The following is a 55,604-nucleotide window of genomic DNA, read 5'->3' on the forward strand; positions in this document are numbered from 1 at the left end:
GACGCCCTTGAAGACCTGGATACGCGAGCGGGTGCCCTCGGTGATGTTCACGTGTACGTTGACCGTGTCACCGGGGTTGAAGACGGGAACGTCTGAACGCAGCGATGCTGCGTCGACGGCGTCGAGGATCTGCATGATCGTCTCTCTCTGCACTCGCCTCAGGTCGGTTGCATGATGTAAGTAGGAACAAGAAGAAGTGTGTGCTGAACGGAGCCGAAGCGTCCGTGGATTCCCCTGAGGCAGAACCGGTCACGGCACAAACACCCATTCTGCCATGGATGCCGCACACGGCCAAAACGCGGTGCGCCGCGTCGTCAGTCCCGGGAGTCCGTCTCGCGGACGACGATGACCTCGTGCACGCGGGTCTCGGGTGTCGGCTCGTCGACGCCTGGCACGGAGGACCACGCGATGGTCTCGCGGATCCGCGCTCCGCTTCCCCTCACCTCGTTCCACAGCTGCCAGAGCTGCAGCCAGACCAGGCCGATGCCGACGACCACCGCTGCCGCGAGCAGCCAGCCGAATGCGCCGTCGATGAAGCATCCAACGGCGATGGTCAGCCCGTGCCAGAGCGTGAAGCCGCCGACGTCCCACCAGGAGACCGCCCGCTCGACGCGCACCGACGGACGGGATCGGGTCAGGAGCGTGAGGAGGAGCTGACCGACGAAGACCGAGGGCACGGCGATGAACAGCACCCACAGGATCGCCCACCCGCCCTGGAAGACGCCCCACCCCACGAGCAGCCAGAGCGGCAGCAGGAAAGCGGCCGGAATCAGCCACCGGAAGAACGCCTGACGCAACCACATGTCTCAAATCGTACGACGATGTGCTCGACATCGTCCCGGTGTTCGCTGTGAGCGCGAGGTCTCTACGCGAACGCCTGCGTCTGGGAGATCGGGGAGAATGGAGTGGACGAGAGGACACCCGATGATCGAACTGCGCACCCCTGCCGAGATCGACGAGATGCGCGCCGCCGGTCGCTTCGTGGCTGAGACCCTGGCAACTCTGCGCGACGAGACGAAGGTCGGCACGAATCTGCTGTCGATCGATCGTCGAGCGCACGACCTGATCCGCAAAGCCGGCGCGGAGTCGTGCTACATCGACTACCACCCGTCCTTCGGCGCCAGCCCGTTCGGCAAGGTGATCTGCACGTCGATCAACGACGCCGTGCTCCACGGGCTCCCCCATGACTACACGCTTCGCGACGGCGACCTGGTCTCACTGGACTTCGCGGTGTCTGTGGACGGTTGGGTGGCGGACTCGGCCCTCTCATTCGTGGTGGGCACCCCGCGCGAAGAAGACCTTCGCATCATCGACACGACGGAGCGCGCACTCGAGGCGGCGATCGCCGCAGCGGTCGTCGGCAATCGGATCGGCGACATCTCGGCGGCCATCGCTGCGGTGTCGCACGGCGAGGGGTACTCGATCAACACCGATTTCGGCGGACACGGCGTGGGGCGCATCATGCACGGTGACCCGCACGTTCCCAACGACGGTCGGGCCGGGCGCGGATTCCCGCTGCGCGAGGGCCTGGTGTTCGCCCTCGAGCCGTGGCTGCTCGAGACGACGGACGAGCTGGTCACCGACCCGGACGGCTGGACGCTTCGGAGCGTCGACGGTTCCAGGGGCGCACATTCGGAGCACACCGTCGCAGTGACGGCGGACGGGCCGATCGTGCTCACCGACAGGTCTTTCCTCGGCGTCCGCTGACTCTGGCCACGTCGCTCGGCGTTCTCACGCGCGGCGGTAGACGAACACGTCCGTGACGATCGGCAGGTCGAACTCGTCCTGGCCCCGCGTCTCGGGATCCGACTCCAACACCGCCTCGATGGCGGCGAACATCTCGGATCGCCCGAGCTCATCGGCGACGAGGAAGGTGCTCACTGTCGACCAGCGACCGAGGTAGGCGTCGCGTCGAATCCGCTCCGTCGAGTGGATCTGCTCGTAGCTCGCGAAGAGGAACCCCGGGAGCTGGTCTGCGGCACTGCGCGTCGTACCGTCCGACTCCGCCATCGCGGGGTGCGCGATCCGATGCGCCGCTCGATCCCACCCGCATGTCGGATCGGAGTGATTCCAGATCAGCCCGAGCGTTCCCCTAGGGACGAGCACCCGAGCGATCTCCGCGCAGGCCGATTCCCGGTCGAACCAGTGGAACGCCTGCGCGACGGCGACGACATCGACACTGCCGGACTCCAGCGGTATCTGCTCGGCGCTGCCGACATGCGCCTCGACGAGGGGAAGCTTCGCCCGCAGCACGGCGAGCATCGGCTCCGACGGCTCGACTGCCACCACGCGTTGCGCTCCGTCGACCAGCAGTTCGGTGAACTTCCCCGTACCGGCGCCGAGGTCGAGAGCCGTGCCCACCTGGGCGGGCATCAGAAGCTCGGCCGCACGACGCGGAAAGCCCGGCCGGTAGCGGTCATAGTCCGCACCGATTCGCTCGAACGATTTCGCCGGTGCTTCGTTGACCATGTTGCGACGCTACCAGTCGACCACAGCGACACCGGGTTGCCGAAGGATCAGGCTATGGCATCCTGAGTGCATGATTCCGCAGGATCGCCACGTGCCGGAGCACCTGTTCCTGGTTCGGCACGGGCAGACCGAGTGGAACCTCGAGCACCGGCTGCAGGGACAGCTGGACTCGCCGCTCACCGCCGACGGCATCCGGCAGGCGAAGAGCGTCGCCGAGCGCCTGGCCGGTCGCGGGATCACGACAGTATGCTCGAGCCCTCTCGGTCGCGCACTCCGGACCGCCGTCATCATCGCGGACCGCCTTGACGCCGAGCTCGTCGAAGTTCCTGAGCTCGCAGAGCTGCATCACGGCGAGGTGGCCGGGCTCACGTGGCAGGAGGTCGACGAGCGATTCCCCACCGCGCGCGAAGACCGTGCCTCGAATCGCTACGGATGGGCGTTCCCCGGTGGCGAGAGCTACGCACAGGCGAGAGCACGGGCGCGACGAGCGCTGTCATCGTGCGGATGGGCATCGGCAGGACCGCCGCTGCTGGTGAGTCATGAGATGCTCGGCCGGCTGCTGCGAGCAGACCTCCGCGGCCTGGACGCCGCCTCTGCGCTGTCGCTGAGGCACCCGCAAGACGTGGTGTTCGAGATCGACCGCGGAACGGAGCGGATGCTCTAGCTCTCGTCGTCCGGCAGCAGATCCGGGCGACGGCGATGTGTGCGCTCGATCTGCTGATCGCGGCGCCAGGCGGCGATGACGGCGTGATTGCCGCTCAACAGCACCTCGGGCACTGGCCGCTCTCGCCACATCGAGGGCTTCGTGTAGGACGGGTACTCCAGCAGCCCGTCTTCGTGGGACTCCTCGACCAGGCTCTCGGGGTTGCCGACGACGCCGGGGATCAGGCGACCGATCGCCTCGATCATCGCCATGGTCGCGACTTCTCCTCCGTTGAGGACGTAGTCGCCGAGACTGATGAGTCGCACCTCGCCGAGCGACGCCGCATATTCGAACACCCGCTCGTCGATGCCCTCGTAGCGACCGCATCCGAAGATGAGGTGGTCGCGGGTGCTGAGATCGCGAGCCGTGGCCTGGGTGAAGACCTCCCCCGCGGGAGAGGGGAAGATGATCGTCGGCGGCCGACCCTCGGCGGAAGGAGCCGACGACGCGAGCTCGTCGAGCGCGAGCCCCCAGGGCTCCGGCTTCATCACCATCCCGGCTCCACCCCCGTAGGGGGTGTCGTCCACGGTACGGTGACGGTCGGATGTCCAGTCCCGGAGGTCTCGGACACGCAGGTCGAGGATGCCGGCGCTCTGCGCCTTCCCGAGCAGCGAGAGCGTCAGGCCGTCGAAGTACGACGGGAAGATGGAGAGGACGTCGATGCGCACGGGCAGACCGTACCCGTGATCACTCGGGGGCGTCGGAGTCCGAGGACTCCCCCGCCTCCGTCGCCTCGGAAGCTTCGGGAAGCTCTTCGAAGAGTCCGGTGGGCGGCGTCACGATGACGCGCCCTGCACCGACGTCGACCGTCGGGACGATCGCTGCGACGAAGGGCACCATGATGTCCTGGTCGCCCGACCTGACGATGAGCAGATCCTGCGCCGGGAAGTGCTCTACTCGAGCGACCTTGCCCACCACGACTCCGTCGCGGACGACGTCGAGACCGACGAGCTGGTGGTCGAACCACGCGTTGTCCTCGACCTCGTCGTTGTCCTGATCGATCCAGAGGATCGCGCGGACGAGGGTCTCTGCACCCTCACGATCGTCGACGTCCTTGAAGAAGACGACGGGGTTGCCGTTCATCACCCGGTATTCGCGAACGACGACCGTCTTGCCGTGCCACGGAGATGCCTCAGGCACCTGCAACGTGAACTCGGCCCCCGGAGTGAAACGACGCTCGGGGTTGTCGGTGTAGAGCTCCAGCTTGAGAGCGCCCTTGAGACCATGGGCCTTGACGAGGCGCCCGACGCGCAGCTGATTCTTGCCCTGGTTGCGGTCTGTCGACACCACGTCAGTCATCCGCGACATCGACACGGACGCGACGCCCGTCTGCAAGAGCGGAGATGAGCGTACGCAGTGCTTTCGCGGTGCGGCCGCCGCGCCCGATCACGCGTCCACGGTCGTCGGGGTGCACGCGCACCTCGAGGAGATCGCCTCTCGGCGAGGTGGAAGCGTTGATGCGGACATCCTCGGGGTGATCGACGATCCCCTTGACGATGTGTTCGAGCGCGGCGGCGAGCACGACGAATTACTCGGCGTCGGCGGCGGGAGCCTCAGCGGCCTCCGCGTCGGCCTTGGCCGGAGCCTCGGTCTTCTTCTCGACCTTGGGCTTCACGACGGACTTCTTGGACGCGTCGATCTCGAAGGGAGCCTTGGGCTCCTTGACCCGGAGCGTGGACTTCGCGTCCTTGTCGCCCTTGAACTTGCCCCAGTCGCCCGTGATCTTGAGCAGCGCTGCGACCTGCTCGGTCGGCTGAGCGCCGACGGACAGCCAGTACTGCGCACGGTCGGAGTCGATCTCGATGAACGAGGGCTCTTCGGTGGGGTGGTACTTGCCGATCTCCTCGATCACGCGACCATCGCGCTTGGTCTTCGAGTCGGCGACGACGATGCGGTAATACGGCGCACGGATCTTGCCCAGGCGCTTGAGACGAATCTTGACAGCCACGATTCTCCTGAATTGTGTGGAAGGTAACGAACCGATCGCCTGGAGAGTGGGGTGCACACCCGGCGGAAGCTCAAATAGGGAGGACGAGTGCTGGATAGAGGGTCGAGCACGTCGTCCGACCTTCTATTCTGCCAGATCCGCGGCCCAGGAGCGAAACGGGGCGACACGGCGGTTGCCGTGTCGTCTGCACTGCATGTCAGACTGTGCTCGTGAAGCTCGATTTCGCGTCATCGGCCCGGTCCACAGTAGGCCTCGAATGGGAGATCATGCTCGCCGATCCGGTGAGCGGTGATCTCGTCGGCCGCGCCCCTGAGCTGCTGTCGGCACTCGAGCACGAGAGTGCCGAGGAACGGCACACGGTGACGGGTGAACTGCTCACCAACACCATCGAGGTCACCAGCGGCATCGGTGACTCGGTGGCACACGCGGTCGATGACATCGCCAACGCGATCTCGGCAGTGCGCTCGGCGACGGATCCGGCAGGCATCGAACTGCTCTCCGCAGGCAGTCACCCATTCGCGCAGTGGTATCAGCAGGAAGTGACCGACAAGACCCGCTACCACACCCTGATCGAGCGCACCCAATGGTGGGGCCGCAACATGATGATCTGGGGAATCCACGTCCACATCGGCGTCGAGGACCAGCGCAAGGTGATCCCCATCATCAATGCCCTCGCGGCCTATCTCCCGCATCTGCAGGCGCTTGCCGCGTCGAGTCCGTTCTGGGCGGGAGAGCGCACCGGGTACGCGTCCAACCGCGCCCTCGTCTTCCAGCAGCTGCCCACTGCCGGACTCCCCTGGCCCCTGAACGACTGGTCCGACTACGAGGCCTACCTCGACGACATGGTGCGCACCGGCGTGATGGCCGATGCCACCGAGGTGCGCTGGGACATTCGACCGGCTCCGCGGTGGGGAACGATCGAAGTGCGGGCTTGCGACGGTCTGTCGACCCTGCCGGAGCTCGCAGCGGTGGCCGCCCTCGTGCAGGTCCTGGTGGAACATCTGTCCCGGCAGCTCGACGAAGGTCGCACTCTGGCCCAGATGCCGGCCTGGTATCACCGCGAGAACAAGTGGCGCGCGGCGCGCTACGGTCTCGACGCTCAGGTGATCGTGGATTCCGCGGGGACCCAGCGGCCCGTGCGGGAGCACCTGTCCGAGGTGCTCGACGAGCTCGCGCCGGTCGCGGTCGAACTCGGCTGCGTGCGGGAGTTCGGCAGCATCGAGACGATTCTCACGAACGGCGCGAGCTACGAACGGCAGCTGACGATCGCGAATGCGACGGGCGGCGACCTCCAAGCGGTCGTGCAGCACCTGATCCGCGAGTTCCGTTCCGGCCCCGAATCCTCGACCGACGAGCCGTAGAGGTCAGTCCTCGACGAGGCGGCGCGCCAGCCCCTCATCGAGAACCACATCCGTGATGAGCTCGGCGGCGATCGCGGCCCGAAGGCTTGCGAGCTTCGGCACCCCCGAGACGACGCAGACGCGCCTCGGCACCCTTCGCAGTCTGTCGAGGCCCGGACCGGTGGCGCGCGCGTTCACGCGGATGTCCCTCCACGAACCGTCCGCGCGGAAGAAGACCGTCGCCACGTCGCCGATCGCGTGGTCTTCGCGGAGGCTCTGGTAGTCGTCGCGCCCGAGATACCCTCCGACGTACACACGGCTGGGCACCTCCGCGGCCGGAGAGCCGAGACTGAACACCGCGATGTCCATCTTCGACTGCAGATCGAGCACTCGCCGTGTGCTGCGCTCGCGCCACATCGCCTCTCGCGTCGAAGGGTCGTCGAAGAATGCCGGCACGGGGAACTGCTGCACCTGCGCCCCGAAGGCACTGCCGAAGCGCTGCAGGATGTCGCTCGAGTACTCGACGCCGCTCGTCTGCGTATTGCCTGCGCCGTTCAGCTGCACGAATGTCGTGTTGTGCGTCTCCTTCTGGGTGAGACCTCGGCTCACCGCGCTGATCGTCGATCCCCACGCGACTCCCACGATCATGTTGGAGTCGACGAACTGCGACAGCAGCCGACCCGCTGTCAGCGCCACGCGCTCGAGCCGCTCGACCTCGCTGACGATCTCGGGGATGGGTACGACGTGCGCGACCAGGCGGTACCTGTCTCTGATGCGCTGCTCGAGCATTCCCAATCGCTCCAGAGGAGAGTTGATCCGGATGTCGACGAGCCCGCTCTCCCGGGCGAAGCTGAGCAGACGGGACACGGACGATCGCGAGGTCTTCAACTCCTGCGCGATCACCTCCATCGTCTTGTCCTGCATGTAGTAGAGCTGCGCTGCTGTGAGCGCGGCGATCAGCTTCGAATCGCGGGATCCCGCGTCAGGCTGGGTCATGAGGGCCTCCTCGCCTCGATCTTTGCACATATGTGCAGCGGGCTTGCGCGCGCCGGCCACATGGGTCGAAGCTGGGGGCACGCACAGAGAAGGGTCGAAGATGATCGAGTCGACACACTCATCACCGGAACGCGCCGAAGTCCGCGCCGTCCGTGAGTCCGGACGCACGAGCGTCCTTGTCATCGGAGCCGGGATCAACGGGATCTCCGCGTTCCGTGACCTCGCATTGCAGGGCGTCGACGTCCTGCTGGTCGAGCGAGGAGACTTCGCGTCCGGCGCCTCCGCGGCATCGAGCCACATGATCCACGGCGGCATCCGCTACCTCGAGAACGGCGAGTTCCGACTCGTCCGTGAATCCGTCGAGGAGCGAAACGGCCTGCTCAAGATCGCGCCTCACTACGTGAAGCCGCTCGAGACCACGATCCCGATCTACTCGACGTTCTCGGGCATCCTGTCCGCTCCCCTGCGCTTCCTCACGCACAAGAGCGGCAAGCCCCAGGAGCGTGGAGCGTTCCTCATCAAGGTCGGGCTCACGATCTACGACACGTTCTCGCGCGACGGCGGCATGGTGCCCCGTCACCGCTTCCTCGGTCGCAAGCGCTCGCTCGCCGAGCTCCCCTCGCTCGACCCGAACATCAAGTACACGGCCACGTACTACGACGCCTCCATGCACGACCCGGAGCGTCTGGCGCTCGACGTGCTGCAGGACGGACGCGCGGCTCACCCCGGTGCCGTGGCACTGAACTATGTCGAGGCCATCGCCCGCGACGGCGAGAAGATCGTCCTCCGCGATCGTGAGAGCGGCATCGAGTTCTCCGTCACCGCAGACGTGGTCGTGAACGCATCCGGGCCCTGGACGGACCTCACCAACGACGCGCTCGGCAACGACACGCGCTTCATGGGCGGGACCAAGGGTTCGCACATCGTTCTCGATCACCCCGAGCTTCTCGAGGCGACGCGTGGCCGCGAGATCTTCTTCGAGCACTCGGACGGACGCATCGTTCTGATCTACCCGCTCAAGGGGCGCGTGCTCGTCGGAACGACGGACATCGACGCGGACCCGCGCGAGGCTGCGGTGTGCACGGAGGAGGAGATCGACTACTTCTTCGATCTGATCCACCACGTGTTCCCGACGATCGACGTGACGCGCGAGCAGATCGTCTTCAACTTCTCGGGCATCCGTCCGCTTCCTCGCCACGAGGACACGGCCCCCGGGTTCGTGTCCCGCGACTACCGCATCGAGGTCGACGACAAGGGCGCTGCGCCCCTCGTGAGCCTCGTGGGCGGCAAGTGGACGACGTTCCGCGCGCTCGGCGAGTCGCTGTCCGACGTGGTGCTCGATCTCATCGGCCGCACTCGCACGGTATCCACCGCCGGCCGAGCCATCGGCGGAGGCCGCGACTTCCCGCGAACCGAGAAGGCTCGCCGGATCTGGATTCAGGAGAACCTGCCTGGCGCCGGTGACCGTGCCGAGCGCCTCCTCGCCCGCTACGGAACGCGTGCGGCGCAGGTCTGGGAGTTCATCGAGCAGGGTGACGACGCTCCTCTCGCCGGCGACGACCTCTCCACTCGGGAGCTCGCCTGGATGGTGGAGAACGAGATGGTCGCGCGCCTGCAGGATGTCGTCATGCGACGCACGAGCATCGCATTCACCGGTCACGCCGACGCGGATGTGCTCGAAGAGCTTGCCGCAGCCCTGGCTCCTCTGCTCCACTGGGACCGTGCACGTCAGGATGCCGAGCTCGACCAGACGCGTACGATGCTGAACGATCGACATGGACTCCAGATCTCGTCCCGCGCACGCGGCTGACGAGAGATCCGAACGCCGCCCTCCACGCGGCGTAAATCCCAACAAGTGCCAGAGCTATGGGGCTCTGGCACTCAAGAAAGGTCAATGAAGACATGACTGAAGTGAATCTCGGTCTCTACTTCCTCTCGGAGTTCGTCGGCACCGCAATGCTGATCCTCCTCGGATGTGGTGTCGTCGCCAACGTCGCTCTTGCTAAGAACAAGGGCTTCGGCGGCGGCTTCCTGATGGTCAACTGGGGATGGGGTCTCGCGGTCTTCGTGGGTGTCCTCGTCTCGGCGTACTCCGGCGCCATCCTCAACCCGGCGGTGGGCATCGGCCTTCTCGTCGCGGGCAAGATCGACTTCTCGCAGTTCGCGGTGGCCACCGGCGCCGAGCTGCTGGGTGCGATCGTCGGTGCGATCCTCACCTGGCTCGCCTACAAGCAGCACTTCGACGAGGAACCCGACCCGGCCAACAAGCTCGGCGTCTTCTCGACCGGCCCCGCGATCCGCTCCTACGGCTGGAACCTCGTCACCGAGGTCATCGGCACCTTCGTCCTGGTGTTCGCGATCTTCGCTTTCGCCGACTACGGAGACATCGAGATCGGCGTCCCCGGAGGCCTCGGACCGCTCAGCGCCCTGCCCGTCGCGCTGGTCGTCGTCGGTATCGGCGCATCTCTCGGTGGACCCACCGGCTACGCGATCAACCCTGCGCGTGACCTCGGACCGCGTATCGCCCACGCCATCCTGCCGATCAAGGGCAAGGGCTCGAGCGACTGGTCGTACTCGTGGGTCCCGGTCGTCGGTCCGCTGATCGGTGGCGTCCTCGCCGCCGTCGCAGCGCCCGTTCTGCTCAACCTCGCCTGAACCCGAACCTGACTTCAAAGGAGAACACAATGGCCGACTACATCATCGCCATCGATCAGGGCACCACCTCCAGCCGCGCGATCATCTTCGACAAGAAGGGCAGCATCGTCGCGACCGGTCAGAAGGAGCACGAGCAGATCCTCCCCAAGGCAGGCTGGGTAGAGCACGACCCTGCCGAGATCTGGCGCAACGTGCAGGAGGTCATCGGCCTCGCACTGAGCCGCGGCGACCTGACACGTCACGACATCGCCGCCGTCGGAATCACCAACCAGCGCGAGACTGCAGTGGTCTGGGACAAGACGACCGGAAAGGCCGTCTACAACGCGATCGTCTGGCAGGACACCCGCACGCAGGAGATCGTCGACCGCCTCGCGGCCGACGGTGGCGTCGAGCGGTTCAAGCCCATCGTGGGCCTCCCTCTCGCCACCTACTTCTCGGGCACCAAGATCGCCTGGATCCTCGAGAACGTCGAGGGTGCGCGTGAGAAGGCAGAGGCCGGCGACCTGATCTTCGGCACCACCGACAGCTGGGTGCTCTGGAACCTCACCGGTGGCGTCGACGGCGGTGTGCACGTGACCGATGTCACCAACGCATCGCGCACGATGTTCATGGATCTCGAGACGCTCGAGTGGCGCGACGACATCCTCGAGGCGTTCGGCGTGCCGCGCTCGATGATGCCGGAGATCCGTTCCTCCTCCGAGGTGTATGGCGCGGCCGAGGACTCCTCGCTGCTGCGTGAGACGCCGATCGCCGGCATCCTGGGCGACCAGCAGGCCGCGACCTTCGGCCAGGCCGCCTTCAACCAGGGTGAGAGCAAGAACACGTACGGCACCGGCTGCTTCCTGATCTTCAACACGGGCGAGGAGATCGTCCACTCGAAGAACGGACTGCTGACCACGGTGGGATACAAGCTCGGCGACGGGCCGACCCACTACGCTCTCGAGGGCTCGATCGCCGTCACCGGTTCACTGATCCAGTGGCTCCGCGACCAGCTCGGGATCATCAGCTCCGCTCCCGAGGTCGAAGAGCTCGCCAAGCAGGTCGACGACAACGGCGGCGTGTACATCGTCCCCGCTTTCTCGGGCCTGTTCGCGCCGTACTGGCGTCCGGACGCCCGTGGTGCGATCGTCGGCCTCACCCGCTACGCGAACAAGAACCACATCGCTCGCGCAGCGCTCGAGGCAGTGGCGTTCCAGACGCGCGACGTTCTCGACGCGGTCAACGCGGATGCGGGCGTGGACCTCACCGAGCTGAAGGTCGATGGCGGCATGGTCGCCAACGATGCGCTCATGCAGTTCCAGGCCGACGTCCTGGGCGTGCCGGTCGTTCGCCCTGTCGTCGCCGAGACGACCGCTCTCGGTGCCGCCTACGCGGCAGGCCTTGCCGTCGGCTTCTGGAACGGTCTCGACGACCTCTCCGCCAACTGGCAGGAAGACCGTCGTTGGGAGCCGTCGATGGAAGACGGCGAGCGTGACCGCCAGCTGCGTCTGTGGCGCAAGGCCGTCAGCAAGTCGATGGACTGGGTCGACGAAGACGTGAAGTGACCTCAGGACACTGAGGAGGCGGGCTCGGAGGATTCCTCCGGGCCCGCTTCGTCGTCCCCCCGAGGCATCAGCCCGATGATGCGGAGGAAGGCAGTGGCGACGGCCCGCGGCGCACGTGCATCCCAGGCGACGTACTCGACGCGCACCGGTCCACCGACGATCTCCACGGCGACCGCATCGGCCGCTGCCGCGGAGACGACGCCCGGCGCCAGCAGCGTGATCGCGAGCCCGGCCGACACGAGTCCGAGAATCAGCTCGGCCGAATCCGCTTCGAACGACACATCGCGCGGGATGCCGGAGCCCGCGAACGCCGCATCACTCTGCGCGCGCCCCGACGTGCCCGCAGGGAAGTCCGCGAAGACCTCTCCGGCAAGGTCCTCCAACACGAGTTCCTGACGATCTGCGAGTCGATGAGTGGAGGGCACGACGGCGACCAGGCGCTCGCGCGCGAGCTCGCGCGAGGCGACACCACTGGGCGTGACGCCCTCGCGCAGACCCAGCATCGCGACATCGAGCTCTCCTCGGCGCACGGCGGCGGCCAGTGCGTCGCTGTTGCCCATGCCGAGCTGCACCCCGGCCTCCGGGTGCGCCTCCCTGAATCGGGCGATCGCGTGCGGAACCGAGACCGCGGTGACGGTCGGGATCACACCGAGACGAAGTGTGCCGACCACGCGTCCCGCAGCCGCAGCTGCGGCCTCGCGCGCGTGATCCGCTGCGGCCACCGCGGTCTTCGCGTGAGCGAGGAAGGCTTCTCCCGCCTCCGTCGTTCTGACGCTGCGGCTCGAACGCACGAACAGCCGCTGGCCGAGTTCGCGCTCCAGCGCCGCGATCTGATGGCTGAGGGCCGACTGCGTCACGAAACAGCGCTCGGCCGCGCGTGTGAAACTCGACGAAGACGCCACCTCGACGACGTACTTCAGCTGCTGCAGATCCATGCGTCCATGATCGTCGTTCATGAATGCTGTGACAACCATGCGTTGGACTCATCTGTCTATCGGGCAGAGGCTGAAGTCATGAAACGGCTGACTCTGCTGCTCCTCACATCGCTGGCCCCTATCTCGTGGGGCACGACCTACCTCGTGACGACCGAGCTGCTGCCCGCCGGTCATCCGCTGCTGGCCGGCCTCCTCCGGTCGCTGCCCGCTGGGCTCGTGGCTCTCGCTCTGGGCCGCACAATGCCGCCTCGCGGCTGGTGGCTGAAGTCGCTGGCTCTCGGCATCCTCAACATCGGTGCGTTCTTCCCGCTGCTGTTCCTGGCCGCAGAGCGGCTACCGGGCGGCGTCGCAGCGGCCGTCGCCGGAGTGCAGCCGCTGATCATCCTGGGCCTGGGGGCGCTGGTGCTCCGCGACCGGATCCGGCCTCTGACGGCAGCCGCTGCCGCAGTCGGTGCCGGCGGTGTCGCTCTCGTCGTGCTGGGCCCGGCCGCGGAGCTCGACACCGTCGGCATCGTCGCGGCGGTCGGCGGCGTCACCGCTACGGCTCTCGGAATGATCCTCACCAAGCGCTGGGGACGCCCGGCCGGTGTCGGCCCTGTCGCCTACGCGGGCTGGCAGCTGACGGCGGGCGGGCTGTTGCTGCTGCCACTGACATTCGCTTACGAAGGGTTCCCTCCGTCCATCGACGGCAGTGCGGTACTCGGCTACCTCTGGCTGGGCACGGTCGGCGGTCTGATCGCGTACACGCTCTGGTTCCGCGGCATCCAGGAGCTGCCCGTCATCGCGCCGGGCCTGCTCGCCCTGCTCTCCCCCGTCGTCGCGACGATACTGGGAACGCTCCTCGCCGGCGAGACGTTCACCCCGGTCCAGGCGCTCGGACTCTCGCTCGTGCTGGCCGCGCTCGTCACCGGGCAGGTTGTCGCACTGTGGAAGCCTCGCAGAGACCTCGCTCCGTCGACGCAGGGGCCGCTGACGACGACCCGGCAGTGAAGACCGGTCAGCTCTTGCCGAAGAGCTTCTGGATCTCGGCGAGGTCGGCTTCACTCGGCGCCTTGGCGCCGCCCAGACCGAAGCCTGAACCGGTCGGGGTCGAGGCCGAGGTGATGCCCGCGTTCTCCGCCGCGCGCTTGGCGGGGTTGCCCGAGCGGGATCCTCCCGACGACTTGCCCTTCTTGCCGCGCTTCGAAGACGCTCCGGGCTTGCCCATTCCGGGCATGGAGCCCATTCCGGGGATGTTCGGGGTGCCGCCGCGTGCGACGGTCTTCATCATCTTGGCGGCCTGATCGAAGCGCTGGACGAGCTGATTGACGTCCGTGACGGTCATTCCCGAACCACGCGCGATGCGCAGACGACGCGAACCGTTGAGCACCTTCGGGTTGCGTCGCTCACCCGGTGTCATCGACCGGATGATCGCCTCTGTGCGATCGATCTCACGCTCGTCGAAGTCCTCGAGCTGCTGCTTCATCTGCCCCATGCCGGGGAGCATCCCCAGCATCTTCTTCATCGACCCCATCTTCTTCATCTGCTGAAGCTGGTCGAGGAAGTCTTCGAGGGTGAACTGCTCGGTCGCGAGCTTCTCGGCCATCTTGACGGCCTCTTCCTCATCGAAGGCCTGCTGGGCCTGCTCGATGAGGGTGAGGATGTCGCCGAGGTCGAGGATGCGACTGGCCATGCGATCGGGGTAGAACGGCTCGAGGTCTTCGAGTCGTTCGCCGGTCGACGCGAAGATGATGGGGCGGCCGGTGACAGAGGCGACAGAGAGGGCTGCACCACCGCGGGCGTCGCCGTCGAGCTTCGTCAGGACGACACCGGTGAAGTCGACGCCCTCTTGGAATGCCTTCGCCGTGTTGACGGCGTCCTGGCCGATCATGGCATCGATGACGAACAGGACCTCATCCGGGTCGGTCGCCTTGCGAATGTCGGATGCCTGCTTCATCAGGTCGGCGTCGACGCCGAGACGACCGGCCGTGTCGATGATGACCACATCGTGCTGGTGGCGCCGCGCGTGCTCCACACCGTCGCGCGACACCTTGACGGGGTCGCCGACACCGTTGCCCGGCTCGGGCGCGTAGACGGTCGCTCCGGCCTGCTGCGCGACGACCTGGAGCTGGTTCACGGCGTTCGGACGCTGGAGGTCGGCCGCGACGAGAAGGGGCGTGTGCCCCTCTCCCTCGAGCTGCTTCGCGAGCTTGCCTGCGAACGTCGTCTTTCCCGACCCCTGGAGGCCGGCGAGCATGATGACGGTCGGCGCGGTCTTGGCGAACTGCAGACGACGCTGCTCCCCGCCGAGGATCTGCACGAGCTCCTCGTTGACGATCTGCACGACCTGCTGCGCAGGGTTCAGAGCCTTGCTGACCTCGTCGCCCAGGGCGCGCTCGCGCACCTTCGCGGTGAACTCCTTGACGACTGTCAGCGCGACGTCGGCGTCGAGCAGCGCGCGACGGATCTCGCGCACCGTGCCGTCGACGTCGGCCGCGGTGAGCTTTCCCTTCGTGCGAAGGTTGCGGAAGGTCTCGGTGAGCCGATCGGAGAGCGTGCCAAAGGTAGCCATGGTGACACCGAGTTTACGCGAATCCGGCACCGTTCTCCGCGTTCGGAGCTGCGCCGACCGCGAGCTCGGCTCTGAGCAGTTCTCTCGCACGGGCGTAGCGGCCACGCGCGGTCGACGAGGGGATGCCGAGAAGCTCCGCCGCGTGCACGAGCGGTGGCTGTGTCTCCGCGCGCGCTGCGAGGATCATGGCCCCGACATCCCTCGGTTCCGGGTTCGTCCGTGCCGGCGCGGAACGGTCGAGCATCTCGTCGAGCGGGTCGGTGGCCATGATGTCTCCTCGGTCGGGACCGGTGTCTCACTCCTGACCTGTCCGGCTCACGCGGTTTCGTCCGCAGGGAGATCAGGTCGCCGACACGACCCACGGCAATCGGCCGATCGCCCGCACGGCGTCGGCGAACCGGTCGCCCACCGAACCTCGTCCGGCGCCGCTCTCCGCCCACGCTCGCACGGCGGCGAGCACAGCCGCAGCCCAGGTGGCCGCGGCGATATCCGCGGTGAGCGCGGCGACGCCCGAGCGTCGCGCGAGGTCGGCCAGCGCCGCCGCGAGGCGAGCCTGGCGCAGCGCGGCATCCTGTTCGAGTTCGTCGTCGAGACCCATGGCTGACGAGTTCGTCATCGCGAGCGCGAGGCTGTCAGGCGCGAAGTCCTCGACGAGATCCGAGAGGATGCGCCTCACCTGGCTGCCGTCGCGATCTTCGGGCACTGCGACCAGGTCCTCGACCGCACGGGCGATACGGTCGTCGAGGCCGGACCAGAGCACATCGCTCTTCGAGGAGAAGTAATTGAAGAAGCTCGAGCGGCTCACTCCGGCGCGCTGGGTGATGTCAGCGACCGACGTGGCGTCGTACCCGCGCTCGAGGAAGAGCTCGCAGGCGGCTTCGGCGAGGGTCTCACGCGAAGACGCCTTCGGCCGCCCTGCTCGGCTCGCACTGCTCATGTCAACACGCTACCGCGCGCCGCTGCCTCGCGCCCTCGGCAGCGTGAAGGAGTATTCTTAGACGCAATCCATCAATTGACTGAGAGCGACGGCACATGCTCGACATCCTCACCCCAGGCTTCGCACCGAACTGCATCCCCTACAGCGAGGGCTGGGATCTGCAGCGCCGCACCCACGCCGACGTCGTCGACGGCACTCGCCCAGACACGCTCATCCTTCTCGAGCACGAGGCGGTGTACACCGCGGGCAAGCGGACCGAGCCGCAGGAACGCCCGACGGACGGCACGCCGGTCATCGACGTCGACCGCGGCGGCAAGATCACCTGGCACGGACCAGGGCAGTTGGTGGGCTATCCGATCGTCCGGCTGCCCGAGCCGATGGACGTCGTCGCGCACGTGCGGCGCCTGGAGCGCATCCTGATCGACGTGCTCCGGCCTCTCGGCGTCGACGGATACCAGGTGGAGGGGCGCAGCGGGGTGTGGGTTCGCCGCCCCCTCTCCGAAGACAAGGTCGCGGCGATCGGCGTGCGAGTGCAGCAGGGCGTGACCATGCACGGCTTCGCGATCAACTGCGACAACAGCCTCGCGGGATTCGGCGGCATCATCCCGTGCGGGATCACCGACGCCGGTGTCACCACGGTGAGCGAGGTCGTCGGAGCGGACGTCTCCCCCGTCGACATCGTCGACTCGGTGTCCGCCGCTTTCCTCGCCGACTACTCGACAGCCGAACACGCAGGAGCACACGCATGACCGCCGCACCCGAGGGACGCAAGCTCCTCCGCCTCGAGATCCGCAACGCCGAGACTCCCATCGAACGCAAACCCGAGTGGATCAAGACGAAGGCGAAGATGGGGCCCGAGTACACGGCGCTCCACTCGCTGGTCAAGAGCGAAGACCTGCACACCGTCTGCCAGGAAGCCGGCTGCCCCAACATCTACGAGTGCTGGGAAGACCGAGAGGCGACCTTCCTCATCGGCGGATCTCAATGCACCAGACGGTGCGATTTCTGCCAGATCGACACGGGCAAGCCCGACGCTTACGACACCGATGAGCCGCGTCGCGTCGCCGAGAGCGTCGTGCGGATGAACCTCCGCTATGCGACGGTCACCAGCGTCGCACGAGACGATCTGCCCGACACCGGAGCTTGGCTGAATGCCGAGACCGTGCGGAAGATCCATGAGCTCAACCCCAACACAGGCGTCGAGCTGCTCGCAAACGAGCACAACGCCGATCCCGCCTTCCTCGGCCAGATCTTCGATGCCCGCCCCGAGGTCTTCGCGCACAACGTGGAGACCGTGCCGCGGATCTTCAAGCGCATCCGCCCGGCGTTCCGGTACGAGCGCTCGCTCGATGTGATCACCCAGGCGCGAAATGCCGGCCTCATCACCAAGTCCAACCTGATACTGGGCATGGGCGAGGAGCCAGAAGAGGTCGTACAGGCACTGAACGACCTGCACGACGCCGGCTGCGACATCATCACCATCACCCAGTATCTGCGCCCCTCCCCTCGTCACCTGCCCGTGGCACGCTGGGTGAAGCCCGCGGAGTTCGTCGAGTTCAAGGAGGAGGCGGAGCGGATCGGCTTCCTCGGCGTTCTCGCCGGACCACTCGTTCGTTCGTCCTACCGCGCGGGCCGGCTGTGGGCGCAGTCGATGGTGTGGAAGGGGCGCGAGATCCCCCCGCACCTGGCCCACATCGCCGAGAGCGCGGATCTCGGCTTCGCTCAGGCGGTCTGAGCGATGCCGAGGTGATGAGCGTCAGTCGGCGCTCATCACCGACTGAACGCTGCCGTCCGAGCCGAGGTTCACCAGCAGGACGTCGTCGGTGGTGGTGGCGTCGAGCGCGTACTCCAGCACGGCGAACGGCTCCGACCCGCCGTGCTCGTCGGCGAGGATCGTCATGCTCATCAGCCGCAGCGAGCGGATGATGTCGACGGCGGCGTCACCGCTGACGTCGACGAGGACCTCTTCGAGTTCGTCGCCGTAGGCCTCCTGCTGCTGCAGGATGTACTCGGTGACCTCGCTGGTGCGATCATCGACCTCCGCGAGCATGCCGCGCCGGGAGACGTCATCGACGTTCTCGATCCCCGCGATGAGCGAGGCGGCGATGTCGAGCGCGTCGGCAGAGACATCGTCCTGGTCAGGAGCCGTGAGATCGACGGTGACACTCTGGTCACCGAGCTCCACCGTCTCAGACCAGAAGATCGAGCCGTCGGGCCCTGAGGACAGGAGTCCGAAGTAGTCGTGTTCGATCGCCATAACGCTATGAAACCAGCCTCGTGCTCGCGGCGGTAGTCCCGTCGTCAGCCGACGAGCGACTTGACGAAGACATGTGGGGTGAATCCGGTCAGATCATCGATGCCCTCGCCCTGGCCGAGGAGCTTGACGGGGATGCCGGTGCGCTCCTGCACAGCGAGGACGAAGCCGCCCTTCGCCGAACCGTCGAGCTTGGTCAGGACCAGTCCGGTAACACCTGCATGCTCGAGGAACGCCTCCGCCTGCATCACGCCGTTCTGCCCCGTGGTGGCGTCGAGGACGAGCAGGACCTCGCTGATGGGAGCCTGCTTCTCGATCACCCTGCGGATCTTCGAGAGCTCGTCCATCAACCCGCCCTTGGTGTGCAGTCGGCCGGCCGTGTCGATGATCGCGATCTCGATGCCCTCGCGCTGAGCGAACTCGACGGTCTGGTAGGCGACGGATGCCGGATCCTGCCCCTCTTGCTGGGGGCGGACGATCGCCGCACCCCCGCGCTGGGCCCAGGTGGCGAGCTGATCGACGGCCGCCGCACGGAACGTGTCGGCCGCACCGACGACCACGCTGCGCTGGAATCCGCGAAGGAACTTGGTGAACTTGCCGATCGTCGTGGTCTTGCCGACGCCGTTGACGCCGACGACCAGCACCACCGCCGGCCGCTCGGTGAGCTTGAGGGTCGTGTCGAACTTGGCGAAGTGCTCTTCGAGCGTCTCTCGCAGCATCCGCTGGAGATCCTGCGGATCGGTCGTGCGGTAGCGCTCGACCTTCTCGCGGAGCTCTTCGACGACGCGCTCACTGATGTCGGGGCCGAAGTCGGCCGTGATGAGGGCGGTCTCGAGGTCCTCCCATGTCGTCTCGTCGATAGTGGGCTTGACGAACATCCCGCGCAGCGCGCGAGTGAGGGACCACGACTTCTCCGCCATGACTCCAGCCTACGGGTAGCGCCGTCAGCCGGCCGCCGCTCGATCCCCTACGCGCTGACCGACGACCGCCGACACGCCGTCCTGACGCATCGATACGCCGTAGAGCGCGTCGGCGATCTCCATCGTGCGCTTCTGATGCGTGATGACGAGCAGCTGCGAGCTCTCACGGAGCTGCTCGAACACGGTGAGCAGACGGCCGAGGTTCGCGTCGTCGAGCGCCGCCTCGACCTCGTCGAGGATGTAGAACGGGCTCGGGCGGGCCTTGAAGATCGCGACCAGGAGGGCGACCGCGGCAAGGGAGCGTTCGCCTCCCGAGAGCAGTGACAGCCTCTCGATCTTCTTTCCCACCGGGCGCACCGACACCTCGATGCCCGTCGTGAGCATGTTCTCGGGATCCGTGAGCGAGATGCTTCCGGTTCCGCCGGGGAACAGCAGGGGGAAGACCTCACCGAACGCGACCCTCGTGTCTTCGAACGCGCTCGCGAAGATCGTCTGCATGCGCTCGTCGAGGTCGGCGATGATCGTCAGCAGGTCCTGGCGCGTCTGCGTCAGGTCGGCGAGCTGCTCGGTGAGGAACGCGTGGCGCTGCTCGAGAGCTGCGAACTCCTCGAGTGCGAGCGGATTGACTCGTCCGAGCTGCGCGAGCTTGCGTTCGGCCTCCGCGAGCCGGCGCTGCTGGATCCGCCGATCGAACGGAATAGCCGTATCGTCGAGCACCTCGTCTCCAGAGAGCGCGACCCCCGGGTCACGGGGAACGAGCTGGTCGGGGCCATATTCCGCTATGAGAATATCATCGTCGAGCGCGAGCTCGGACGCCACCCGCTCGAGCAGGCTGTTGAGATGCAGCTTCTTCTCGTGGATCTGCAGCTCGAGGCCGTGCACGCTCTCGGTGAGCCCTGCGAGCCTCTCCCGCAGAGAGGTCTCCTGGGCGCGAAGCGCCGTGAGCTCCTGATTCTGGGCCGATCGTGCGGCCTCGGCCTCGGCCAGTGCGACCCGAGCCTCGGTGACCGACCGGTCGATCGAGTCCATAATGCGGGGAAGCTCCTGCACGACTCCGGATGCCGCTTCGCGCTGTGCGCGTCGGATGACCGCCCGGCGTGCGGCCTCGGCCGCGGCATCCCGCTCCTGCTCGCGTTGCCGCTCGAGCCCGGCGACGCGAGCCTGCGCAGCACGAACGCGCTCGCGAAGCGTCTCGATCTCCAGACGCGCTCGGACTTCACCCTCGCGCGCCATCTCGAGCGCTTCGAGCAGACCGTCACGCGCCGAGGCATCGAGCACTGGCCGGGGGGCGGCGATGGCCGCGTCCAACTCGGCCTTCGCCGCTTCGGCCTTCGCCTCCGCATCATGCACCGCGCTCTGCGCCTGGGCGAGTCCCGCCTCGAGCCGCTCGCACTCTGCGACCGCCGACTCGTGGGTGACCGTGATGCGGTTCACCTGCTCAGCGTGGGTGGCCAGCGCGGCATCGTGCTCGCGCAGCGCCCGGAGCGCATCCTTCGCCTGGCGACGGGATGTCTCGACGGCCTCGTTCGCGTCTGCGCGAGCCTCACGCAGCGAATCGACGATGACCTGCACCTCTGCCAGTCGCTCGTTCGCCGAATCGCGTTCGGCGGCGAGCTCGAGACGGGAGCGCTCGCCTCCGGATCCGGTGCGAAGCGTCTGCGCGGTGACGACATCGCCGGCCGTCGTGACGATCGTCGTGGTCGTGTCGCCTGCGACGTCGAGCGCGACTCTCGCGTTGCGCGCCGCGTCGAGGCTGGCGGCGATGACGACGTGAGAGAGGATCCCGAGGACTCCATCCGGAGCCGTGACCGTATCGACCGCCGGCGTCACACCCTCGAGAGCGGGCAGCGCGATCGACGGACGCGGGGCGTCGGCGACGACGAAATCCACCACTCCCCTGCGCTGGTCCGATGCGTCACGTGCCAGCTCGAACGCATCGGCGGCCTTCTCGACGAGAACCCCCTCGGCCAGCGGACCCAGCACGGCGGCGATCGCGGCTTCGAACCCGTTCCTGACCTGCACGGAGTCGCCCACGAGGCCGCGAACGCCCTCGCCGCCTGCCTTCACGATCTCGGCGGCGCCTCCTGAGATCGCGAGCGCGCTTCCGAGTGCCGCCGACTTGGCCGTGAGCGCGTCGACCTCGCGCTCCGCCGCATGAAGGCGCTCCCGAAGAGTCTCTCGCTCGGCCTCGGCCGCCGTCGCGGCACGCTGCGCGCTCTCGTATGCGGCAGAGTGCTCTGCCGCCGTGCCTTCCGGCGCTTCCGCGTCGTCGATCGCCTCGAGGGCTTCGGCTGCGTCGCGGCGACGCGCGTTCGCCGCTTCGAGCGCGTTCTCCTGTCGCAGGACCGCACCGCGCACCGCAGCGAGGGCAGACGCGGCCGCATCGGCCGTTCCTCGCAACGAGCTGAGCCGCATGTCGTACTCCGAGACGAGCGCGCTCTGCTCCGCGATGTCGACGTCGAGGGTGTCGAGCTCGGCCCGCGCATTCACCACCTCGCGGCTCGCGACAGTCGCCGCGTCCTGAGCGTCGCCGAGGCCGGCGGAGATCTCGATGATCTCGTCCTTCGCCTCGTCGATCGTGCTCTGCGTCACAGTGACGGCCGTCACCGCCGCATCGTCCTCGTCCGAGCCGAGCAGCGCGAGCCGCTGATTGGCGAGGGTGTACAAACCGCGCATCCGCTCCTGCACCTGCTCGAGGCCGAACGCCACGCCTCTCGCCTGATCCACCGCGACCGAGTTCTGATCCTGCTCGAGGCGCGCGATGCTCGCCCGCACCGCCTCGGCCTGATCCGACAGCACGAGTCGTTCGGTGTGCCGCTCGTGCTCGGTGCGTGTGTGATCTGCCAGCGCCGTGCGCAGCGCCACGACGTCATCCGCGAAGATCCGGGCCTTGGCATCACGCACGACGGCGGCGATCGTCTGTGCCTCGCGCGCGATCTCGGCCTGCCTGCCCAGGGGTTTCAGCTGGCGCCGGATCTCGCCGGCGAGATCGCTCAGGCGCGTGAGATTGGTCTCCATCGCATCGAGCTTGCGGAGAGTCTTCTCCTTGCGACGCCGATGCTTGAGGATTCCGGCGGCTTCTTCGATGAAGCCGCGACGATCCTCCGGCGACGCCTGGAGCACCGTGTCCAGGCGCCCCTGGCCCACGATGACGTGCATCTCGCGTCCGAGACCGGAGTCGCTGAGGAGTTCCTGCAGATCGAGCAGGCGGCAGTTCTCCCCGTTGATGGCGTATTCGCTGGCGCCGTTGCGGAACAGCGTGCGACTGATCGTGACCTCGGCGAATTCGATCGGCAGGGCGCCGTCGCTGTTGTCGATCGTGAGCTGCACCTCGGCGCGACCGAGCGGCCCTCTCGTCGAGGTGCCGGCGAAGATGACGTCCTCCATCTTGCCGCCGCGGAGAGTCTTCGCTCCCTGTTCGCCCATCACCCAGGCAAGGGCGTCGACGACGTTGGACTTGCCCGATCCGTTGGGTCCGACGATGCAGGTGACGCCCGGTTCGAACACGAAACTGGTCGGCTGCGCGAAGGACTTGAACCCCTTGAGGGTCAGGCTCTTCAGATGCATGCGCGTACCGTGCTTTCCGGGTGATTCACGCCCACACGCTACCGGAATGACGGCTCAGAACCGGCATCCCGCGCGGGAGCGGAGCGAACCGGAATCGGCCGCGACACGCCGGGCCACGCCGGACATGCTTGACGGACACGCCCGGGTTTCGCTACCGTAACCTCCGGATCGCCACACGAAAAGGAGGTTACCGATGATCACTCAGCTCAACGCTCAGGCCACTGGCCTCGCCGCGCCATTCGCGCCGCGCCTTGCGCACTCGGTAACCACCGGCGTCCGCCTCGGCGCTCTCTCGTAGAACCGCAGCCCGAGAACTCTGCCCCGAATCACCCTCCGGTCTCCGATCGGTGACGGGGTCTCTCGCTCGCGTGTCTCCGCGCCCCACCCTCTGATCCTTCTCGGATCACGGATCACCGCCGACCCCGGCGATCGCCTTCCGGCGCGCCGGGCTCTCGACTCTCACCGCGCTCTGCCGGCCGTCTTCTCGGCGCCCGGCGACAGCGCTCACCTCACTGATCATCACCACTCATCTCGAAGGAATCATCGTGAACACCACGCTGTATCGCAGCATCCCCCACCCTCCGGATACCGAGGACCAGCAGGTCCTTCACATCCCCGCACCCGATGAGCTGCGGCGCCTCGCGCTGGCAGATCGTCTCTCGCTCAGGATCGGCCTCTGGCTGCTCCAGCGGGCTCAGCGCCCCCGTCCGGCGCGCCGCGTCTCCGCCCTCGAGGCGGACGTGCTGCACCTCGATCGGCGCAACCGCACCGTCGGCGAGACGTACGCTCTGCTCACCTACGACCTGCAGCGTCAGCTGCGCTGACCTGGAGATCACCATGAGCATTCCGCTCACCGCAGATGCGTCGCTGCATCCGCTCGTGCTGCCTGCACGGGCGGATGCAGCCGACGCGGCCGAGTTCCGCGAGCTCGCCCGTGTGCGCAACGCCGTCTATCGCGAACTCACCGGACGCACCGAACAGGACCTCACGCCAGAGGCGCTGCTTCCGATCCTGCGCTCCCGCAAGGAGCGCACGACCGCGGTGTGGACGGTGCGCGTCGCAGGAGAGATCGTCGGACGAACGGTCATCGACATCCCGCACGAGGAGGGGTCGCGTGTGGCCATCGCCTCGATCGAGATCCACCCGCGCGTCTGGGGTCGGGGAATCGGAACCGCGATCCTTCCGCACGTCGAAGCCTTCGCGCGCCTGCACGATCGCACAGTCATCCAGAACTGGACGGAACAGCAGGCGAGCGAGGGTCCGAGGCTCCAGGCCAAGACCGGCTTCGGCAGCGTGCCGGATGATCACGTCGCGCGATTCCTCGTGCGCCACGGATTCAGTCTCGAGCAGGTCTACCGGGTGAGCCGCCTGAAGGTTGGTCCCGAGGCTGTTCGGCGCGCCGAGGAGCTGCGCGAAGACGCACGCGCGTTCTCGCAGGACTACCGCGTGCTCCGGTGGATGCTGCCGACACCCCCTGAGCATGTCGAGGGTTACGCGTGGCTCAAGTCGCGCATGTCGACCGATGCGCCGTCGGCCGACCTCGAGGCCGACGAGGAGGTCTGGGATGCCGAGCGTCTGATCGCTTCGGAGAAGCGAGTGGAGGAGATGGGGCAGATCATCCAGGTCACCGTCGCGCAGCACATCGGAACCGGCGAGCTCTCTGCGTTCACCGAGCTCCGCATCGGACCGAATCTGGCCGCGACCACCCATCAGCACGACACTCTGGTGCTCAAGGAGCATCGTGGCCACCGATTGGGACAGCTCGTGAAGTGCGACGCCTTCCTGTCGTGGACGGGCGTCGCTCCCGAGTCCCGCGACGTGATCACCTACAACGCCGAGGAGAACCGACCGATGCTGTCGATCAACGAGGCGATGGGCTTCACGGCCATCGCTTATGAGGGCGCATGGAAGAAGGAACTGTCATGACGACGACCACACTGACGGTCACACCCCTGATCATCCCCGCTGCACTGGACGCCGCGGACGGCGCGGACTTCCGCGCCTACGGGGAGCTCAACCGGCAGATCTGCGATGAGTTGGTGGGTCTGCCCGACATCGCCCCGGATGCCGCGCAGATGCTCGCCTCATGGCAGGACTCCAGCGACACTCTGCAGACCGGATTCGTGGCCCGGCAGGGCGACGAGATCGTCGGCATGATCACGATCGCCTATGCCCAGGAGGCGGATGCGAAGGCGGCAGAAGCAGACCTCCTCGTGCCCGAGAAGCACTGGGGAATCGGCGTCGAGGACGCCCTCCTGTCGCTCGCAGAGTCGGAGGCTCGGGCCCACGGTCGGTCATTGGTGCAGATCTGGACGCTGCACCGGCCGATCGAGTCCGAGCGGATGATCTCACCGAGGACGGGCTGGGGTCGCATCCCGGCGATCCCGCTGTCGGACGCGCTCGAAGCCCGTGGGTATGACTTCGAACAGGTCGAACGCAACAGCGAGTTCGATCTGCGATCACACCCGTCCCCGCTCCTGGACGCTCTGGAATCTGCGCAGGCGGCCGCGGGAGACGACTATCGGGTGCTCCAGTGGATGGCTCCGACGCCGCCCGAGTTCCGAGACGGCTACGCGGCGATCCTCGCTCGCCTGTCGAAAGACGCCCCGAGCGGTGAGATGGACTTCGTCGCCGAGGAGTGGGACGCGGAACGCGTCGTGCGCCGCGAGAGACGGCTCACCGGAGCCGGTCAAGCCCTGTCGATCGTCGCGGTGCAGCACGTGCCGAGTGGCGACATCGTGGCATACAACGAACTGCTCATCGGAGCGGACCGCTCAGGTGTCACCCACCAGCTCGGCACCCTGGTGTCTCGCGAGCACCGCGGGCATCGGCTGGGCACCGTCGTCAAGTGCGCGAACCTCGTGCGCTGGCGAGAGCTCATGCCTCTCTCCCCCACCGTCTCCACCTTCAACGCCGAGGAGAACCGACCGATGCTGAGCATCAACGAGGCGGTCGGGTTCGTGCCGGTCTCGTATGCCGGGGCATGGCAGAAGCGGATCTGACCGAGATCATCCGATCGGTGTATGCGGAGGCGGGCGGATCATCCGCCTGGCCGATGCAGCGCTCCTGGCAGGATCGCGAGGCTGGAAGCATGAACCACTCCGTCCTCGACGCACGCTCCCTGACCAAGTCCTACGGCACCACACGCGCACTCGCCGGGGTGGATCTCACGATTCACCGCGGCGAGTCGGTGGCGATCATGGGTGCCTCCGGATCGGGCAAGACCACCCTCCTCCATGTGCTCGCCGGCATCGTCACGCCGGACTCCGGCACGGTGACGTTCCAGCCCTCGGCCGGGCACGCCGTGGAACTCGCCGGGCTCGGTGAATCTGCACGCTCCAGGCTGCGCAGGGAGAAGTTCGGGTTCGTCTTCCAGCAGGGGCTCCTCATCCCTGAGCTCACCGCCGTCGAGAACGTGGCGCTCGCATCGATGATCAACGGCGTGAAGAGAGCTGACGCCACGGCTCACGCAGCATCCTGGCTCGCCGCCCTGGGGCTCGCCGGGATGGAGGATCGCCGCATCGGCGAGCTCTCCGGCGGGCAGGCGCAGCGCGTCGCGATCGCGCGGGCCCAAGCCACCGGCGCGGACCTCGTCTTCGCCGATGAGCCGACCGGAGCGCTCGACTCGCACACCTCGCAGGACGTGATGAACGCACTCCTCTGGTCGACGACCGGGCAGGGGCGAACGCTCCTCGTCGTCACCCACGACGCCGACGTCGCCGCTCGATGCTCGCGCGTCGTGGCGGTTCGTGACGGACAGATCGTCTCATCGGCGGTGTCCGCATGAACGCCCGCATTCTTGCCCTCCTTCTCCGACCGACGAAGGGAGAGAACGCCGTCCTGGCGCTTCCTGTGGTCGCCTTCGGCATCGTCACCGCTCTGGTGCTGACCGTCGTGGGCGGAGCGCAGTCGTTCTGGACCTGGACCGACGACTACGCGCCGGTCTACCAGGCACTGGCGGCGATCGCTCTCGTGCTCCTGGTCGTGCCGCTGACGAATCTCGGAGGAGCGGCTGCTCGTCTCTCGGCCCGCCGCCGCGACGAGCGACTCTCGACCCTGCGCCTTCTCGGCGTGACTCCGATGGGCGTCAGCATCGCCACCGTGGTCGAATCCGTGCTGGTCGCGGCTGCAGGTGCCGTGGCCGGAGTGGTTGCGCATCTCGCGACCGCTCCCCTCGTCGGGCTCATCCCGTTCCGTGGCACGGCTCTCGGCGCCGACGCTGTGATGCTGTCTCCCCTCAGCATCCTGGCGGTCGTGGGAGGGGTCCTTCTGGTGGCGGCAGGCAGCGCCGTGCTGGGTCTCCGACGCGTGATCGTCTCACCGCTCGGAGTGCGACTGCGGACGACGGTATCGACGGTGCACTGGTTCCGTGCGATCATCGGCATCTCGGTGCTCGCTCTGGTCTTCGTCCTCGTCAAGATCTTCCCGTCCGTCGCGGGGCTCGCGGTGACGATCACCGTTCTGGCAGCGCTGTTCGCTGTGGCGCTCGCCGTGCTCAACGTGATCGGCCCGTGGATCCTCAAGGTCAGCGCATCACGTCAGCTGCGCAAGGCCGAGCGGGCCGACCGGCTGCTCGCAGCCCGCCTGGTGTTGGACTCGCCCAAAGCCGCATGGCGTCAGGTGAGCGGCATCGCGATGGCGAGCTTCATGGCCGTGTTCGCCGGCACCGGCGTCTCACTGATGAACGTGATGAACAGCGGCGACGCGACGGATGCCGATGCGGCACTCGCCATCGACATGCGCACCGGTCTCGTCATCACGCTGGTCGCCTCGTTCCTGATGGTCGCAGCATCCGTAGGGGTCAATCAGGCGGCCTCCGTGCTCGATCAGCGCGATCTGCACCGAAGTCTGCACCACCTCGGGATGCCCGTCGACACTGTTGACAGCGCGCGTCGCCGCGCGATCATGTCGCCGTTGCTCGTCACCGCGATCGGATCGGCGACCTGCGCCGCGGTGCTCGTGTTCCCCCTGCTCGGGATCGCCCTGATCACCGCTCCCGAGTCGCTGCTGACGATCGGCGCCGTGCTCGCGGTGGGAATCGGCATCGTGTGGGTGAGCACACGTGCGACCAGGCCTCTGCTCGCCCGGTCGTTCGAGATGGCCTGAGCCTCAGCGTCGGCGCTGGCAGCGCGGGCAGAAGTGGCTCGACCGGTTCATGAAAGCCTGTCGGCGGATCAGAGTGCCGCACCGAGGGCACGGCTGGCCGCCTCGACCGTAGGCGTTGAGGGAGTGCGCGAAGTATCCGGCCTGGCCGTTCACGTTGACGTACTGGGAATCGAAGCTCGTGCCTCCCTCGGCCAGCGCCTTGGCGAGCACCACACGGATCTCGGCGAGAAGCCGTCCGATCGCGGATGTCGACAGCGCGCTCGAGAGCGTCTCGGGGTGGATGCGCGCCGCCCAGAGCGCCTCGTCGGCGTAGATGTTGCCCACCCCGCTGATCACCTGCTGATCGAGCAGCACTCGCTTGATCGCGCTGCCCCGTCTGCCGAGCGTGCGCACGAGGACGCCGTCGTCGAAGAGAGGGTCGAGGGGGTCGCGCGCGATGTGCACGACCTGAGTGGGGATCATCGTCGGCCCGTCCGGCACGAGACGGTCGACCGCGAGCGACCCGAACGTCCTCTGATCGGCGAACACGATCGCGAGCTCTCCGTGCTGCGGGTGCTCGATGCCGATGCGAATGCGTTCGTGGCGTTCCGCTTCGGCATCCGGGGCGCGCAGCAGCATCTGTCCGCTCATCCCGAGGTGCGCGATCAATGCGCAGTCGTCGGTGTCGAACGGAAGCCAGAGGAACTTGCCTCGTCGCTCTGCGGCGGTGAACGTGCGTCCCTCAAGACGCGAGACGAAGTCGGATGCCCCCGCGGCGTGACGTGTCAGAGCGCGTTCATCGAACACGCTCACCCCCGTGATGACGGAACCGACCGCCGCAGGAGCGAGACCGGCTCGCACCACTTCGACTTCGGGAAGCTCAGGCACGCTCGTTGAGGAAGCGCCACGCGCCGAGCGCAGCCGCCATCTCTGCGGTCTTCTTGCTGCTTCCCTTGCCGGTCATCGCCAGATCACCGACACTCACGGTCGCCAGGAAGCGACGATCGTGATCGGGGCCACTCGCCTCCACCGAATACTGCGGTGGGTTGGCACCGATGCGCGCCGCCAGCTCCTGAAGACTGGTCTTCGGATCCATGGCAGCACCATAGCGCTCGGGGTCGGCGAGCAGCGGTTCGGTCAGACGGAGCACGAGCTCGGTGGCCGCCTCAGGACCGGCTGACAGATACGTCGCGCCGATGACCGCTTCCATCGTGTCTGCGAGGATCGAATCCTTGTCGCGTCCGCCGGTCTGCTCTTCGCCTCGACCGAGCAGCAGGTGGCTGCCCAGATCGATGCCTCTCGCCACCTCGGCGAGAGCGACCGTCGAGACGACGCTCGCGCGCCGCTTGGCGAGTTCGCCCTCATCGAGCCCTGGATGGGTCGTGAAGAGCATCACCGTCACGGCTTGACCGAGAACGGAGTCGCCGAGGAACTCGAGACGTTCGTTGTGAGGGATTCCGCCATGCTCATACGCATATGAACGATGGGTGAGTGCCAACTCCAGAAGCTCCGCGTCGATATCGACGCGGAGCTTCTCTGGGAGTGGTCTCGTCCCCCCAGGGACCTCAGTCACAGAAGTGAAGTCGCGACTCAGACGTCGGCGACCTTGCGGCCCTTGTACTCGAGGAACAGCTCGGTGCCCTGCGAGTCGGTGACGACCTTCGCCTGGTGGGGGCGGCTGTAGACGGTCTTGCCGTTCTCGATGGTCTTGACGAGAGCGATGGGCGCCGCCTTCCACTGCGCACGGCGCGAGCGGGTGTTCGAACGGGATACCTTGCGCTTCGGGGGGTTACCAGCCATGACTAGCTCTCTTCTTTCTCGGCGGCACGAGATTCTTCCGTGCCGTCTTGGTCTGTGATGTTCTGGAGCGCGCTCCACCGAGGATCGATGGGAGCTGCCTGCTCCGTGACGGTGCTCGCTGTCAACTTCTCGCCCGTCTCCGGGTCGAGCCCGGGGCAATCCGGCTGACACACCGGCTGAAATGGAAGCGACAATACGGCCGCATCCCTGACTAGAGTTTCAAGATCCACGTGGTCGTCTTGAACCTCGAAGTCAGTTTCTTCCTCACCAGGATACGCGAAAAGCTCCTGGAACTCGACTTCGACGGGCCGAGTGATGTCGATGAGGCATCTACCGCACACGCCGGAGTACTCCGCATCGACCATTCCTGACACCAGAATGCCCTCGTGGACCGACTCCAGGCGGACATCCAGATCGAGTTCGGAACCTGCCTCATACGACACGATCCCCTCTCCCCAGGCATCCTTCAGGGTCACGGAGAACTCATGTTCGCGCATCTCTCCCGGCTTGCGGACGATGTCGCGGACGGGGAGGACAAAAGGACCACTCATTCGAGAACGCACCCAGCAATGGTACCGGCTACATGCGGCGGGAGGCTGGCTTCGCGCTGAGCGCGGTGCTCAGGAGCGCGGCTTCAGATGCCGCGAGACCCCGTGTCGAGGAACGCGGCGACCGCTCGAGGAACGAAAGGCGACACATCGCCGCCGAGCCCTGCGACCTGTCGCACGAGAGAGCTCGACACGAGAGCATGTGCCGGGTCAGGCAGCAGGAAGACGGTCTCGATGTCCGCGAGGTGCCGGTTGACGATCGCCATCGGCGATTCGTAGGCGACGTCGATCTGCGAGCGAATCCCCTTGACCAGCACGCCGGCGCCCACGTCGCGCGCATAGTCGACCAGAAGACCCATGCTCCACGATCCGACGATGACGTTGCCGCCCATGCCCTCTTCGGCGATGGACTGCTCGATGAGCGAGAGCCGCGCCGCGATCGGCAGCATCGCCTCCTTGCCCGGGTTGTGCACGACGAGCACATGCAGCTCGTCGTACAGCTTGGCGGCCCGACGGATGACATCGAGGTGGCCCAGGGTCGGCGGGTCGAAGGAACCCGGGACGACGGCGATCCGGCTGCTCATGCCCCCAGCCTAGGGCACGCCGTGCTCGGGTCAGTTCTTCGCCAGAGCCGCGCGATCGTCGTCGCTCACGCGTCGCTCGATGGCCGATCTGAGCCCCGGGTTCGCATCGAGACCCGGGTCGGCGGCGAGGATCACCTCGGCGAGCTCGCGCGCCCTGACGATCAGACCGGAGTCCTTGACCACGCGCAGCAGCTTCAACGACGACCGCACGCCCGCCTGTGCTGCGCCCAGCACGTCTCCTTCGCCTCGCAGCTCGAGATCGACCTCGGCGAGGGCGAAACCGTCGAGAGTCGCCGCGACAGCGTCGACCCGATCGCGCGCCACCGAGCCGGCTTCGGCCTCGGTCACGAGCAGACACAGCCCCGGCACGCCGCCTCGACCCACCCGACCCCGCAGCTGATGCAGCTGGGAGACACCGAAGCGGTCGGCGTCGAGGACAATCATGGTCGAGGCGTTGGGCACGTCGACGCCGACCTCGATGACGGTCGTCGCCAGCAGCAGGTCGATCTCGCCCCGAGCGAAGGCCTGCATGACCGCATCCTTCTCGTCCGAGGGCATACGTCCGTGCAGCACCGCTCGACGGAGACCGCCGAGCTTCGGGTGCGTCGCCAGCGCTTCGTCGAGCTGCACCACACCCCAGCGCGGACCGGATGCGCCCTCGGGCTGCAGGAGGGCGGGCTCACCCGCCTCAGCCGTCTTCTTGGTGGTATCGATCGCAGCGCACACCGCGAAGACCTGACGCCCCTGAGCGATCTCCTCGGCGGCGCGCTCCCAGACGCGGTTGAACCACCCGGGGTGCTCGGCGAGCGGGGCGACGAACGACTCGATTCCCGCCCGCCCCTTCGGCATCGTGCGGATCACCGAGGTGTCGAGGTCTCCGAACACCGTCATGGCGACGGTGCGAGGGATGGGGGTGGCGGTGAGGACGAGAGCGTGCGGACTGGAGCCCTTGGCGCGGAGAGCCTCACGCTGCTCGACGCCGAACCGGTGCTGCTCGTCGACCACGACGAGGCCGAGATCTGCGAAGGTCGTCTTCTCGCCGAGCAGCGCGTGGGTGCCGACGACGATCAGCGCCTGCCCGGAGGCGACGCGCAGGGCGGCCTTGCGCCGCGCTGCAGCCGGCATCTGCCCGGTGAGCAGCGTGGGCATCACGAGCGGAGCCAGCTCAGGCCCGAGCATCTTCGATATCGACCGCAGATGCTGGCCCGCCAGGACCTCGGTCGGCGCGATGAGCGCGGCCTGGCCGCCGGACTCGGCGACCTGGAGCATCGCACGCAGTGCGACGAGCGTCTTGCCGGATCCGACCTCTCCCTGCACGAGCCGGTTCATCGGCCACGAGCCGACGAGGTCCTTCGCGACCTGCGCGCCGACTGTCTGCTGATCGGGCGTGAGGTCGTACGGCAGCGAGGCGTCGAAACGCTCGAGCAGGCCACCGGGCTTCGCCGCACGCGCCGTGGCCGAGAGCGATCGCACCGCATCGCGCTGCTGCAGGAGTGCGGTCTGCAGCGTGAGCGCCTCATGCATCCGCAGCGTGCGGACGGCAGGATCGATGTCGTTGCGGGTCTTCGGTCGATGGATCTGCTCGAGTGCCTCTCTCGCGGTCAGCAGCTCCTCCCGCGCGCGGACATCCGCGGCGAGAGGCTCGGGCACGTCACCGAGACCGTCGAGCACTCGAGTGATGAACTTGGCGATCTGCCAGGTCTGCAGCGTCGACGTAGCGGGGTAGATCGGGATCAGCACGGCGGCGCGGGCATCGGCGCGCCGCCTGGCCGCATCCTCGTCGTCGAAGAGCTCGTACTCGGGGTGCGCGAACTGCGTCATGCCGTTGAACTCGCCGACCTTGCCGGAGAAGACGCCTCGACGGCCGACCGCGAGATCCTCGGAGCGCCACTTGGCCGCCCCGAGGTTCTTCGCGAAGAACGTCAGGGACATCTTGCCGATGCCGTCGCCGATCACGACATCGACCATCGCGCCCCGCCGATTGCGCATCGCCCTGGCACTCGACGACAGCACCTCGGCGACGATCGTCACGGTCTCACCGAGCGGAAGCGCGCGGATCGGGGTCAGCTCGCCCGGGTCGGCATACCGCCGGGGATAGTGCGACACGAGATCGCCGACCGTCTTCATGCTGAACGCCCGATCGAGGGACTTCGCCGGCGTGGAGCCCAACGCCTCCTCCAGCGACGAATCCAGCGTGAGCGACATGATCCGAGTCTAGAAGGCCGCACGGACACGACGTGCGCCGTAGCTGTCGTATCGTGAACGGGTGACGAGGATCATCGCCGGAAAGGCACGCGGCGCGCGGCTCGACGTGCCCCACGCGGGAACGCGACCCACCAGCGACCGCGTGCGGGAGTCGCTCTTCGGAGCGCTGGAGTCAGCCGACGCGATCGTCGGGGCCCGCGTGCTCGATCTCTACGCCGGCTCGGGTGCGCTGGGATTGGAGACGCTCAGCCGCGGCGCGGTCAGCGCCGATCTCGTCGAGCACGGCCGAGAGGCGGCCGCAGTCGTCCGTCGCAACGCCGCCACCGTCGCGAAGGCCGGCGCGTCCGGCGCGAGGGTGCACCAGAGCGCGGTCCGGTCGTTCCTGCTGCGAGCCTCCGGTCCGTACGACCTCGTCTTCTCGGACCCGCCCTATGACCTCGACGACGACGCGATGACCACCGATCTCATCGCACTCGCGCCGTGTCTCGCACCCGACGCCCTCGTGATCATCGAGCGCGCGCGGCGCTCCACGCCTCCTGATCTCCGGGCAGCCGGCCTGGAGCTGATCCGTGAGAAGGCCTACGGAGACACCGCTCTCTGGTGGGCCGAGCCCGCTCCCGCCTCTGAGACGCCTCAGCCCGAGGCCGAATCCCAGTCGCGATAGGGATCCCAGCCGCTGACGTCTGCGGGTGCGTCGTCTACCAGCAGCTCGTGCTCGCCCTGCGGGGCCACAGTCCCGATAATGCGGAAGCCCGACGGCAGCATCCCCGGAGGGAATGTGGCGAGCAGCGCGTGATCCTCGCCGCCGGCGAGAGCCCGTTGCGGGGAGTCTCCGAGGGCTGCACCGTCGAGGGCGATCGTGACGGCCGAGGCCGCCGCCATCCGCCGCGCGTCGAGCGCGAGACCATCCGAGATGTCCATCATCGCGGTGGCTCCGGCTGTGGCGGCGAAGGGTCCGAGGCCGATCGGCGGCGACGGGCGGAGCTGAGCCGTCAGCGCCGCGCTCTCACCCCGCCCGAGCACCGACGGATCGACAGCGACCGGGGTCTCACCGTCGCGGAACCTGCCGAAGAGCACGGCGAGTCCGCGGGCGGCATGCCCGAGTTCCCCCGCCACTGCGACCACATCGCCGACCCGCGCACCTGAGCGCAACACCGGCGCCCGGCCCTCGAGATCGCCGAGAGCCGTGACGGCCACGGTGAGCACGTCGGAGACGGTGAGATCGCCGCCGACCACGGCGCAGCCGGGTGCCAGGGCCGCGCACGCCTCACGGAGTCCGTCGGCGAGGCGTTCGACGAAAGAGAGCCTCAGATCGCGCGGCACCGCCAGCGCGACGAGCAGTGCGGTCGGGCGCGCACCCATGGCGGCCACGTCGGCGAGGTTCACCGCCGCGGCCTTCCACCCGAGGTCGTAGCCCGACGACCAGGCGAGTCGGAAGTCAGGACCGTGAACGAGCGTGTCGGTCGTGGCGACCACGGATCCCGACGGAGCCGCGATCACCGCCGCATCGTCGCCGGGTCCGATTATCGTGTGACTGGCCCGCGCTGTCCTCGCCAGGATGGCCCGCAGGATCTCCCCCTCCGAAAGATCGCCGAGGGTCGGATCATCGTCGCGAGGTCGGGAGGGCATGCAGTCAAAGGTAGCCTGGATGCATGCCCCGCTCTCGTCGTCTCGCCGTCATCGCGGGGTCGCTGGCCCTCGTCGCAGCGCTCTCCGGATGCTCGACCACGATCCATCTGGACCCGGCCGACGATGCGAACAATCCGGCGTGCGCAGAGGTCTCCGTGCTGCTCCCCGATGCCGTCGGCGATCTCGACCGCGTGTGGACCGATGCGCAGGCCACCGGCGCCTGGGGCGACCCGACGGTCGTGCTGCGCTGCGGCGTCGAACCGCCCGCACCGTCGACGGAAGTCTGCACCACGATCGGCAGCGTCGACTGGCTCGTGCTCGACCAGGAAGACGAACGCCAGCGCCTGGTGACCTACGGTCGCGATCCCGCCGTCGAGGTGATCATCCGCCGGGGCGAGGAGATCGACTTCCGCACGGTGGTCGAGAGTCTCTCGACGAGCATCCAGTCCGGCCTCGAACCGGCGACGGCTCGGTGCACGGACCGAGTGCCCACCGAGGAATCCCCTGACGCGGGATCGACCGAAGGCTGAGCGGACGCCGCCCGATCAGCGGCGCAGGCCCGCTTCGATCAGCTCGGAGATCAGGTCGCCGTAGCTGAGTCCGGATGCCACCCAGCACTTCGGGAACATCGAGATCGGCGTGAATCCAGGCATAGTGTTGAGCTCGTTGACGACGAGCTCGCCGGAGGGCGTGAGGAACATGTCGACACGGGCGAGGCCACGGCCGTCGACCGCCTCGAATGCTCGGATCGCGGCATCCTGGATCGCCTCGATCTCGGAATCCTCGAGCTCCGCGGGGCATACGACGTCGACGCCGTCTCCACCGAGGTACTTGCCCTCGAAGTCGTAGAACCCACGGGACGTCAGCACGATCTCACCGGGCAGCGATGCACGCACACCGTCGGCGCTCTCGAGAACCGCGACCTCGATCTCGCGACCGACCACCCCGCTCTCGATGAGGACCTTGTCGTCCTCTGCGAAGGCGACGGCCAGGGCCGCGTCGAGCTCGTCGGGCCGTTCGACCTTCGAGACGCCGACGCTCGAACCCGCGCGAGCCGGCTTGACGAACAGCGGCATCCCGAGTTCGACCGCAGATGCGCGAACCGACGCGGCATCCCGCTCCCACTCCCGTGAGCGGACCGTGATGCCCGGTGCCACGGAGATGCCGGCGGCGCGCAGTGCGATCTTCATGAAGTGCTTGTCCATGCACAGCGCCGAGTCGAGAACTCCCCCACCAGCGTAGGGAACCTCGAGGGTGTCGAAGTAGCCCTGGATCGTCCCGTCCTCGCCGTGCGTTCCGTGCAGGATCGGCAGCACGATGTCGATCTCGCCGAAGCGTTCGGTGGTCCCGTCCGGACGCACGACGCGCAGCGTGCGGTCGCCTCCGGGCTCGGGCCACAGCACCCTGGTGCCGTTGTCGGCGACCTCCGGCAGATGCGCGGCATCCAACGGGAACTTCGACGGGTCGTCGTCCTCGAGAACGAAAGCCCCCTCGCGGGTGATCCCGACCGGGATCACCGCATAGCGGTCGCGATCAATCGCGCCCAGCACTCCGCCCGCCGTTGCGGAACTGATCGAATGCTCGCTGGAGCGCCCTCCGAAGAGCACCACCACCGTCTGCTTGTCCATGGTTGGTCCTCTCACCCTGCGGGGTGTCGTCGTCCGTCGTCAGGTGGGGTGCGATGTCGCGCGGGTTCATCTTGCCGTCGAGCACCATCTTCACCTGCTCGACGATGGGCATGTGCACCTCGGACTCGCGAGCGAGCTGCAGCACCGGCGCGACGGACGCGAGGCCCTCGGCTGTCTGCTGCATCTGCTTGACGACGTCCTGGAAGCTGTATCCCTGGCCGAGCAGGCGCCCGGCCGTGTTGTTGCGGCTCAATGGAGACTGGCACGTCGCGATGAGGTCTCCGAGGCCCGCGAGCCCCTGCAGCGTCTCGGGGTGGGCGCCGTTCGCCACCGCGAAGTCGGTCATCTCGACGAGTCCGCGCGTGATGATCGACGCCTTGGTGTTCTCGCCGTACCCGACACCGTCGACGATGCCGATCGCCACGGCGATGAGGTTCTTCAGCACTCCCCCGAACTCCGTGCCGATCACATCGGTGTTCACGAACGTCCGGAAGTACGAGTTGCGTGCGGCGCGAGCGACCTCCTCGGCCGTCTCCTGGCTGCGTGACGAGATCACGGCGGCCGTCGGCTGCTCACGGGCGATCTCGAGAGCGAGGTTCGGCCCCGAGGCGACAGCGATGCGATCGGGATCGCACCGCAGCTCCTGCTCGATGACCTGGCTCATCCGCAGCCCTGTGGTGCGCTCGACGCCCTTCATCAGGCTGACGATCTTCGCGTCGTTGTCGGACAGCAGCGGACGCAGCGCCTTGAGGTTCTCGCGCAAAGACTGGCTCGGCACCGAGAGATAGACCTGGTCGACATCACGCAGTGCGATAGCCAGCTCATGCGTCGCCGCCATCGTGCGCGGCAGGTTGATGCCTGGCAGATAGCGCGAGTTGCGTTTGGCCTCGTCGATCTCGTGCGCGAGTTCGGCTCGGCGGGCCCACATCGTGACCTGCGCACCGCCGTCGGCGAGGATCTTCCCGAACGTGGTGCCCCAGCTGCCCGCGCCGATGACGGCGACCCTGGGACCCTGGGGCGTGTTGCGCTTAGGAGTCAAGGCGACCCGTCTCCTTCTGTCCGTGCGAGGCGGGGTTCCAGCGCACGGCCGGCGCCTTCTCGTCGCGCAGCTCCTCGAGCAACGCAGTGATCGCCTTCATCAAGCGGTCGGTGGCCTCGTTCAGCGCCGCTGTCTCGCCCGCGCGCCCGCGCAGGTCGGACACGTCGACCGGGTCGCCGATGATGACGTCCACACGCTTGCGCAGCGGCCACAGGCTCAGACCCTTCTGGTAGCGCCCCATGATCTCCTGGGTGCCCCACTGGGCCATCGGGATCAGCGGGATGCCGTCGGTCAGAGCCAGCCGCACGGCGCCTGACTTGCCGCGCATCGGCCACATGTCGGGGTCCCGCGTCAGCGTCCCCTCGGGATACACGATCACTCCGCGGCCGTGCTCGACCAGCTCGGCCGACTGCTTCAGCGTCTGCTTCGCGGCCGATGCCGACGACGAACGAGCCACCGGGATCATTCCGGTGCGACGCAGGATCCAACCGAGCACAGGGACCTTGAACAGGCTCTCCTTGGCCATGAATCGGGGCGCGCGTCCGATCCGCCAGACCGCGAGAGCCACGATGAGCGGATCGAACTCCGAATAGTGGTTGGGAGCCAGAACGTAGGCACCCTCGCGCGGGAGCTTCTCACCACCGGTGATGCGCACCTTGGCGAGCAGGGAGATCAACGGCACGGCGATCGCCGCGAGCGGCCAGAACACACTGGGCCGCGTCGTCTCACGCGATCGGGAACCCATCCGGGTCACCGGATGACGTCGAAGTCGGCGCCCACGGCATCGAGCTTGGCGAGGAACTTCTCGTAGCCACGGCTGAGGATGTCGACTCCGGAGACCTGGGACTCGCCTTCGGCCGTCAGCGCCGCGATCACGTGGCTGTACCCGCCGCGCAGATCGGGCACGACGATGTCTGCGGCGTGCAGCGGGGTGGGCCCGGTGATGACGGCCGCCTGCTCGAGGTCACGACGCGGCACGCGCCGCGGCCCGTCCTGCAGTCCGCGGGGGTGCACGACGATGTCGGCGCCCATCTTGACGAGTGCGTCGGTGAAGCCGAGACGGTTCTCGTAGACCGTCTCGTGCACGACCGAGCGGCCGTTCGCCTGCGTCAGCGCCACGACGAGCGGCTGCTGCCAGTCGGTCATGAACCCGGGGTGCACGTCGGTCTCGACGACGACAGGCTTGAGCTCGCCTTCGCGGCGGAAGAGGATGCCGTCCTCCTGGATGTCGAACCAGCCGCCCGCCTTGCGGAAGATGTTGAGGAAGGTGAGCATCTCCTGCTGCTTGGCCCCGCCGACGAAGATCTCGCCGTCGGTGGCCAGCGCTGCGGATGCCCACGAGGCCGCTTCGTTGCGGTCGAAGATCGACCGGTGATCGTAACCGCGCAGAGTCTCGACGCCCTCGATGAGGATGACGCGGTTCGGCTCGTACGAGATGATCGCGCCCATCTTCTGCAGCACGGCGATCAGGTCCATGATCTCGGGCTCGATGGCGGCGTTGCGCAGCTCGGTCGTTCCCTCGGCCCTGACCGCGGTCAGCAGCACCTGCTCGGTGGCGCCGACGCTCGGGTACGGCAGGTGGATGTTGGCACCGTGCAGGCGGGCTCCACCCCTGGAGAGACGGATGCCGCTCGGCAGCTTCTCGACGATCGCGCCGAACTTGCGCAGTGCGTCGAGGTGGAAGTCGATCGGGCGGTCGCCGATGCGGCATCCGCCGAGGTCGGGGATGAAAGCCTGACCGAGACGGTGCAGGAGCGGTCCGCAGAACAGGATCGGGATGCGGGAGGCACCGGCGTGGGCGTCGATCTCCTCGAAGTGGGCCGACTCGACATCGCTCGGGTCGAAGACGAGAGCACCCGGCTCATCGCCGTCGGAGACCCGGACGCCGTGCACCTCGAGCAGCGAGCGCACGACGGCGACATCGCTGATGGCTGGGACGTCGCGCAGCACGCTGACGGTCTCGCCGAGCAGCGAGGCGACCATCGCCTTGGTCGCGAGGTTCTTCGCGCCCTTGACATCGACACGGCCGCGCAGGGGGCGGCCGCCACGAATGGCGAGGACGTCACCGGTGAGTGGGGGGACTCCGTCCGGAAGAGCGTCGCGCACAGGTGTCGTCATTCGGAGCCTCACTTCATTCAACGGAATTCGGGGCGGGGTCGCCCTCGGCTCCCCCGCCCCGCCGTTCACTGAACGGGAAGGGTCCGGGGCCGCCACGACTCGCGACGGGCCTCGAACTGCGCGATCTTGTCTTCGTTGCGCAGCGTGAGCCCGATGTCATCGAGCCCTTCAAGGAGCCGCCATCTAGTGTAATCGTCGATCCCGAGGTCAGCCTGGATCTCACCGATCGACGCGACCCGCGCCTCGAGGTCCACGGTGATGGATGCCCCGGGATTCCGGTCGATCTCGGCCCAGATCCGCTCGAGATCCTCTTCTGAGATGGTCGCCGCGACAAGCCCCTGCTTGCCCGAGTTGCCTCGGAAGATGTCGGCGAAGCGCGGGCTCAGGACGACCGCGAACCCGAAGTCGCGCAGTGCCCAGACGGCATGCTCTCTGCTCGATCCGGTGCCGAAGTCGGGTCCGGCGACGAGCACCGACGCCCCCTGGAAGGCGGGCTGGTTGAGCACGAACTCGGGGTCCTGGCGCCAGCCGTGGAACAGCGCGTCCTCGAAGCCGGTCTTGGTGACCCGCTTGAGGAAGACGGCGGGGATGATCTGGTCGGTGTCGACGTTCGAGCGCTTCAGCGGAGCGGCGATGCCTGTGTGGGTGATGAACTTCTCCATGGTCAGACCTCCGCCATCTCGTTCAGGTCACTGGGACTCGACAGCGTGCCGCGGATCGCGGTCGCCGCGGCGACCAGCGGCGACACCAGGTGCGTGCGACCGCCCTTGCCCTGCCGACCCTCGAAGTTGCGATTCGACGTCGACGCACAGCGCTCACCGGGAGCGAGCTGATCGGGGTTCATGCCGAGGCACATCGAGCAGCCGGCGAATCGCCACTCCGCGCCGAAGTCCTTGATGATCTTGTCGAGGCCCTCAGCCTCGGCCTCCAGCCGAACCCGGGCCGAACCGGGCACGACCATGACGCGGACGCCGTCCGCCTTCTTCTTGCCTTCGATGATCGAGGCGAACGCACGGAGGTCCTCGATGCGGCTGTTCGTGCACGACCCCATGAAGACGGCGTCGACCGGCACATCCTTGAGCGGCGTGCCAGGCGTCAGATCCATGTACTCGAGGGCGCGCTCTGCGGCTGCGCGCTCGTTGGCATCGGCGATCTGAGCGGGGTCCGGAACCGCTGCCGACAGCGAGATGCCCTGCCCGGGGTTGGTGCCCCAGGTCACGAACGGCTCGAGCTCGTCGGCGTCGATGAAGACCTCGGCGTCGAACGCCGCACCCTCGTCGGTCGGGAGTGTGCGCCAATAGGCGACGGCGTCGTCCCAATCCTTACCCTTGGGCGCGTGGGGGCGACCTTTCAGGTATTCGAAGGTCGTCTCGTCGGGGGCGACCATGCCCGCGCGGGCGCCGGCCTCGATCGACATGTTGCAGATGGTCATCCGCCCCTCCATCGACAGCGCACGGATCGCGCTGCCGCGGAACTCCAGGACATAGCCCTGACCGCCGCCGGTCGTGATCTTCGCGATCACAGCGAGGATGATGTCCTTCGCGGTGACTCCCGGGCGCAGAGTGCCCTCGACGGTGATCGCCATCGTCTTGAAGGGCTTGAGCGGAAGCGTCTGGGTCGCCATGACGTGCTCGACCTCGCTCGTGCCGATGCCGAATGCCATGGCTCCGAAAGCACCGTGAGTCGAGGTGTGCGAGTCGCCGCAGACCACGGTGATGCCCGGCATGGTCAACCCGAGCTGCGGGCCCACGACGTGCACGATGCCCTGTTCGGCATCGCCCAGCGAGTGCAGGCGCACGCCGAACTCGGCGGCGTTGCGGCGCAGCGTCTCGATCTGGGTGCGGCTCGTGAGGTCGGCGATGGGCTTGTCGATGTCCCACGTCGGCGTGTTGTGGTCTTCGGTGGCGATCGTCAGGTCGACGCGACGCAGCGGACGACCCTCTGATCGCAGGCCGTCGAACGCCTGAGGACTCGTGACCTCGTGCACCAGGTGCAGGTCGATGTAGATCAGGTCGGGCTCACCGTCCTCGCCCTTGACGACGAGGTGGTCGTCCCAGACCTTCTCAGCGAGGGTCCTGGGACGTGCGGGAGCTGTGTCTGCTGCGGGGATGTTCATTGCGTCTCTCCTGAAGCTGGCGGTTCGGCCCACGATGGACTCCGCGACGAGGAGGGGCTCAGAACGAGTTCTCGTCGCGGCCGCTAAGGAGGAGCACGATCCGCATGACGTCAGATTACCACCGCTTCCGCGACCGGAGTCGCCGCGTGACACGCTACTGTCACCCGCACCTTCGAGAGGCATCCGCATGACCGATGACACGACCGGCTTCGCCACCAGAGCGGTTCACGCCGCCCGGAATCAAGGCGCTGCGTCTTCGAGGGCGACGCCGATCTATCTGACAGCGGGGTTCGAGTTCGACGACTTCGATCACGCCGCAGATCACTTCGGCACCGGCGCCGGCTTCGGCTATACCCGCACGGGCAACCCGACGGTGAGCGCCGTCGAACGACAGCTCGCGTCTCTCGAATCGGCCGCGGAGGCGGTGCTGGTCGCGAGCGGTCAGGCCGCGGTCGTCACGGCCCTGCTGACGGTGGCCGGAGCCGGAGACCACATCGTGTCCTCGACCCACATCTACGAGGGCACCCGGGGACTCCTTCTCGACAACCTCGCGCGCCTCGGCATCGAGACGACCTTCATCGACGAGATCGCCGACCCCGAAGCGTGGCGGGAGGCCATCCGCCCCACCACGCGCGCGCTGTTCGCCGAGTCGATCGCGAATGCGCGGAATGACATCCTCGACATCGCCGCTGTGAGCGCGGTCGCGGATGAGTTCGCGATCCCGCTCATCGTCGACAACACGCTCGCGACGCCGTTCCTGCTGCGTCCGATCGAGCACGGTGCAGCCATGGTCGTGCACTCCGCATCGAAGTTCCTCGCGGGTCACGGGTCGGTGCTCGGCGGTGTGATCCTCGACGACGGTCGTTTCGATGCGGAGAAGGCCGGTCACAATGCACCGCACCTGGTGCTCCCGGGCCGCGGGGGCTTCCCGAGCGTCTACGCTCGCCACGGCGGCAACGCGCGGATCGCCTACGCCCGCGAATCGGTGGCTCCGCGCTTCGGCGCCTCCCCGTCTCCTCTCAACGCGTTCCTGATCGGACAGGGCGCCGAGACCCTCGGCCTGCGGGTCGAGCGCCAGTCGCGGAACGCTCTCGAAGTCGCCCGCTGGCTGGCCGCGCAGGACGCGGTCGAGAGCGTCGATCACGTGGGCCTCGAGACTCACCCCGATCACGCGCTCGCGCAGCGGTATCTGCATGGCGGGTACGGCTCGATCTTCACGTTCACCCTCCGCGGAGGGATCGACGCCGCACGCGATTTCGTCGAGAGCGTCGAGGTCTTCACGCACATGACCCACATCGGCGACGTGCGCTCGCTGGTGCTGCATCCGGCGACCACCAGCCACTCGCACCGCACACCCGAAGAGCGCGACATCCTCGGTGTGCAGCCGGGAACCCTGCGACTTTCGGTCGGCATCGAAGACGTCTCCGACCTCATCGCCGACCTCGCCCGGGTGCTCGAGCCTGCGCGAGAGGCCGTCGCGTGACCAGGCCCCAGCACTTCGGCTGGTTCCTCGCCCGCGGCTTCGGTCCCCAGGGGTGGGGATATCCGTCTCTTGACTGGGACTACGACTGGACACGTCCCGAGATCTATCAGGAGGCCGCCCGGACGCTCGAGCAGGCAGGCTTCGACCTCGTCATCATCGAAGACGCGCCTTCTCTCGGCTCGCCGGACACGATCGACCTCCGCGTACGTCATGCCTTCGGCGGGCCCAAGCACGACCCGCTGCTTCTCGCCCCGTATCTGTTCCAGGCGACCCGGCACCTCGGAGTCGTGCCCACCGTGAATCCGGCGGCGTACCTTCCCTACACGGCGGCGCGGCAGTTCTCGACACTTCAGCACCTCAGCGGCCACCGTCTCGGGCTCAACGTGGTCACCGACACCGGCAGCGCTCGTCACTTCTCAGCGGCGGCGCAGCTCGGACACGATGCCGCCTACGACCGGGCCGAGGAATGGCTCTCCGGCATCCGCTCGCTCTGGCGCAGCTGGGAAGACGGCGCGCTGATCGGAGACCGAGAGAGCGATGTCTTCGCGGACGGGTCGAAGCTGCGCACCGTGCGGCACCGCGGAGAGCACTTCGCGTTCGACGGCCCTCTGAACGCAGTGCCGTTCACCGACGGGGAGCCTGCGATCGTCTCCCCCGGCGGATCGGGTCGCGGCCTCGGATTCGCCGGCGCCAACTCCGATGTCCAGCTCGCCCTCGCCCCACTGGACGAGGCATCCGTGCGCGCCTACCGCACGAAGATCCACGACGCGGCGATCGCGGCCGGGCGTTCAGCCGCCGACATCAAGATCCTCTTCGCGATCCAGCCGGTGATCACGTCGTCCGCCGAGGAGGCCGACCGGATCGTCGCTGCATCCGCGCACCCCGATGACGCGGCACTCGTGCAGATCGCCCGCAAGCAGTCGAGCGATCTCGAGACCGACCTCACCACGCTCGACCTCGACCGGCCGCTCGACGTGTCGATCTTCGGGGACCACGTCTCACGCGGCAGCATCCAGCGTCTGATCGGCGACCGCGGAGACGATGCCCCGTTGCGCGCCCACCTCACCGCCCTCGCCCGCGCCGGGCGCATCGCCGACCGCTCCGGCTTCGTCGGGACCGCCGAGGAGTTCGCCGACCTGATCGAGGAACTCGGCGAGTGGGGCAACGACGGCGTGCTGCTGTGGGGCGACTTCCACCCCGTCACGCTGCACCGCACGCTCGACGAGCTCGTGCCGGTCCTGCGGCGCCGTGGCATACTCCGCCGTGACCACGTCGACGGAGGACTGCAGGCCAACCTGCGCGCGTTCTGACCCGGTGGGGCGCAGCGGGCTCTACCAGCCCATGGAGCCGGGCACGCCCTTGAACGGCCCGACGACGGACGACGTGACCCAGCCGCCGTAGAAGCCGCCCGGCTGCGGAACCACGACCTCGTCACCGACAATGCACTCATCCATCGGTGCCGCATACACGGCCACCCGGTCGCGCAGCATCTCGAAACCGGGCGAAGGATGCGGGTAGTTCCATGCCGCACCGGCCGCTACCAGGTCTCCACCGCGCACATCGAGATAGCGCGCAGCGCCTTTGAACTCGCAGAACGATGAGCCAGGGGCATCCGAGAGCGCACCCTCGACGAAGTCGGCGATCGGAAGGTAGTACACGGGAGGGTGACTCGTCTCGAGCACCCGCACGGCATCCCGCGTATCGGCGACGAGATCGCCGCCGAGGCGGATGGTGACGCGCTCGGACACCTTCTCGACCCTGGGTGGCCGCGGATAGTCCCACACGGATTCCTGGCCGGGCGATGGGGCGATGGGCTGAGGTCTGCGCATCTGTTCACTGTACGTTGCGCGGTGTTGACTGGGGTCATGGCTGAACTACCGATGTTCCCGCTCGGCTCGGTGCTGTTTCCCTACACTCCGCTGCCGCTCCGCGTCTTCGAGCCGCGGTACCTGACGATGATCGGGCACCTGCTCGACGACGACGACCCGCAGTTCGGCGTCGTGCTCATCGAGCGCGGTCACGAGGTCGGGGGCGGTGATCGACGCAGCAGGATCGGCACGATGGCCAGGCTGGTGAGCGTGGCGGCGGACGCCCAGGTGCTGCACACCCTCGCGGTCGGAACAGCCCGCTTCAGGGTCGATCAGTGGCTCGACGATGCGCCCTTTCCCCGCGCAGAGGTCACACAGCTGCCCGAGCTGACATGGAACGACGCCCTCACGCCATTGCGCACCGAAGCAGAGGCGATCGTACGGCGGGTCCTCGCGCGCGTGGACTCGCCGTGGGATGCCGACACCGAACTGTCAGATGACCCGCTCGCCGCGGCCTGGCAGCTCGCCGCGATCGCACCGCTGGGCGAGTACGACCAGTACGCCCTGCTGCAGTCCAACTCACTCGGCGCCCTGCTCGGCCAGGTCATCGACCTCACCCTCGAAGCGGAGCTTCTCTGGTCAGCCGAGTGAGCGGGCTGCACTCACTCGACGATCGCTGCCTTCTTCGCCGCTGACTTCTCGCGCGACGACGCGATGAGACTGGCGACCGTCGCGACGGTCATCGACACGACGATGACCCCCAGCGACACCATGTTGTCGATGTCGGGCACCCACTCGACGTGCTCGCCGCCGTTGATGAAGGGCAGCTCGTTCTCGTGCAGAGCGTGCAGGATCAGCTTGATGCCGATGAAGCCGAGGATCACGGCGATGCCGTAATGCAGGTAGCGCAGGCGATCGAGCAGGTCGCCGAGCAGGAAGTAGAGCTGACGCAGCCCCATGAGCGCGAAGATGTTCGCGGCGAAGACGAGGAACCCGTTGGTGGTGATCTCGAAGATCGCGGGGATCGAGTCGATCGCGAAGATCAGGTCGGTCACACCGATCGTGATGAACACGATGACCATCGGCGTCCACATGCGCTTGCCGTCGACGGTCGTGCGCAGCTTCGATCCGTCGTACTCCTCGCTGATGTCGATCCGGCGCCGCAGCAGCCGAACGATGAAGTTCTCCTTCTTCACATCGTCTTCGTGCTCGCCTTCAGGCATCGCCTGCTTGATCGCGGTGTAGATCAGGAACGCACCGAAGATGTAGAAGATCGGCGAGAAGTTCTCGACGATCGCCACACCGACGAGGATGAACGCACCGCGCAGGACGAGCGCGATGATGATGCCGACCATCAGCACCTGCTGCTGCAGGCGTCGCGGGACGGCGAACTGCGCCATGATCAGCACGAAGACGAACAGGTTGTCGATCGACAGGCTGTATTCGAGTGCCCAGCCGGTGATGAAGTCGCCCGCGTTGCGCCAACCGGACACGCTTCCGAGGAGCACCGCGAAGAGCAGTGCGAGGCCGACGTAGAACACGACCCACAGCGTCGACTCCTTGGTCGAGGGGATGTGGGGACGGAGACGGATCAGAAGCAGGTCGCCGATCAGGATGATCGTGAGGACGATCATCGAGGTGATCTCGAACCAGACGGGAATGTCCAAGGGCGTACAGCACCTTTCGGGAGGGTCGGAGGAAGGCCGAAAGTCTCTCCCACGCACAGAGTGCGTCGCACGACCGGAGCAGCGATGTCGGTACTCGTGATGACGGTGGATGCGCTTGCGGGATACTCCCTCTCGCGTCACCAATGTTAGCGGAGCGAAAGGGCCGCGGTGGAATAGTCGACGTGACCTCGACTTCGCACCCAGACACCGCCCCGAACGGCATCCCTCCCCTCGCCCCCAGGCCACAGAATTCGTGGGCTCGGGCGATCGGATCCCTCATCTTCGTCAGCCGCTGGCTGCAGGCCCCGCTGTATCTGGGGCTGATCGTCGCGCAGCTCGTCTACGTGATCGTCTTCATGGTCGAGCTGTGGCACCTCATCGAGGGCGTCATCCACGACATCTCGCACCTCGACGAAGCGGTGATCATGCTGGCCGTGCTCGGTCTGATCGACGTCGTGATGATCGCCAACCTGCTCATCATGGTGATCATCGGCGGCTACGAGACGTTCGTCTCGCGCATCAACGTCGACGGCCACCCGGACCAGCCCGAGTGGCTCTCGCACGTCAACGCCAACGTTCTCAAGGTGAAGCTGGCGATGGCGATCATCGGAATCTCATCGATCCACCTGCTCAAGACCTTCATCGAGGTCGGTGGCATGAGCGAGAACGGGATCAGCACGGACGGCGAGAAGTACACCCCCATCGGCGTGCTCTGGCAGGTCGTCATCCACATGGTGTTCATCGTGTCGGCAGTGGCACTCGCCTGGATCGACCGCATGTCTCAGCAGACGCTCGCGAAGGCGCACGCGCAGCCCGCACACTGATCTGAGACGATGGGGCACCCTCCGACACTTCCAGGTGAGAGACACCGAACGGAATCGGGATGCCAGTGCAGACGAGTGATCAGAAATGGGCGGCTCAGGCCGCGGCAGGTGACGAGAGCGCCTTCCGCGAGCTGTACCGCTCGTATGTCCGCCCGGTCTACTGGATCGCGCACGGCATGCTCGGCTCCCCCGCGGATGCCGAGGATGTGACGCAGGAGACCTTCGTCACGGCATGGCGCAAGCTGCCGGGGTTCGAGCTGCAGGGAGACTCGATCCTCCCGTGGCTCGCGACGATCTGCCGCTTCCAGGCTGCGAATCGCCTTCGCCAGCGCAGGCGCGACCAAGCCCACACGACGGATGCGGTGGACGATGCCCTGCCCTCGACGATCAGCGTCGAGGAGCAGGTGATCACCGCAGACCTCGCGGAGCGCATCGCCGCCGAGATCGGCACGCTGAGCGACCTCGACCGAGCGATCTTCCGACTCTGCGCCGCCGAAGGCTATGCCTACCAGGCCGCGGCTGAAGAGCTCGGCGTGAGCCACGCCATCGTTCGGAACCGTCTCTCCCGAGTCCGCACCCGACTACGCGGTGCCGTGAAGGAAGCGAGCGACGCATGAACGCCACACCCAGCACCGAGCAACTGCCCGAGCTCACCGATGCCGCGGTGGCCCGCATCGAATCAGCCGTGTTCGACGACATCGCCGCCGAGCGGCCACGGCAGGCCCCAGCCGCGGCAGGGGCTCGGCACCGCCGGCGTCGATGGATGACCGGCGCGGGGATCGCGGCTGCGTTCGTCGTCGGCGTCCTCGTCACTCCCCCGATCCTCACCGCGGTCGGCGGTTCGGCGACGAGCACGGCCGAGGGCGGAGACATGATCGTCACGGAGGAGTCACGCTCGGGCTCTGCCGACCAGGGCGCACCCGCCGGCGCGGACTCGGCCGAGTCTGCGCCGGCGGCCGGAGATGTCGCAGTGACTGATCGCGAGATCATCGCGACCGCCAACGCGACAGTGGAGGTGAAGGACATCGCGGACGCCGCCGACACGATCGGCGCACTGGCCGAATCGCGTGGCGGCTATGTCGAAAGCACCGAGATCGGCAGAAGCGTCGCCGTCGACGACACCTCCGCGCCCGTGCCGACGGACTCGGGCTACGGCTGGATCAGCATCCGAGTGCCTTCGGCCGACCTTCCCGCGGTCATCGACGAACTGGCCGAATCGGGAGAAGTGCTCTCCTCCTCGATCTCGCAGCAGGATGTGACCTCGACGGCGATCGACCTGCGCGCCCGCATCGATGCGACCAGGGCATCTGTTCAGCGACTCAGCGAGCTGATGTCCCAGACGGGCACCGTCGCGGAACTCATCGAGGCCGAGGTCGCGCTCACAGAGCGCCAGGGGCAGCTCGAGTCGTACGAGCAGCAGCTCGCATCGCTCGAGGACCAGGTCGCGATGTCGAGTCTCACGGTTCAGCTGACTCGCACCGCAGCCCCGACCACCGCCGACCCCGCCGGGTTCTCGGACGGGCTCCTCGCCGGGTGGAACGGCCTCGTTGTCTCGTTGAACGCGCTGGTGGTCGCCGTCGGATTCATCCTGCCGTGGCTCGCCCTGGCCGGAGTGGTGGTGCTGATCGTGTGGATCGTCCGTCGGTCGCGCCGCTCCCGTCGCGCCGCCGCCACGAGTGCGAGCTCGAACGCGGACTGAGCTCGGTCTGGCTGTCGCTGATCGCGGCAGCCAGACCGAGGATTCACTCGGGAACGACGAAAGCCCTCGGAGAACCGAGGGCTTTCGCTTGTTGTGACCCCAGCGGGATTCGAACCCGCGTTACCGCCGTGAGAGGGCAGCGTACTAGGCCGCTATACGATGGGGCCGTCTGGCAGAACGTTTCCGTGCCGCGACAACTGTACAAGTATGCCACGACGATTCTCGCGCCGCCAAATCGAGCCGAGCCGTCGTCGATTCCCGGGCGTGGCGCACTGGCTCGGCGGTTTGCCAGGGAGGCTGCGAAGGAGTTGACTCGCCTCATGCGCATCACGAAATTCGAACATGCCGCTCTTCGCATCCAGCAGGGCGATGACATCCTCCTGATCGACCCGGGTTCGTTCACCGCCCCCCTGAGCGATCTCTCGGGTCTCGTCGCCGTCGTGATCACCCACGAGCACCCCGACCACTGGACGCCCGAGCACCTGGATCGGATACTCCGCGCCGCACCCGGCACTCCGATCTACGCACCGGCGGCCGTCGCCCGTGCGGCTGACGGCTACGACATCTCAGAGGTCGCTCCCGGAGAGACCGTCACGGTGGGCGCGTTCACGCTCCGATTCTTCGGTGGCACGCACGAAGTGATCCACTCGTCGCTGCCCACAGTCGAGAACGTGGGCGTGCTGGTCAACGACACCTTCTACTACCCCGGCGATTCCTACGCGGTTCCCGAGGGTGTCGAGGTCGGCACCCTCGCCGCTCCGCTCGGAGCGCCCTGGCTGAAGATCGGCGAGGCCATGGACTACGTCCTCGCGGTGAACCCGCGTCGGGCGTTCGGCACTCACGATATGACCCTGTCGGTCGCAGGCAAGACTATGCACCGCCAGCGGCTGCAGTGGGCGACCGAGCAGGGCGGCGGAGAGTTCTCGGTTCTCGAACCGGGCGACTCGCTCGACATCTGACCGTGGCGGACTCCCCCTCCGCCGAGTACTCCCTCGATGAGAACGGCGTACGAGACCTCCTCCGGCGAACCAGCCCTGATCTCGCCGCGCTGCCGCTGAGGCTGTTCGCCGATGGCTGGGACAACTCGATGTGGAGGCTCGGTTCGGAGCTCGTCGTACGACTGCCTCGACGCGAGCTCGCCGTATCCCTCATCACGAACGAGCAACGCGCGCTCCCCGCGATCGGCCCGGCGCTGGCGGCCGTGGGCATCCGCACCCCCGTGCCGCTGATCTCCGGCGAACCGAGCGAGCTGTTTCCGCGACCCTGGTCGGTCGTCCCCTGGATCTCCGGAACGACAGCGCTCGCCTCTTCCCGATCGGACAACACGGCGTGGGCACCACGACTCGCCGACGCCCTGAGGGCACTGCACGCCCCGGCCCCGGCGGACGCTCCCCGCAACCCGGTGCGAGGACGCGCCCTGAGCACCCGAGACGATGCGATACGGCCTCGACTCGACGCGTTCAGGCACCGCACGTCGCTCCGCGACGCCTGGGTCGCAGGTCTCGCCGCACCGGTCGGCTCAGAGCAGGTCTGGATCCACGGTGACCTGCACCCGGGCAACCTGCTGGTGGAGGACAGCACGCTCGCTGCGCTCATCGACTTCGGCGACGTCACGGTCGGCGACCCCGCCTACGATCTCGCCTCGTCGTGGATGCTCTTCGACGCCCAAGGTCGCGAGGTGTTCCGCAGAGCGACCGGATCTCGGTATGACGATGCCACCTGGGTTCGCGCGCGAGCGTGGGCGGCGTACATCGCCCTGATTCTCCTGACCCAGAGCGACGACCAACCCGAGTACTTCGCCGTGGGGGCGAGCACCGCCGACGAGCTCGACGCGGGCTACTCTCAGCTATGGGACGGGCGCTGAGAGATCTCACCAGGTCCAGATCCCATATACATCGAGCCTCGCGAGTAGGCCCCGCGATGAGCCCGCTCAGCTCTCCGGTGGCTTGCGATAGTGGTCGATGAAGTTGCTTCGCGTCGTCGCGTGTCGCCTGTATCTCTGGTGGAGGCTGGCGGGGCCGCCCCCTCTGCTTGGGGTGCTTGAGAAACGGCCAAGGAGGTCCGGTTCAGGTGGTCGTCTTCGCGAGCATGCGCAGGATGCGCACGAGTCCGGCCTCGGTGTCCGTGGTGTATCGGAAGCCGTCCGGCGTCTCGACGATCGAGCCGTTCTCGACCGACTGATCCCACCAGTCGGCGACAAAGTCGCGCGCCCACCCGCCTGTCGTGAAGCCGAAGCGATCCGCGACAAAAGAGACCGGGAGCATCAGGCGATAGCACGGCACGGAGTATTCCACGGCATCCGGATCCCCGTCGATGAACTCGTCGCGCGACCGAGCGGTCGTCAGCGTCGAGTACAAGAGGAACATCGCCGCGTACATCAGGTGGGAGTTCGCGTCCGCGTGCAGAGAGAAGAATCCCTTGTCCGCCACGATCCGGCGACCGACCTCGCGTACGGCGGCGCCCGCACCTGGGAGGGTTTCGGCAATGGCGTCGATGCCGCGCTGCACGATCGGCGAGAAGGATCCCTCGTTCACGATCGCGAGGTACTCGGCCCGCTCCTCCTCCGGATCGGGCTGGAACTCCTCCTCGGACACGAGACCGCGGATGAAGGTCGCGAAGTCCTTCGCGATAGAGGAGACCCGGTATTCGTCCTCCTGGTCGACGACGACCACCGCGGGTTCACCCTGCGGACCGCACTCCCGGTAGTCGAGGGCGAACTCGGAGTGGCCGGCCGTTGGCGTGTCGGCGAAGTAGACCCCGATGGCGGGGTACTCCCACTCTTGTTCCATGAACCTCGATCCCATAGAGCCGAGGAGCGAGTAGTGCGATGTTCGTCCGATCGCGTACAGCCCGGTGACGGCGACGTGGTCCTCCGCCCAGACGTGCACGCCGGTAGTCGGGAAGCAGCTGCGGTCCAGCGTGCCGCCGTTGCGGACCGTGCGGCAGAGCTCGATGTATGCCGCGGGGAGGCGGTAGCCGAGCTCCGTCTCGACTTCGGCGATCAACTCGTCAGACGGTGCCGCCTCGGTATAGCTCTCGAACCCGTAAGCGTGGTCATCGAACAGCCCCGCCAGGTCGTCATCGCTGAAGATGCGATCCATCTCTCCCCCTCGCTCAAGCAGTGTCCTGTCTCACAGGCTAAGCGCTCACAGCCGCAAGAAGATGAACCATCCGGTCCGGGGCGGTCCTGAATCAGAGTGACAGACTGGTCCCGGATCAGGTTGACAATCTCACGCGACGCCCTGCCATCGCTTGATCCCTCGCGAAGAGCAGTTTGAGCACTCCCGGCGCATGAACGCGGAGATGAGAGTCGCGGTCCTCAGGTGAAAGCAGCTGAGGCAGCCGCAGCGTTCCAGGTCGAAGCGGGCTAGCTCTGCGCAGCTCGGACGCGCAGCGCTCGGGCCAGGTGATCGCGCTGCTCGATGACGATCCGGCGCAGCGCCGCAGGTGCCGCACTGTTGTCGGCAAGCCACGCATCCACGAGATCGAGCGTCGATGAGGCCGGGAACAGCCCCACGACCAGGCGCTGAGCCAGCTCGATGCTCCGCGCACCCCAGGCGTCGCCGATCCTCTCGAAGTACTCCGCGTCGAACCCCGCGATGATATCACCTCGTCCACCTGCTCGGAAGCCCGCGATCACGGCATCCAGATGGTCGTTGCTGAGTGACCCGTCGTTCCAGGCCGCGTCCCAGGCTGCGGCCCGCACCGCGGGATCGGGTTGCGAGGCGAGTGCCCTGCGGGCGGCCGTGCGACCGCTTCCGGTGTCGTCGGACTCCAGCTGGGCTGCGACGTCATCGGCCCCCGCGTGTCCTGTCGTGACGAGAGCCGTCAGCAGCTGCCACCGCAGATCAGGGTCGATGGTGAGCCCCGCGGGGGCATCGCCGCCCAGGAGCGCGCGGACCTCGGCGGCGTGCACGTCGTCGAACGCCGACGCCGACGCGAGAGCGCGCGCCCACGAGAGTTGGGCATCACTGCCGGCATCGGAGTCCTGCAGCGCAGCCCACGCGGTCTCCACCCACGCCCGCTGCTCGCTCTGTCGCTCATGGTCGTTCGCGTAGTGCCGGATCGCGAAGAGGGCATTCGCGAGAATCCCTGCGAGCAGACCGATGTTCGACTCGTGCGGCGCATGTGCGCGCACGATCGAGGTGTATCGCGCCACCGTCAGCTCGCCGTCACGCGTGGCGTTCCACAGCGACGACCAGACGACGGCCCTCGCGAGGGGATCGTCGATGGAAGACAGCGATTCCTGCACCGTCGTCAGCGATGCGTCGTCGAGCCGCACTTTGGCATAGGTCAGGTCGTCGTCGTTGAGCAGCACGAGGTCGGCGACCGGGACGTCGATCGGTGTCCGCTCGTCGCGGATGTCGAGCGCGATCTGGTCGCGACGGACCACCCGCCCGTCGACGCGGTGATAGAGCCCGACCCGCAGGCGATGCGGCCGAGGATCGCTCTGCACGAGCGTGGCGCTGCCGTCGGCCTCTCGATCGAGCCGCAGCGTGGAGACCCCTGTCGTCTGCAGCCATGCCTGCGACCACTCGGTCATATCGCGGCCGGAGACCGCGCTCAGCTGCACGAGGAAGTCGTCGAGAGTCGTATTGCCGAAGGCGTTCGCGGCGAAGTACCTGCGGGCACCCTCGAAGAACGCGTCGTCGCCGACGAAGGCCACGAGCTGCTTCAGCACCGCGGCACCCTTGGCATAGGTGATGCCGTCGAAGTTGAGCTTCGCCGCCTCGAGGTCGGTGATGTCGGCGACGATCGGGTGGGTGGTCGGCAGCTGATCCTGCTGATACGCCCACGCCTTGCGGTTGGCGGCGAACTTGACCCACGCGTCATGGAAGCGGGTCGCCACCGCCGACGCGTGCGAGCCCATGTAGTCCGCGAAGGACTCTTTGAGCCACAGGTCGTCCCACCATTTCATGGTCACGAGGTCGCCGAACCACATGTGCGCCATCTCGTGCAGGATCGTGTTCGCGCGGGCCGCGCGCTGGGCGTCGGTGGCGGCGCCCCGCGACAGGTAGGACTCGGTGAACGTCACGAGTCCAGGGTTCTCCATCGCGCCGAGGTTGTACTCGGGCACGAAGATCTGGTCGTACTTGCCCCAGGGATAGGGGTAGGCGAAGGCATCGGTGAAGAAGTCGAGACCCTGGCGCGTGATCTCGAGGATCTCGTCGGACTCGAGGTACTGCGCGAGCGACTGTCGTGCGAACACGCCGAGCGCGATGCGCTGGTCGTCACGCTCCCACTCGCCGTCGATTCGGGCGTACGGCCCCGCCGCGACGGCGGTGATGTAGCTCGAGATCGGGAGCGTCGGGGCGAACTCCACGCGCTGCACCCCGACTCCGGCGTCGACGGTCGCCGCGACCTGGTTAGAGAGCACTTCCCAGCCCGCGGGAGCATCGATCACGAAGGTGTATGGCGCTTTGATGTCGGGCTGCTCGAAACACGCCATCACTCGTCGAGAGTCGGCCGGTTCGTACTGCGTGTAGAGATAAGTCCGGTCGTCGACGGGATCGTGGAACCGGTGCAGCCCCTCGCCGGACCGGCTGTAGCTTGCGACCGCCTCGACACGCACCACGTTGGTGTCGACAAGGTCTTGCAGCTCGATGCGCGCGCCGTCGTAGACCACGTCGCGCTCGACGCCGTTCACGACCACTCTCGCGACGCTCTCTCCGATGAAGTCCAACCAGGTCGAGTGCGCCGTCGAGGTGAACTCCAGCGTCGTGATCGTGGAGAACCCGTTGCGCGCCCGCTCGGGTGCACCCGTGAGGTCGAGTTCGACGCGGATGCTGCGCACGGAGACGGCAGCGGATCGCGCCGCGGTCTCCTCTCGCGAGAGGTTGGCTGTGTCCATGCCTCCATCCTTCCATCTGAGACCGATGCACCAGCACGTACCTTGCGTTGCATTGCGCAACAGAAAGGCGTAGAGTTGCGTCATGCAACAGAACCGGGAGTCACACGGACGCCTCAGCGACAGCGCCGCCGTCCTGCGGTCTCTCGTCGCCATCACGCGCCGCGGCCTCGTCGACGCCCGCGCGGAAGAACCGAGGCTGTCGATCACCGACCAGTCCATCGTCATGGCGATCGCCGACGAACCAGGGATCCGCTCGACCGACATTGCCCGCATGTTCCGTCTCAACCGGTCCACCGTGTCGCGTCAGCTTTCGGCACTCGTCTCTCTCGGCCTCGTACAGGAGATGCCTTCAGCCCCCGGGCGCGGCCGTCCGCTCGAGCTGACCGCCGAGGGCGAGGAGGCCTTCCGCAACACACTGCGATCACTGCAGGGCGTCATCGACTCGCACCTCGCGCAGTGGACGGATGCCGAGGTGCAGCGCTTCGCGCACGACCTCCAGCGCTTCGACAGAGGCGACGACCCCGCATGACCACGGCCCACAAGGCCATCAGAGGAAGAAGAGAAATGAAGAACATCACTGTTCTCGGCACCGGCGTACTCGGATCGCAGATCGCGTTCCAGACCGCCTTCCACGGTTTCGACGTCGTCGCCTACGACATCGATCAGCCTGCGCTCGACCGCGCGGCCGAGCGGTTCGAGCG

Annotated in this window: 58 protein-coding genes and 1 tRNA gene (2 of these 59 running past the window's edge); 26 read left to right on the plus strand and 33 right to left on the minus strand. The window is 67.2% G+C overall.

Going from position 1 to position 55,604, the window contains the following annotated elements:
* Positions 1-135, minus strand: partial view of a 50S ribosomal protein L19 gene (rplS, locus tag RQG82_RS01750; protein WP_042542128.1) — the start only. The gene continues 213 nt to the left of window position 1, outside the view; the window shows 135 of its 348 coding nt (coding positions 1-135); it begins with the start codon at positions 133-135; its stop codon lies beyond the left edge, outside the window.
* 179 nt (positions 136-314) lie between these two features.
* Positions 315-803, minus strand: coding sequence for an MFS transporter permease (locus RQG82_RS01755; protein ID WP_311257412.1), 489 nt, complete (start codon positions 801-803; stop codon positions 315-317).
* Positions 804-924: 121 nt separating this feature from the next.
* Between RQG82_RS01755 and map the strand changes: the two genes are divergently transcribed.
* Entirely contained in the window at positions 925-1,707 is a 783-nt protein-coding gene (map, locus tag RQG82_RS01760; protein ID WP_311257413.1) for a type I methionyl aminopeptidase, read from the plus strand.
* A gap of 24 nt (positions 1,708-1,731) precedes the next feature.
* On the opposite strand, the gene RQG82_RS01765 is transcribed toward map, so the two are convergent.
* Positions 1,732-2,469 (minus strand): class I SAM-dependent methyltransferase, encoded by a 738-nt coding sequence (locus RQG82_RS01765; protein ID WP_311257414.1) that lies wholly within the window; start codon positions 2,467-2,469, stop codon positions 1,732-1,734.
* A gap of 70 nt (positions 2,470-2,539) precedes the next feature.
* Here RQG82_RS01765 and RQG82_RS01770 point away from each other — a divergent pair, with 70 nt between their 5' ends.
* A complete protein-coding gene (locus RQG82_RS01770; RefSeq protein ID WP_311257415.1) occupies positions 2,540-3,133 on the plus strand; it encodes a histidine phosphatase family protein in 594 nt (197 codons plus the stop codon).
* On the opposite strand, the gene trmD is transcribed toward RQG82_RS01770, so the two are convergent.
* From trmD to rpsP, 4 genes are read right to left on the minus strand one after another with little or no spacing between them, the layout of a single operon-like run.
* Entirely contained in the window at positions 3,130-3,840 is a 711-nt protein-coding gene (gene trmD, locus RQG82_RS01775) for a tRNA (guanosine(37)-N1)-methyltransferase TrmD (protein ID WP_311257416.1), read from the minus strand. The genes RQG82_RS01770 and trmD overlap by 4 nt on opposite strands.
* A 19-nt stretch (positions 3,841-3,859) precedes the next feature.
* On the minus strand, positions 3,860-4,471 hold the full coding sequence (gene rimM, locus RQG82_RS01780; protein WP_311257417.1) for a ribosome maturation factor RimM: 612 nt from the start codon (positions 4,469-4,471) through the stop codon (positions 3,860-3,862).
* Positions 4,464-4,694: an RNA-binding protein gene (locus RQG82_RS01785; RefSeq protein WP_042541671.1), complete on the minus strand. Its 231-nt coding sequence runs from the start codon at positions 4,692-4,694 to the stop codon at positions 4,464-4,466. Before RQG82_RS01785 ends, rimM begins: the two co-directional genes overlap by 8 nt.
* Positions 4,695-4,700: 6 nt before the next feature.
* Positions 4,701-5,120 carry a 30S ribosomal protein S16 gene (gene rpsP, locus RQG82_RS01790; protein ID WP_311257418.1) on the minus strand — a complete coding sequence of 140 codons (420 nt, stop codon included), beginning with the start codon at positions 5,118-5,120 and terminating at the stop codon, positions 4,701-4,703.
* 209 nt (positions 5,121-5,329) lie between these two features.
* On the opposite strand from rpsP, the gene RQG82_RS01795 reads away from it, so the two are divergent.
* A complete protein-coding gene (locus tag RQG82_RS01795; RefSeq protein ID WP_311257419.1) occupies positions 5,330-6,481 on the plus strand; it encodes a glutamate--cysteine ligase in 1,152 nt (383 codons plus the stop codon).
* Positions 6,482-6,484: 3 nt separating this feature from the next.
* Here the strand turns inward: RQG82_RS01795 and RQG82_RS01800 are convergent, their stop codons facing one another.
* A complete protein-coding gene (locus tag RQG82_RS01800; RefSeq protein WP_311257420.1) occupies positions 6,485-7,456 on the minus strand; it encodes a sugar-binding domain-containing protein in 972 nt (323 codons plus the stop codon).
* Positions 7,457-7,556: 100 nt separating this feature from the next.
* Between RQG82_RS01800 and RQG82_RS01805 the strand changes: the two genes are divergently transcribed.
* The 3 genes from RQG82_RS01805 (at position 7,557) to glpK (ending at position 11,655) form a co-directional block, all read left to right on the plus strand.
* Entirely contained in the window at positions 7,557-9,266 is a 1,710-nt protein-coding gene (locus tag RQG82_RS01805; RefSeq protein WP_311257421.1) for a glycerol-3-phosphate dehydrogenase/oxidase, read from the plus strand.
* Positions 9,267-9,358: 92 nt separating this feature from the next.
* Positions 9,359-10,111, plus strand: coding sequence for an MIP/aquaporin family protein (locus RQG82_RS01810; protein ID WP_311257422.1), 753 nt, complete (start codon positions 9,359-9,361; stop codon positions 10,109-10,111).
* Between the two features lie 29 nt (positions 10,112-10,140).
* The gene (glpK, locus tag RQG82_RS01815) at positions 10,141-11,655 is read left to right on the plus strand and encodes a glycerol kinase GlpK (RefSeq protein WP_311257423.1); all 1,515 of its coding nucleotides are present in this window, start codon (positions 10,141-10,143) and stop codon (positions 11,653-11,655) included.
* Between the two features lie 2 nt (positions 11,656-11,657).
* Here the strand turns inward: glpK and RQG82_RS01820 are convergent, their stop codons facing one another.
* The gene (locus RQG82_RS01820) at positions 11,658-12,629 is read right to left on the minus strand and encodes a LysR family transcriptional regulator (RefSeq protein ID WP_311257424.1); all 972 of its coding nucleotides are present in this window, start codon (positions 12,627-12,629) and stop codon (positions 11,658-11,660) included.
* A 39-nt stretch (positions 12,630-12,668) separates the two neighbouring features.
* Here RQG82_RS01820 and RQG82_RS01825 point away from each other — a divergent pair, with 39 nt between their 5' ends.
* Complete coding sequence (locus RQG82_RS01825; RefSeq protein ID WP_311257425.1) at positions 12,669-13,580, plus strand: EamA family transporter; 912 nt, start codon at positions 12,669-12,671, stop codon at positions 13,578-13,580.
* A 7-nt stretch (positions 13,581-13,587) separates the two neighbouring features.
* Here the strand turns inward: RQG82_RS01825 and ffh are convergent, their stop codons facing one another.
* The 3 genes from ffh to RQG82_RS01840 all read right to left on the minus strand — a co-directional run bounded on the left by ffh (position 13,588) and on the right by RQG82_RS01840 (position 16,078).
* Complete coding sequence (gene ffh, locus RQG82_RS01830) at positions 13,588-15,141, minus strand: signal recognition particle protein (RefSeq protein WP_311257426.1); 1,554 nt, start codon at positions 15,139-15,141, stop codon at positions 13,588-13,590.
* 13 nt (positions 15,142-15,154) lie between these two features.
* Positions 15,155-15,409: a hypothetical protein gene (locus tag RQG82_RS01835; RefSeq protein WP_311257427.1), complete on the minus strand. Its 255-nt coding sequence runs from the start codon at positions 15,407-15,409 to the stop codon at positions 15,155-15,157.
* A 72-nt stretch (positions 15,410-15,481) separates the two neighbouring features.
* Positions 15,482-16,078, minus strand: a complete 597-nt coding sequence (locus RQG82_RS01840; protein WP_311257428.1) for a TetR/AcrR family transcriptional regulator — start codon at positions 16,076-16,078, stop codon at positions 15,482-15,484.
* 95 nt (positions 16,079-16,173) lie between these two features.
* Between RQG82_RS01840 and lipB the strand changes: the two genes are divergently transcribed.
* Both lipB and lipA read left to right on the plus strand, forming a co-directional pair.
* Positions 16,174-16,827 carry a lipoyl(octanoyl) transferase LipB gene (gene lipB, locus RQG82_RS01845; RefSeq protein ID WP_311257429.1) on the plus strand — a complete coding sequence of 218 codons (654 nt, stop codon included), beginning with the start codon at positions 16,174-16,176 and terminating at the stop codon, positions 16,825-16,827.
* Positions 16,824-17,813 (plus strand): lipoyl synthase, encoded by a 990-nt coding sequence (lipA, locus tag RQG82_RS01850; RefSeq protein ID WP_311257430.1) that lies wholly within the window; start codon positions 16,824-16,826, stop codon positions 17,811-17,813. The genes lipB and lipA overlap by 4 nt, the downstream gene beginning before the upstream one ends.
* A 21-nt stretch (positions 17,814-17,834) precedes the next feature.
* Here the strand turns inward: lipA and RQG82_RS01855 are convergent, their stop codons facing one another.
* From RQG82_RS01855 to smc, 3 genes are read right to left on the minus strand one after another with little or no spacing between them, the layout of a single operon-like run.
* On the minus strand, positions 17,835-18,335 hold the full coding sequence (locus RQG82_RS01855; RefSeq protein WP_042541684.1) for a DUF2004 domain-containing protein: 501 nt from the start codon (positions 18,333-18,335) through the stop codon (positions 17,835-17,837).
* Positions 18,336-18,379: 44 nt separating this feature from the next.
* Positions 18,380-19,252 (minus strand): signal recognition particle-docking protein FtsY, encoded by an 873-nt coding sequence (ftsY, locus tag RQG82_RS01860; protein ID WP_311257431.1) that lies wholly within the window; start codon positions 19,250-19,252, stop codon positions 18,380-18,382.
* A 24-nt stretch (positions 19,253-19,276) separates the two neighbouring features.
* The gene (smc, locus tag RQG82_RS01865; protein ID WP_311257432.1) at positions 19,277-22,819 is read right to left on the minus strand and encodes a chromosome segregation protein SMC; all 3,543 of its coding nucleotides are present in this window, start codon (positions 22,817-22,819) and stop codon (positions 19,277-19,279) included.
* A gap of 545 nt (positions 22,820-23,364) precedes the next feature.
* Between smc and RQG82_RS01870 the strand changes: the two genes are divergently transcribed.
* The 5 genes from RQG82_RS01870 (at position 23,365) to RQG82_RS01890 (ending at position 27,925) form a co-directional block, all read left to right on the plus strand.
* The gene (locus RQG82_RS01870; RefSeq protein ID WP_311257433.1) at positions 23,365-23,643 is read left to right on the plus strand and encodes a hypothetical protein; all 279 of its coding nucleotides are present in this window, start codon (positions 23,365-23,367) and stop codon (positions 23,641-23,643) included.
* A gap of 13 nt (positions 23,644-23,656) precedes the next feature.
* The gene (locus RQG82_RS01875) at positions 23,657-24,745 is read left to right on the plus strand and encodes a GNAT family N-acetyltransferase (RefSeq protein WP_311257434.1); all 1,089 of its coding nucleotides are present in this window, start codon (positions 23,657-23,659) and stop codon (positions 24,743-24,745) included.
* A complete protein-coding gene (locus tag RQG82_RS01880; protein WP_311257435.1) occupies positions 24,742-25,821 on the plus strand; it encodes a GNAT family N-acetyltransferase in 1,080 nt (359 codons plus the stop codon). The genes RQG82_RS01875 and RQG82_RS01880 overlap by 4 nt, the downstream gene beginning before the upstream one ends.
* 89 nt (positions 25,822-25,910) lie before the next feature.
* Positions 25,911-26,606, plus strand: a complete 696-nt coding sequence (locus tag RQG82_RS01885) for an ABC transporter ATP-binding protein (RefSeq protein ID WP_311257436.1) — start codon at positions 25,911-25,913, stop codon at positions 26,604-26,606.
* Complete coding sequence (locus RQG82_RS01890; RefSeq protein WP_311257437.1) at positions 26,603-27,925, plus strand: FtsX-like permease family protein; 1,323 nt, start codon at positions 26,603-26,605, stop codon at positions 27,923-27,925. Before RQG82_RS01885 ends, RQG82_RS01890 begins: the two co-directional genes overlap by 4 nt.
* A gap of 3 nt (positions 27,926-27,928) precedes the next feature.
* On the opposite strand, the gene mutM is transcribed toward RQG82_RS01890, so the two are convergent.
* From mutM to RQG82_RS01920, 6 genes are all read right to left on the minus strand, one after another.
* Positions 27,929-28,792, minus strand: coding sequence for a bifunctional DNA-formamidopyrimidine glycosylase/DNA-(apurinic or apyrimidinic site) lyase (gene mutM, locus RQG82_RS01895; RefSeq protein ID WP_311257438.1), 864 nt, complete (start codon positions 28,790-28,792; stop codon positions 27,929-27,931).
* A complete protein-coding gene (gene rnc, locus RQG82_RS01900) occupies positions 28,785-29,477 on the minus strand; it encodes a ribonuclease III (RefSeq protein ID WP_311257439.1) in 693 nt (230 codons plus the stop codon). Before rnc ends, mutM begins: the two co-directional genes overlap by 8 nt.
* Positions 29,478-29,494: 17 nt before the next feature.
* Positions 29,495-29,704 carry a 50S ribosomal protein L32 gene (gene rpmF, locus RQG82_RS01905; RefSeq protein ID WP_282217297.1) on the minus strand — a complete coding sequence of 70 codons (210 nt, stop codon included), beginning with the start codon at positions 29,702-29,704 and terminating at the stop codon, positions 29,495-29,497.
* Between the two features lie 2 nt (positions 29,705-29,706).
* Positions 29,707-30,255, minus strand: coding sequence for a DUF177 domain-containing protein (locus tag RQG82_RS01910; RefSeq protein ID WP_311257796.1), 549 nt, complete (start codon positions 30,253-30,255; stop codon positions 29,707-29,709).
* 83 nt (positions 30,256-30,338) lie between these two features.
* On the minus strand, positions 30,339-30,836 hold the full coding sequence (coaD, locus tag RQG82_RS01915; RefSeq protein WP_311257440.1) for a pantetheine-phosphate adenylyltransferase: 498 nt from the start codon (positions 30,834-30,836) through the stop codon (positions 30,339-30,341).
* Positions 30,837-30,866: 30 nt separating this feature from the next.
* Entirely contained in the window at positions 30,867-33,041 is a 2,175-nt protein-coding gene (locus RQG82_RS01920) for an ATP-dependent DNA helicase RecG (protein WP_311257441.1), read from the minus strand.
* Between the two features lie 61 nt (positions 33,042-33,102).
* Here RQG82_RS01920 and rsmD point away from each other — a divergent pair, with 61 nt between their 5' ends.
* The gene (rsmD, locus tag RQG82_RS01925; RefSeq protein WP_311257442.1) at positions 33,103-33,705 is read left to right on the plus strand and encodes a 16S rRNA (guanine(966)-N(2))-methyltransferase RsmD; all 603 of its coding nucleotides are present in this window, start codon (positions 33,103-33,105) and stop codon (positions 33,703-33,705) included.
* Here the strand turns inward: rsmD and thiL are convergent.
* The gene (gene thiL, locus RQG82_RS01930; RefSeq protein ID WP_311257443.1) at positions 33,675-34,670 is read right to left on the minus strand and encodes a thiamine-phosphate kinase; all 996 of its coding nucleotides are present in this window, start codon (positions 34,668-34,670) and stop codon (positions 33,675-33,677) included. The genes rsmD and thiL overlap by 31 nt on opposite strands.
* 23 nt (positions 34,671-34,693) lie before the next feature.
* Between thiL and RQG82_RS01935 the strand changes: the two genes are divergently transcribed.
* Positions 34,694-35,200, plus strand: a complete 507-nt coding sequence (locus RQG82_RS01935) for a DUF3515 family protein (protein ID WP_311257444.1) — start codon at positions 34,694-34,696, stop codon at positions 35,198-35,200.
* Between the two features lie 15 nt (positions 35,201-35,215).
* Here RQG82_RS01935 and RQG82_RS01940 read toward each other — a convergent pair whose 3' ends face one another.
* From RQG82_RS01940 to leuC, 6 genes are all read right to left on the minus strand, one after another.
* Positions 35,216-36,298 carry a D-alanine--D-alanine ligase family protein gene (locus RQG82_RS01940; protein WP_311257445.1) on the minus strand — a complete coding sequence of 361 codons (1,083 nt, stop codon included), beginning with the start codon at positions 36,296-36,298 and terminating at the stop codon, positions 35,216-35,218.
* Positions 36,204-37,337: an NAD(P)H-dependent glycerol-3-phosphate dehydrogenase gene (locus tag RQG82_RS01945; RefSeq protein WP_311257446.1), complete on the minus strand. Its 1,134-nt coding sequence runs from the start codon at positions 37,335-37,337 to the stop codon at positions 36,204-36,206. Before RQG82_RS01945 ends, RQG82_RS01940 begins: the two co-directional genes overlap by 95 nt.
* The gene (locus RQG82_RS01950) at positions 37,327-38,082 is read right to left on the minus strand and encodes a lysophospholipid acyltransferase family protein (protein ID WP_311257447.1); all 756 of its coding nucleotides are present in this window, start codon (positions 38,080-38,082) and stop codon (positions 37,327-37,329) included. Before RQG82_RS01950 ends, RQG82_RS01945 begins: the two co-directional genes overlap by 11 nt.
* Positions 38,083-38,087: 5 nt before the next feature.
* Positions 38,088-39,455 carry a UDP-N-acetylglucosamine 1-carboxyvinyltransferase gene (gene murA / locus RQG82_RS01955; protein WP_311257448.1) on the minus strand — a complete coding sequence of 456 codons (1,368 nt, stop codon included), beginning with the start codon at positions 39,453-39,455 and terminating at the stop codon, positions 38,088-38,090.
* Positions 39,456-39,520: 65 nt separating this feature from the next.
* The gene (gene leuD, locus RQG82_RS01960; RefSeq protein ID WP_140036920.1) at positions 39,521-40,117 is read right to left on the minus strand and encodes a 3-isopropylmalate dehydratase small subunit; all 597 of its coding nucleotides are present in this window, start codon (positions 40,115-40,117) and stop codon (positions 39,521-39,523) included.
* Positions 40,118-40,119: 2 nt separating this feature from the next.
* Entirely contained in the window at positions 40,120-41,571 is a 1,452-nt protein-coding gene (gene leuC, locus RQG82_RS01965) for a 3-isopropylmalate dehydratase large subunit (RefSeq protein WP_311257449.1), read from the minus strand.
* 187 nt (positions 41,572-41,758) lie between these two features.
* On the opposite strand from leuC, the gene RQG82_RS01970 reads away from it, so the two are divergent.
* Both RQG82_RS01970 and RQG82_RS01975 read left to right on the plus strand, forming a co-directional pair.
* A complete protein-coding gene (locus tag RQG82_RS01970; protein ID WP_311257450.1) occupies positions 41,759-43,054 on the plus strand; it encodes a PLP-dependent transferase in 1,296 nt (431 codons plus the stop codon).
* Complete coding sequence (locus RQG82_RS01975) at positions 43,051-44,364, plus strand: LLM class flavin-dependent oxidoreductase (protein WP_311257451.1); 1,314 nt, start codon at positions 43,051-43,053, stop codon at positions 44,362-44,364. Before RQG82_RS01970 ends, RQG82_RS01975 begins: the two co-directional genes overlap by 4 nt.
* Positions 44,365-44,385: 21 nt before the next feature.
* Here the strand turns inward: RQG82_RS01975 and RQG82_RS01980 are convergent, their stop codons facing one another.
* A complete protein-coding gene (locus RQG82_RS01980) occupies positions 44,386-44,883 on the minus strand; it encodes a DUF427 domain-containing protein (protein WP_311257452.1) in 498 nt (165 codons plus the stop codon).
* A gap of 36 nt (positions 44,884-44,919) precedes the next feature.
* On the opposite strand from RQG82_RS01980, the gene RQG82_RS01985 reads away from it, so the two are divergent.
* Positions 44,920-45,513 (plus strand): LON peptidase substrate-binding domain-containing protein, encoded by a 594-nt coding sequence (locus RQG82_RS01985; protein WP_311257453.1) that lies wholly within the window; start codon positions 44,920-44,922, stop codon positions 45,511-45,513.
* A gap of 11 nt (positions 45,514-45,524) precedes the next feature.
* Here RQG82_RS01985 and RQG82_RS01990 read toward each other — a convergent pair whose 3' ends face one another.
* Positions 45,525-46,529, minus strand: coding sequence for a TerC/Alx family metal homeostasis membrane protein (locus RQG82_RS01990; protein ID WP_311257454.1), 1,005 nt, complete (start codon positions 46,527-46,529; stop codon positions 45,525-45,527).
* A gap of 182 nt (positions 46,530-46,711) precedes the next feature.
* Between RQG82_RS01990 and RQG82_RS01995 the strand changes: the two genes are divergently transcribed.
* Genes RQG82_RS01995 through RQG82_RS02005 form a run of 3 tightly spaced genes read left to right on the plus strand, consistent with a single transcriptional unit; the run spans position 46,712 to position 49,052 of the window.
* Positions 46,712-47,353 carry a TIGR00645 family protein gene (locus RQG82_RS01995; protein WP_311257455.1) on the plus strand — a complete coding sequence of 214 codons (642 nt, stop codon included), beginning with the start codon at positions 46,712-46,714 and terminating at the stop codon, positions 47,351-47,353.
* Positions 47,354-47,412: 59 nt separating this feature from the next.
* Positions 47,413-47,970, plus strand: coding sequence for an RNA polymerase sigma factor (locus RQG82_RS02000; protein WP_311257456.1), 558 nt, complete (start codon positions 47,413-47,415; stop codon positions 47,968-47,970).
* On the plus strand, positions 47,967-49,052 hold the full coding sequence (locus RQG82_RS02005; RefSeq protein WP_311257457.1) for a DUF4349 domain-containing protein: 1,086 nt from the start codon (positions 47,967-47,969) through the stop codon (positions 49,050-49,052). The genes RQG82_RS02000 and RQG82_RS02005 overlap by 4 nt, the downstream gene beginning before the upstream one ends.
* A gap of 94 nt (positions 49,053-49,146) precedes the next feature.
* Here RQG82_RS02005 and RQG82_RS02010 read toward each other — a convergent pair.
* A tRNA-Glu gene (locus RQG82_RS02010) sits at positions 49,147-49,219 on the minus strand.
* A 153-nt stretch (positions 49,220-49,372) separates the two neighbouring features.
* On the opposite strand from RQG82_RS02010, the gene RQG82_RS02015 reads away from it, so the two are divergent.
* Both RQG82_RS02015 and RQG82_RS02020 read left to right on the plus strand, forming a co-directional pair.
* Positions 49,373-50,011: an MBL fold metallo-hydrolase gene (locus tag RQG82_RS02015; protein WP_311257458.1), complete on the plus strand. Its 639-nt coding sequence runs from the start codon at positions 49,373-49,375 to the stop codon at positions 50,009-50,011.
* 2 nt (positions 50,012-50,013) lie between these two features.
* Positions 50,014-50,916: an aminoglycoside phosphotransferase family protein gene (locus tag RQG82_RS02020; RefSeq protein ID WP_311257459.1), complete on the plus strand. Its 903-nt coding sequence runs from the start codon at positions 50,014-50,016 to the stop codon at positions 50,914-50,916.
* Between the two features lie 202 nt (positions 50,917-51,118).
* Here RQG82_RS02020 and RQG82_RS02025 read toward each other — a convergent pair whose 3' ends face one another.
* Together RQG82_RS02025 and pepN are read right to left on the minus strand one after the other, a co-directional pair.
* Positions 51,119-52,153: an SMI1/KNR4 family protein gene (locus RQG82_RS02025; protein WP_311257460.1), complete on the minus strand. Its 1,035-nt coding sequence runs from the start codon at positions 52,151-52,153 to the stop codon at positions 51,119-51,121.
* Between the two features lie 266 nt (positions 52,154-52,419).
* Positions 52,420-54,903 (minus strand): aminopeptidase N, encoded by a 2,484-nt coding sequence (gene pepN, locus RQG82_RS02030; protein WP_311257461.1) that lies wholly within the window; start codon positions 54,901-54,903, stop codon positions 52,420-52,422.
* 82 nt (positions 54,904-54,985) lie between these two features.
* Here pepN and RQG82_RS02035 point away from each other — a divergent pair, with 82 nt between their 5' ends.
* Positions 54,986-55,432 (plus strand): MarR family winged helix-turn-helix transcriptional regulator, encoded by a 447-nt coding sequence (locus tag RQG82_RS02035; protein WP_311257462.1) that lies wholly within the window; start codon positions 54,986-54,988, stop codon positions 55,430-55,432.
* A gap of 35 nt (positions 55,433-55,467) precedes the next feature.
* Positions 55,468-55,604, plus strand: partial view of a 3-hydroxyacyl-CoA dehydrogenase gene (locus tag RQG82_RS02040; RefSeq protein ID WP_311257463.1) — the beginning only. It continues 721 nt past the right edge of the window; 137 of the gene's 858 nt are visible here — the first part of the coding sequence; it begins with the start codon at positions 55,468-55,470; its stop codon lies beyond the right edge, outside the window.

The sequence above is a fragment of the Microbacterium sp. WCS2018Hpa-9 genome, assembly GCF_031843745.1.
Classification (GTDB): domain Bacteria; phylum Actinomycetota; class Actinomycetes; order Actinomycetales; family Microbacteriaceae; genus Microbacterium.

Coding starts and splice junctions, on each gene's coding strand:
- leuD (WP_140036920.1), bottom strand. CDS start 40,117: ATGGAGAAGTTCATCACCCACACAGGCATCGCCGCTCCGCTGAAGCGC.
- RQG82_RS01770 (WP_311257415.1), top strand. CDS start 2,540: ATGATTCCGCAGGATCGCCACGTGCCGGAGCACCTGTTCCTGGTTCGG.
- coaD (WP_311257440.1), bottom strand. CDS start 30,836: ATGAGCAGCCGGATCGCCGTCGTCCCGGGTTCCTTCGACCCGCCGACC.
- leuC (WP_311257449.1), bottom strand. CDS start 41,571: ATGAACATCCCCGCAGCAGACACAGCTCCCGCACGTCCCAGGACCCTC.
- RQG82_RS01765 (WP_311257414.1), bottom strand. CDS start 2,469: ATGGTCAACGAAGCACCGGCGAAATCGTTCGAGCGAATCGGTGCGGAC.
- RQG82_RS01840 (WP_311257428.1), bottom strand. CDS start 16,078: ATGAGCAGTGCGAGCCGAGCAGGGCGGCCGAAGGCGTCTTCGCGTGAG.
- pepN (WP_311257461.1), bottom strand. CDS start 54,903: ATGGACACAGCCAACCTCTCGCGAGAGGAGACCGCGGCGCGATCCGCT.
- RQG82_RS01825 (WP_311257425.1), top strand. CDS start 12,669: ATGAAACGGCTGACTCTGCTGCTCCTCACATCGCTGGCCCCTATCTCG.
- RQG82_RS01820 (WP_311257424.1), bottom strand. CDS start 12,629: ATGGTTGTCACAGCATTCATGAACGACGATCATGGACGCATGGATCTG.
- RQG82_RS01885 (WP_311257436.1), top strand. CDS start 25,911: ATGAACCACTCCGTCCTCGACGCACGCTCCCTGACCAAGTCCTACGGC.
- RQG82_RS01805 (WP_311257421.1), top strand. CDS start 7,557: ATGATCGAGTCGACACACTCATCACCGGAACGCGCCGAAGTCCGCGCC.
- glpK (WP_311257423.1), top strand. CDS start 10,141: ATGGCCGACTACATCATCGCCATCGATCAGGGCACCACCTCCAGCCGC.
- smc (WP_311257432.1), bottom strand. CDS start 22,819: ATGCATCTGAAGAGCCTGACCCTCAAGGGGTTCAAGTCCTTCGCGCAG.
- RQG82_RS01855 (WP_042541684.1), bottom strand. CDS start 18,335: ATGGCGATCGAACACGACTACTTCGGACTCCTGTCCTCAGGGCCCGAC.
- map (WP_311257413.1), top strand. CDS start 925: ATGATCGAACTGCGCACCCCTGCCGAGATCGACGAGATGCGCGCCGCC.
- RQG82_RS02025 (WP_311257460.1), bottom strand. CDS start 52,153: ATGGATCGCATCTTCAGCGATGACGACCTGGCGGGGCTGTTCGATGAC.
- lipA (WP_311257430.1), top strand. CDS start 16,824: ATGACCGCCGCACCCGAGGGACGCAAGCTCCTCCGCCTCGAGATCCGC.
- thiL (WP_311257443.1), bottom strand. CDS start 34,670: ATGCCCTCCCGACCTCGCGACGATGATCCGACCCTCGGCGATCTTTCG.
- RQG82_RS02000 (WP_311257456.1), top strand. CDS start 47,413: ATGCCAGTGCAGACGAGTGATCAGAAATGGGCGGCTCAGGCCGCGGCA.
- ftsY (WP_311257431.1), bottom strand. CDS start 19,252: ATGGCGGAGAAGTCGTGGTCCCTCACTCGCGCGCTGCGCGGGATGTTC.
- lipB (WP_311257429.1), top strand. CDS start 16,174: ATGCTCGACATCCTCACCCCAGGCTTCGCACCGAACTGCATCCCCTAC.
- murA (WP_311257448.1), bottom strand. CDS start 39,455: ATGACGACACCTGTGCGCGACGCTCTTCCGGACGGAGTCCCCCCACTC.
- RQG82_RS01935 (WP_311257444.1), top strand. CDS start 34,694: ATGCCCCGCTCTCGTCGTCTCGCCGTCATCGCGGGGTCGCTGGCCCTC.
- RQG82_RS01910 (WP_311257796.1), bottom strand. CDS start 30,255: ATGAGTGGTCCTTTTGTCCTCCCCGTCCGCGACATCGTCCGCAAGCCG.
- RQG82_RS01940 (WP_311257445.1), bottom strand. CDS start 36,298: ATGGACAAGCAGACGGTGGTGGTGCTCTTCGGAGGGCGCTCCAGCGAG.
- RQG82_RS01880 (WP_311257435.1), top strand. CDS start 24,742: ATGACGACGACCACACTGACGGTCACACCCCTGATCATCCCCGCTGCA.
- RQG82_RS01875 (WP_311257434.1), top strand. CDS start 23,657: ATGAGCATTCCGCTCACCGCAGATGCGTCGCTGCATCCGCTCGTGCTG.
- RQG82_RS01810 (WP_311257422.1), top strand. CDS start 9,359: ATGACTGAAGTGAATCTCGGTCTCTACTTCCTCTCGGAGTTCGTCGGC.
- RQG82_RS01890 (WP_311257437.1), top strand. CDS start 26,603: ATGAACGCCCGCATTCTTGCCCTCCTTCTCCGACCGACGAAGGGAGAG.
- ffh (WP_311257426.1), bottom strand. CDS start 15,141: ATGGCTACCTTTGGCACGCTCTCCGATCGGCTCACCGAGACCTTCCGC.
- RQG82_RS02015 (WP_311257458.1), top strand. CDS start 49,373: ATGCGCATCACGAAATTCGAACATGCCGCTCTTCGCATCCAGCAGGGC.
- rimM (WP_311257417.1), bottom strand. CDS start 4,471: ATGACTGACGTGGTGTCGACAGACCGCAACCAGGGCAAGAATCAGCTG.
- RQG82_RS01985 (WP_311257453.1), top strand. CDS start 44,920: ATGGCTGAACTACCGATGTTCCCGCTCGGCTCGGTGCTGTTTCCCTAC.
- RQG82_RS01800 (WP_311257420.1), bottom strand. CDS start 7,456: ATGACCCAGCCTGACGCGGGATCCCGCGATTCGAAGCTGATCGCCGCG.
- RQG82_RS01970 (WP_311257450.1), top strand. CDS start 41,759: ATGACCGATGACACGACCGGCTTCGCCACCAGAGCGGTTCACGCCGCC.
- RQG82_RS01835 (WP_311257427.1), bottom strand. CDS start 15,409: ATGGCCACCGACCCGCTCGACGAGATGCTCGACCGTTCCGCGCCGGCA.
- RQG82_RS01755 (WP_311257412.1), bottom strand. CDS start 803: ATGTGGTTGCGTCAGGCGTTCTTCCGGTGGCTGATTCCGGCCGCTTTC.
- RQG82_RS02035 (WP_311257462.1), top strand. CDS start 54,986: ATGCAACAGAACCGGGAGTCACACGGACGCCTCAGCGACAGCGCCGCC.
- RQG82_RS02005 (WP_311257457.1), top strand. CDS start 47,967: ATGAACGCCACACCCAGCACCGAGCAACTGCCCGAGCTCACCGATGCC.
- RQG82_RS01920 (WP_311257441.1), bottom strand. CDS start 33,041: ATGTCGCTCACGCTGGATTCGTCGCTGGAGGAGGCGTTGGGCTCCACG.
- RQG82_RS01980 (WP_311257452.1), bottom strand. CDS start 44,883: ATGCGCAGACCTCAGCCCATCGCCCCATCGCCCGGCCAGGAATCCGTG.
- RQG82_RS01950 (WP_311257447.1), bottom strand. CDS start 38,082: ATGGGTTCCCGATCGCGTGAGACGACGCGGCCCAGTGTGTTCTGGCCG.
- rpmF (WP_282217297.1), bottom strand. CDS start 29,704: ATGGCTGGTAACCCCCCGAAGCGCAAGGTATCCCGTTCGAACACCCGC.